The sequence below is a fragment of the Colwellia sp. KS18-150 genome (assembly GCF_057551365.1).
In genome coordinates, this window is the sequence record NZ_BAAJMC010000003.1 from 173,015 (window position 1) to 230,685 (window position 57,671).

50 protein-coding genes and 3 tRNA genes (2 of these 53 running past the window's edge) are annotated in these 57,671 nt (G+C 38.2%); 20 read left to right on the forward strand and 33 right to left on the reverse strand.

Annotated elements, in window-relative coordinates:
- The 5 genes from AC27IF_RS06345 to AC27IF_RS06365 all read left to right on the forward strand — a co-directional run.
- Positions 1 to 1,861 carry the 3' end of a response regulator gene (locus tag AC27IF_RS06345; RefSeq protein WP_487052985.1) on the forward strand. 2,444 nt of this gene lie to the left of the window's left edge, so the window shows 1,861 of its 4,305 coding nt (coding positions 2,445–4,305); the start codon falls outside the window, past its left edge; it ends in the stop codon at positions 1,859 to 1,861.
- Between the two features lie 90 nt (positions 1,862 to 1,951).
- A complete protein-coding gene (locus tag AC27IF_RS06350) occupies positions 1,952 to 2,527 on the forward strand; it encodes an RNA polymerase sigma factor (protein ID WP_487052987.1) in 576 nt (191 codons plus the stop codon).
- Positions 2,528 to 2,571: 44 nt separating this feature from the next.
- Positions 2,572 to 3,648 (forward strand): FecR family protein, encoded by a 1,077-nt coding sequence (locus tag AC27IF_RS06355; protein WP_487052989.1) that lies wholly within the window; start codon positions 2,572 to 2,574, stop codon positions 3,646 to 3,648.
- Between the two features lie 91 nt (positions 3,649 to 3,739).
- On the forward strand, positions 3,740 to 6,739 hold the full coding sequence (locus AC27IF_RS06360; RefSeq protein WP_487052991.1) for a TonB-dependent receptor domain-containing protein: 3,000 nt from the start codon (positions 3,740 to 3,742) through the stop codon (positions 6,737 to 6,739).
- 630 nt (positions 6,740 to 7,369) lie between these two features.
- Positions 7,370 to 9,844 carry a TonB-dependent receptor plug domain-containing protein gene (locus tag AC27IF_RS06365; RefSeq protein ID WP_487052993.1) on the forward strand — a complete coding sequence of 825 codons (2,475 nt, stop codon included), beginning with the start codon at positions 7,370 to 7,372 and terminating at the stop codon, positions 9,842 to 9,844.
- A 76-nt stretch (positions 9,845 to 9,920) separates the two neighbouring features.
- On the opposite strand, the gene AC27IF_RS06370 is transcribed toward AC27IF_RS06365, so the two are convergent.
- Positions 9,921 to 10,811: a MurR/RpiR family transcriptional regulator gene (locus AC27IF_RS06370; RefSeq protein ID WP_487052995.1), complete on the reverse strand. Its 891-nt coding sequence runs from the start codon at positions 10,809 to 10,811 to the stop codon at positions 9,921 to 9,923.
- A gap of 188 nt (positions 10,812 to 10,999) precedes the next feature.
- Here AC27IF_RS06370 and AC27IF_RS06375 point away from each other — a divergent pair, with 188 nt between their 5' ends.
- Both AC27IF_RS06375 and AC27IF_RS06380 read left to right on the forward strand, forming a co-directional pair.
- A complete protein-coding gene (locus AC27IF_RS06375; RefSeq protein WP_487052997.1) occupies positions 11,000 to 12,250 on the forward strand; it encodes a pyridoxal phosphate-dependent aminotransferase in 1,251 nt (416 codons plus the stop codon).
- Positions 12,251 to 12,314: 64 nt separating this feature from the next.
- On the forward strand, positions 12,315 to 13,421 hold the full coding sequence (locus AC27IF_RS06380; protein ID WP_487052999.1) for a porin: 1,107 nt from the start codon (positions 12,315 to 12,317) through the stop codon (positions 13,419 to 13,421).
- 6 nt (positions 13,422 to 13,427) lie between these two features.
- Here the strand turns inward: AC27IF_RS06380 and aqpZ are convergent, their stop codons facing one another.
- From aqpZ to yaaA, 4 genes are all read right to left on the reverse strand, one after another.
- Entirely contained in the window at positions 13,428 to 14,114 is a 687-nt protein-coding gene (aqpZ, locus tag AC27IF_RS06385; RefSeq protein ID WP_487053001.1) for an aquaporin Z, read from the reverse strand.
- A gap of 109 nt (positions 14,115 to 14,223) precedes the next feature.
- A complete protein-coding gene (locus AC27IF_RS06390) occupies positions 14,224 to 16,053 on the reverse strand; it encodes a TIGR03545 family protein (RefSeq protein WP_487053003.1) in 1,830 nt (609 codons plus the stop codon).
- Positions 16,050 to 16,571 (reverse strand): TIGR03546 family protein, encoded by a 522-nt coding sequence (locus tag AC27IF_RS06395; RefSeq protein WP_487053005.1) that lies wholly within the window; start codon positions 16,569 to 16,571, stop codon positions 16,050 to 16,052. Before AC27IF_RS06395 ends, AC27IF_RS06390 begins: the two co-directional genes overlap by 4 nt.
- A gap of 67 nt (positions 16,572 to 16,638) precedes the next feature.
- Positions 16,639 to 17,412, reverse strand: coding sequence for a peroxide stress protein YaaA (gene yaaA, locus AC27IF_RS06400; protein WP_487053006.1), 774 nt, complete (start codon positions 17,410 to 17,412; stop codon positions 16,639 to 16,641).
- Between the two features lie 241 nt (positions 17,413 to 17,653).
- On the opposite strand from yaaA, the gene tal reads away from it, so the two are divergent.
- From tal to AC27IF_RS06415, 3 genes are all read left to right on the forward strand, one after another.
- On the forward strand, positions 17,654 to 18,616 hold the full coding sequence (gene tal, locus AC27IF_RS06405) for a transaldolase (protein WP_487053008.1): 963 nt from the start codon (positions 17,654 to 17,656) through the stop codon (positions 18,614 to 18,616).
- 155 nt (positions 18,617 to 18,771) lie between these two features.
- Entirely contained in the window at positions 18,772 to 18,945 is a 174-nt protein-coding gene (locus AC27IF_RS06410) for a DUF3545 family protein (protein ID WP_487053010.1), read from the forward strand.
- A 163-nt stretch (positions 18,946 to 19,108) separates the two neighbouring features.
- Positions 19,109 to 19,918, forward strand: coding sequence for an alpha/beta fold hydrolase (locus AC27IF_RS06415; RefSeq protein ID WP_487053012.1), 810 nt, complete (start codon positions 19,109 to 19,111; stop codon positions 19,916 to 19,918).
- A 289-nt stretch (positions 19,919 to 20,207) separates the two neighbouring features.
- Here AC27IF_RS06415 and AC27IF_RS06420 read toward each other — a convergent pair whose 3' ends face one another.
- The 3 genes from AC27IF_RS06420 to AC27IF_RS06430 all read right to left on the reverse strand — a co-directional run bounded on the left by AC27IF_RS06420 (position 20,208) and on the right by AC27IF_RS06430 (position 23,360).
- A complete protein-coding gene (locus AC27IF_RS06420) occupies positions 20,208 to 21,326 on the reverse strand; it encodes a beta-ketoacyl-ACP synthase III (RefSeq protein WP_487053014.1) in 1,119 nt (372 codons plus the stop codon).
- 127 nt (positions 21,327 to 21,453) lie between these two features.
- The gene (locus AC27IF_RS06425) at positions 21,454 to 22,476 is read right to left on the reverse strand and encodes an ABC transporter permease (RefSeq protein ID WP_487053016.1); all 1,023 of its coding nucleotides are present in this window, start codon (positions 22,474 to 22,476) and stop codon (positions 21,454 to 21,456) included.
- Positions 22,473 to 23,360 carry an ABC transporter ATP-binding protein gene (locus tag AC27IF_RS06430; RefSeq protein ID WP_487053018.1) on the reverse strand — a complete coding sequence of 296 codons (888 nt, stop codon included), beginning with the start codon at positions 23,358 to 23,360 and terminating at the stop codon, positions 22,473 to 22,475. Before AC27IF_RS06430 ends, AC27IF_RS06425 begins: the two co-directional genes overlap by 4 nt.
- Before the next feature lie 155 nt (positions 23,361 to 23,515).
- Here AC27IF_RS06430 and AC27IF_RS06435 point away from each other — a divergent pair, with 155 nt between their 5' ends.
- Both AC27IF_RS06435 and AC27IF_RS06440 read left to right on the forward strand, forming a co-directional pair.
- The gene (locus tag AC27IF_RS06435) at positions 23,516 to 23,725 is read left to right on the forward strand and encodes a hypothetical protein (RefSeq protein WP_487053020.1); all 210 of its coding nucleotides are present in this window, start codon (positions 23,516 to 23,518) and stop codon (positions 23,723 to 23,725) included.
- Complete coding sequence (locus AC27IF_RS06440) at positions 23,716 to 23,931, forward strand: hypothetical protein (protein ID WP_487053022.1); 216 nt, start codon at positions 23,716 to 23,718, stop codon at positions 23,929 to 23,931. The genes AC27IF_RS06435 and AC27IF_RS06440 overlap by 10 nt, the downstream gene beginning before the upstream one ends.
- A 5-nt stretch (positions 23,932 to 23,936) precedes the next feature.
- Here the strand turns inward: AC27IF_RS06440 and AC27IF_RS06445 are convergent, their stop codons facing one another.
- On the reverse strand, positions 23,937 to 26,117 hold the full coding sequence (locus tag AC27IF_RS06445) for a tRNA(Met) cytidine acetyltransferase TmcA domain-containing protein (RefSeq protein ID WP_487053024.1): 2,181 nt from the start codon (positions 26,115 to 26,117) through the stop codon (positions 23,937 to 23,939).
- Between the two features lie 157 nt (positions 26,118 to 26,274).
- Between AC27IF_RS06445 and AC27IF_RS06450 the strand changes: the two genes are divergently transcribed.
- The 3 genes from AC27IF_RS06450 to pdxH all read left to right on the forward strand — a co-directional run bounded on the left by AC27IF_RS06450 (position 26,275) and on the right by pdxH (position 28,644).
- Positions 26,275 to 26,478: a PA3496 family putative envelope integrity protein gene (locus tag AC27IF_RS06450; protein WP_487053026.1), complete on the forward strand. Its 204-nt coding sequence runs from the start codon at positions 26,275 to 26,277 to the stop codon at positions 26,476 to 26,478.
- Between the two features lie 90 nt (positions 26,479 to 26,568).
- On the forward strand, positions 26,569 to 27,921 hold the full coding sequence (locus tag AC27IF_RS06455) for an amidohydrolase (RefSeq protein ID WP_487053028.1): 1,353 nt from the start codon (positions 26,569 to 26,571) through the stop codon (positions 27,919 to 27,921).
- A gap of 69 nt (positions 27,922 to 27,990) precedes the next feature.
- The gene (gene pdxH, locus AC27IF_RS06460; protein WP_487053030.1) at positions 27,991 to 28,644 is read left to right on the forward strand and encodes a pyridoxamine 5'-phosphate oxidase; all 654 of its coding nucleotides are present in this window, start codon (positions 27,991 to 27,993) and stop codon (positions 28,642 to 28,644) included.
- A 4-nt stretch (positions 28,645 to 28,648) separates the two neighbouring features.
- On the opposite strand, the gene AC27IF_RS06465 is transcribed toward pdxH, so the two are convergent.
- The 17 genes from AC27IF_RS06465 to AC27IF_RS06545 form a co-directional block, all read right to left on the reverse strand.
- Positions 28,649 to 29,485: a M48 family metallopeptidase gene (locus AC27IF_RS06465; protein WP_487053032.1), complete on the reverse strand. Its 837-nt coding sequence runs from the start codon at positions 29,483 to 29,485 to the stop codon at positions 28,649 to 28,651.
- A gap of 151 nt (positions 29,486 to 29,636) precedes the next feature.
- The gene (locus AC27IF_RS06470; protein ID WP_487053034.1) at positions 29,637 to 30,770 is read right to left on the reverse strand and encodes a sodium ion-translocating decarboxylase subunit beta; all 1,134 of its coding nucleotides are present in this window, start codon (positions 30,768 to 30,770) and stop codon (positions 29,637 to 29,639) included.
- Between the two features lie 8 nt (positions 30,771 to 30,778).
- Positions 30,779 to 32,560 carry a sodium-extruding oxaloacetate decarboxylase subunit alpha gene (oadA, locus tag AC27IF_RS06475; RefSeq protein ID WP_487053036.1) on the reverse strand — a complete coding sequence of 594 codons (1,782 nt, stop codon included), beginning with the start codon at positions 32,558 to 32,560 and terminating at the stop codon, positions 30,779 to 30,781.
- Between the two features lie 22 nt (positions 32,561 to 32,582).
- Complete coding sequence (locus AC27IF_RS06480) at positions 32,583 to 32,861, reverse strand: OadG family protein (RefSeq protein WP_487053038.1); 279 nt, start codon at positions 32,859 to 32,861, stop codon at positions 32,583 to 32,585.
- 775 nt (positions 32,862 to 33,636) lie between these two features.
- Positions 33,637 to 33,713: transfer RNA gene (locus tag AC27IF_RS06485), tRNA-Arg, on the reverse strand.
- 80 nt (positions 33,714 to 33,793) lie between these two features.
- Positions 33,794 to 33,870 (reverse strand) — tRNA-Arg (locus AC27IF_RS06490).
- Positions 33,871 to 34,036: 166 nt separating this feature from the next.
- Positions 34,037 to 34,129 (reverse strand) — tRNA-Ser (locus tag AC27IF_RS06495).
- A gap of 187 nt (positions 34,130 to 34,316) precedes the next feature.
- Positions 34,317 to 34,511, reverse strand: a complete 195-nt coding sequence (csrA, locus tag AC27IF_RS06500; protein ID WP_487053039.1) for a carbon storage regulator CsrA — start codon at positions 34,509 to 34,511, stop codon at positions 34,317 to 34,319.
- A 385-nt stretch (positions 34,512 to 34,896) separates the two neighbouring features.
- Positions 34,897 to 37,527, reverse strand: a complete 2,631-nt coding sequence (gene alaS, locus AC27IF_RS06505; RefSeq protein ID WP_487053040.1) for an alanine--tRNA ligase — start codon at positions 37,525 to 37,527, stop codon at positions 34,897 to 34,899.
- A 27-nt stretch (positions 37,528 to 37,554) separates the two neighbouring features.
- A complete protein-coding gene (locus tag AC27IF_RS06510; protein WP_487053042.1) occupies positions 37,555 to 38,052 on the reverse strand; it encodes a regulatory protein RecX in 498 nt (165 codons plus the stop codon).
- A 32-nt stretch (positions 38,053 to 38,084) separates the two neighbouring features.
- Positions 38,085 to 39,161, reverse strand: coding sequence for a DNA polymerase IV (dinB, locus tag AC27IF_RS06515; RefSeq protein WP_487053043.1), 1,077 nt, complete (start codon positions 39,159 to 39,161; stop codon positions 38,085 to 38,087).
- Positions 39,162 to 39,248: 87 nt separating this feature from the next.
- The gene (locus AC27IF_RS06520) at positions 39,249 to 40,514 is read right to left on the reverse strand and encodes a dipeptidase (protein ID WP_487053045.1); all 1,266 of its coding nucleotides are present in this window, start codon (positions 40,512 to 40,514) and stop codon (positions 39,249 to 39,251) included.
- Positions 40,515 to 40,594: 80 nt separating this feature from the next.
- Positions 40,595 to 41,653 (reverse strand): ferrochelatase, encoded by a 1,059-nt coding sequence (gene hemH / locus AC27IF_RS06525; protein WP_487053047.1) that lies wholly within the window; start codon positions 41,651 to 41,653, stop codon positions 40,595 to 40,597.
- A 26-nt stretch (positions 41,654 to 41,679) separates the two neighbouring features.
- Positions 41,680 to 42,960, reverse strand: coding sequence for a c-type cytochrome biogenesis protein CcmI (gene ccmI, locus AC27IF_RS06530; protein ID WP_487053049.1), 1,281 nt, complete (start codon positions 42,958 to 42,960; stop codon positions 41,680 to 41,682).
- Between the two features lie 9 nt (positions 42,961 to 42,969).
- On the reverse strand, positions 42,970 to 43,491 hold the full coding sequence (locus AC27IF_RS06535) for a cytochrome c-type biogenesis protein (RefSeq protein WP_487053050.1): 522 nt from the start codon (positions 43,489 to 43,491) through the stop codon (positions 42,970 to 42,972).
- Positions 43,491 to 44,051, reverse strand: a complete 561-nt coding sequence (locus AC27IF_RS06540; RefSeq protein WP_487053052.1) for a DsbE family thiol:disulfide interchange protein — start codon at positions 44,049 to 44,051, stop codon at positions 43,491 to 43,493. Before AC27IF_RS06540 ends, AC27IF_RS06535 begins: the two co-directional genes overlap by 1 nt.
- The gene (locus tag AC27IF_RS06545; RefSeq protein WP_487053053.1) at positions 44,052 to 46,085 is read right to left on the reverse strand and encodes a heme lyase CcmF/NrfE family subunit; all 2,034 of its coding nucleotides are present in this window, start codon (positions 46,083 to 46,085) and stop codon (positions 44,052 to 44,054) included.
- A gap of 349 nt (positions 46,086 to 46,434) precedes the next feature.
- Between AC27IF_RS06545 and ccmA the strand changes: the two genes are divergently transcribed.
- From ccmA to ccmE, 5 genes are read left to right on the forward strand one after another with little or no spacing between them, the layout of a single operon-like run.
- Entirely contained in the window at positions 46,435 to 47,097 is a 663-nt protein-coding gene (gene ccmA, locus AC27IF_RS06550; protein WP_487053328.1) for a cytochrome c biogenesis heme-transporting ATPase CcmA, read from the forward strand.
- A gap of 17 nt (positions 47,098 to 47,114) precedes the next feature.
- Positions 47,115 to 47,804: a heme exporter protein CcmB gene (gene ccmB, locus AC27IF_RS06555; RefSeq protein WP_487053054.1), complete on the forward strand. Its 690-nt coding sequence runs from the start codon at positions 47,115 to 47,117 to the stop codon at positions 47,802 to 47,804.
- A gap of 26 nt (positions 47,805 to 47,830) precedes the next feature.
- Positions 47,831 to 48,613 carry a heme ABC transporter permease gene (locus AC27IF_RS06560; protein ID WP_487053056.1) on the forward strand — a complete coding sequence of 261 codons (783 nt, stop codon included), beginning with the start codon at positions 47,831 to 47,833 and terminating at the stop codon, positions 48,611 to 48,613.
- Positions 48,603 to 48,854: a heme exporter protein CcmD gene (ccmD, locus tag AC27IF_RS06565; RefSeq protein ID WP_487053058.1), complete on the forward strand. Its 252-nt coding sequence runs from the start codon at positions 48,603 to 48,605 to the stop codon at positions 48,852 to 48,854. The genes AC27IF_RS06560 and ccmD overlap by 11 nt, the downstream gene beginning before the upstream one ends.
- Positions 48,851 to 49,372 (forward strand): cytochrome c maturation protein CcmE, encoded by a 522-nt coding sequence (gene ccmE, locus AC27IF_RS06570; protein ID WP_487053060.1) that lies wholly within the window; start codon positions 48,851 to 48,853, stop codon positions 49,370 to 49,372. Before ccmD ends, ccmE begins: the two co-directional genes overlap by 4 nt.
- A gap of 78 nt (positions 49,373 to 49,450) precedes the next feature.
- Here the strand turns inward: ccmE and folD are convergent, their stop codons facing one another.
- The 7 genes from folD to AC27IF_RS06605 form a co-directional block, all read right to left on the reverse strand.
- Positions 49,451 to 50,323, reverse strand: coding sequence for a bifunctional methylenetetrahydrofolate dehydrogenase/methenyltetrahydrofolate cyclohydrolase FolD (folD, locus tag AC27IF_RS06575; protein WP_487053061.1), 873 nt, complete (start codon positions 50,321 to 50,323; stop codon positions 49,451 to 49,453).
- A 74-nt stretch (positions 50,324 to 50,397) separates the two neighbouring features.
- On the reverse strand, positions 50,398 to 50,607 hold the full coding sequence (locus AC27IF_RS06580; protein ID WP_487053063.1) for a TIGR02922 family protein: 210 nt from the start codon (positions 50,605 to 50,607) through the stop codon (positions 50,398 to 50,400).
- A gap of 351 nt (positions 50,608 to 50,958) precedes the next feature.
- Positions 50,959 to 52,263, reverse strand: a complete 1,305-nt coding sequence (gene nagP, locus AC27IF_RS06585; RefSeq protein ID WP_487053330.1) for an N-acetylglucosamine MFS transporter NagP — start codon at positions 52,261 to 52,263, stop codon at positions 50,959 to 50,961.
- 80 nt (positions 52,264 to 52,343) lie between these two features.
- Entirely contained in the window at positions 52,344 to 53,477 is a 1,134-nt protein-coding gene (gene nagA / locus AC27IF_RS06590; RefSeq protein ID WP_487053064.1) for an N-acetylglucosamine-6-phosphate deacetylase, read from the reverse strand.
- A 20-nt stretch (positions 53,478 to 53,497) separates the two neighbouring features.
- Positions 53,498 to 54,400, reverse strand: a complete 903-nt coding sequence (gene nagK / locus AC27IF_RS06595; protein ID WP_487053066.1) for an N-acetylglucosamine kinase — start codon at positions 54,398 to 54,400, stop codon at positions 53,498 to 53,500.
- 264 nt (positions 54,401 to 54,664) lie between these two features.
- A complete protein-coding gene (locus tag AC27IF_RS06600) occupies positions 54,665 to 57,358 on the reverse strand; it encodes a family 20 glycosylhydrolase (protein ID WP_487053068.1) in 2,694 nt (897 codons plus the stop codon).
- Between the two features lie 242 nt (positions 57,359 to 57,600).
- Positions 57,601 to 57,671, reverse strand: partial view of a cupin-like domain-containing protein gene (locus AC27IF_RS06605; RefSeq protein WP_487053070.1) — the 3' end only. It continues 952 nt past the right edge of the window; only the last 71 of its 1,023 coding nucleotides appear in the window; its start codon lies beyond the right edge, outside the window — the gene reads right to left on this strand; the stop codon is at positions 57,601 to 57,603.

Genomic DNA, 57,671 nt, shown 5'->3' on the forward strand with positions numbered 1-57,671 from the left:
AGCTATGGCATTGAAAGCACAAAGCAAAGGTTTAGAAATAATTTTAGATATTGCAAGAGTAGAGCAATCAATGGTCAAAGGTGATCAAGGGCGGATACGGCAAATCCTAACAAACTTGATAGGAAATGCCATAAAATTCACTGAGTTTGGCGACATAATTATTAGAGTATCTGCAGTACCTGCTGGCCAAAGCAAGATATTATTACTTTGCTCTATTCAAGACAGTGGAATTGGCATACCAGAGAATAAAATTGCCAACCTCTTTGATAGTTTCTCACAAGTTGACGCCTCTACGACCCGAAAATATGGAGGGACGGGGTTAGGCTTAGCAATAAGTAAACAACTATGTCATTTAATGAACGGTGATATTAATGCAACCAGCGAGGAAGGTGTTGGCAGTACGTTTGAATTTAGTGTGGTTATCGAACCTAGCCATCAATCTCAACGAGTGATGCCCAGTGTTGATATAAGTAAGTTAGCTATCCTCATTGTAGATGACAATACGACTAATCTTGAAGTATTACAGGGACAATTGGGTGTATGGGGAGCTGATGTGACTGAAGCGAGCAATGGTTTACAAGCGTTAATGTTATGTCAGGAAAAAATTGACAACAATGAACCATTATTCGATATCGCTTTTTTAGATATGCAGATGCCTAAGCTAGATGGCATAGGTCTTGGTAAAAAAATTAGAGCCAATCAAGCGTTCAATAATATGAAAATGGTGATGATGACATCTATAACTCAAGGTCAAGATGTTAATGATTTTATTGATATTGGTTTTAGCGCATATTTTCCTAAACCAGCAACAACCAAAGATTTGTTCAATGCTTTAGCTGTGGTATTAGATCCACAAGAACAACTATTACCACCTCATTTAGTAACACATGATTATTTGCAAACCTTCGTAGAACAAAAAAACATTGCACCTCAAGCAGGCCAAGAAAACGCTCTAACGACATTTTCACCAGACACTCATATACTACTCGTTGAAGATAACCGCATAAACCAACAAGTTGCCTTAGGGCTTTTAAAAAAGCTAGGGTTAACAGCTGATATTGCAGAAAATGGTGTTGTAGCCATTGAAACCTTAAAGGCCTCTTTAACTAACTTCCCTTACACTTTGATCTTAATGGACTGTCAAATGCCACAAATGGACGGATACCAAGCCACCAGAGAGATACGCAGTGGTAAAGCGGGAGAAGTATATAAAAACATCCCCATTATAGCGATGACAGCTAATGCAATGGAAGGTGACAAACAAAAATGCTTAGATGCTGGTATGAGTGATTATTTATCAAAACCCATTGAGCCAGCCTTATTAACAAAAAAACTAGATTACTTTCTAGAAGTCGATATCGCCACTGGCAATAAGCCCCCTGTTACCCCGATATCAAAAAAACATTATAAAGAATATGACGATTCTAATGCCGCCAAAACAAGCAATACTATAAAGCCATCTATTGACAACAACCTAGTTTGGGACAAAAAGTCTTGCCTGATAAGAGTGAGTAATAATCACAAATTACTAAAAGACATCATCATTGTTTTTATTGAAGACACCCCTGCGTTAATTCAACATTTATCCGAGTTAATAACTATACGCTCCAACGAGTATAATCATAAAAACAATGATGAGCTCACTACTTTGTATAAGGAAATTTATCAAAACGCTCACAAACTTAAGGGTATTTCAGGCAATTTGAGTGGCGTCACCTTACATCGTCTAACCCAAGAATTAGAGAAGGCCACTAGACGAGCTAATATGGAAGAAATTCGACAAATCTACACTGAGATAATAAGTAGCCATAACGTGTTAATGTTCGAGCTAAAAGGCTATATAGAAAAAACGTTAGTTTGAATAAATACTCACTTTTAGTGATTAAAGGTTAGACTTTCTCTTCAAAGTAAGTTTACACTAAGGCTCTGATTGTTTTTTACACTGGCAAACATGACTGACAAAAATAAAAATAACAAACTCGCAAATACTTTTATCAGCTATCAAAATACTATTCGTGGATTCATTAGCCGACTGGTGAAACCCGAAGAAATTGATGATATTGTTCAAGAAACATTTGTGCGTAGTTATGAAGCCAATCTGAAACAAGAAATTAAGTATGCTCGTAGCTATATGCTTAAAACAGCAAAAAATCTCGCTTTTAATCACAACGCCAAATGGGATAATAAATTTAACGACTCAATAGAGGATTTTGTTGAGCCACCTGTCGAATTAATGAGTAGTTCTTTTGAAGATGATTATGAATCAAAAGAGCGCTTCTTATCTTTTTGTCGAGCAACAGAGCAATTATCAGGCTCAGTACGAAAATGCTTTATTTTAAAAAAGGTATATGGTTTAAGCCAAAAAGAAATCGCACAATACTTGCAACTGAGTGAAAGTACCGTTGAAAAGCATGTAGCAAAAGGGCTATTAAAAAGTGTACAATACATGCAAAAAATGAACTATCAGGTCGAAACAAGTTCTAAAGCAAAAATAAAGAAAGTAAAAGAGCGTTCAAATGGGTCATAAGCTAAATATATCATCGCGTTGCGTAAATGAGTAAGTAGATAACAATGCAAAGTAACAATGTCTGTCAATTCCAATCTAAAGAGCAAATTCAAGAGCAAGCTTGTCTTTGGATTTCCCGTATGGATCGCGGTTTAACTAGAAATGAACAACAAGACTTAGTTATTTGGTGTAATCAAAATACCATACACCACAGCACCTTACTTGAAATGGCTTCATACTGGGATGATGTTTCTGTACTTAATGAATTAAGTGGTTTATTTCCTTTAGAGCAAACTAAAAAGCAACATAATAAACTTATCTCTATTGCCTTAGCGGCAAGTGTCGCTTTAGTGTCATTGTTTTCAACTAATGCTTTAATGGATAATTCTTTTCTGCCATTTATTCCCTCGCTAAACGAGCAAGCATTAACTCAAACTCAAACTTTAACAAGTCCTATTGGTGAGCAGAGCAGTTTCACTATGAGTGATGGCACTCACATTCAGTTAAATACCAATAGTGTCATCGAAGTCGCTTATACAGCTTCCTATCGACAATTAACTTTAGTGAAGGGTGAAGCCCGTTTTGATGTTGCTAAAGACAAAGCACGCCCTTTTACCGTAACTTCTGGTGAACAATCTTTTACTGCATTAGGTACTATTTTCAATGTCCAAAAAGATGACGACCATGAAATGGAGTTAATGGTTACTGAAGGTCGTGTTCTCATTACGAAAGCTACAGAAGCTTTTGAAGTAATAAAGCAAACATTGCTAACATCGAACGAGCATACGCCAGCGACAAAGTTACCGGGTATTTTAGTTACGTCAGGTGAGAAAGCAGTAATTGAGCATGATATCCCAGCTCCAGTACAAAAAATATCTTTAGATCAAGTACAACGAGACCTTGCTTGGCAACAAGGTATGCTAGTGTTTGATGGTGAATCACTATCGAATGCACTTTTGGAAATAAGCAGGTATACCTCAAGTAAGTTCGAAATATTAAATCCAGAAATAGCGGATGTTAAAGTTTCTGGTTACTTTAAAGCTAATGATGTGGATGGCTTGTTAGCCTCTTTAAACAGTAACTTTAATATTAGTTTTAGTAAGAGTAATAACAACACTATACTGCTTGATATAGCACACTAACACTCATTTTTAACAGATAATTTCCTATTCATTTTTTGTATAAATAGTCTGCGTTTTTTCTGGCTATTTACTACCATTTAGCTTAATTTAGATGTCTCTACAAAAAAATATAAAAATAAATAGAGGATTTCTCCTGCTCATCTGTTTAATAGTACTGCGCAGTTGGCGAAAACAGTATCGCCTGTTACAAAACGCAGCTAGCTTTACAAGTAATATTGCTATTGTCACTTCTGTGTTAATACTACTCGCTACTTCAAAAGCCTATGCCGATGATTTGATCCGTTTTGATATTGACAGCCAGCGCGCTGATAAAGCGTTAATTGCCTTCGCACAAAAAGCCAATCAAACAATAATTTTTTCATTTGATCTCACCAAGCAACATCAAGCCAATGCATTAAAAGGCTATCATTCAGTATCGTTAGGCTTAAATAGACTATTACAAGACTCTGGTTTAATTGCGGTTGTTAATAGTGCTGGCCAGCTCAGTATCCAGCTTGATGACAATAATACTAAAATAACGACAAAACAAAATGAAACCGCGAACTCAGCCCCCATTATTTCCGACTGGGAAAACCTCAATACGGTATCGCCGCAAGCTATGCAATCAAACGAACAAGCAATAGAGAAAATTTCTATTATTGGTAGTCGAGTTGCAGGACGTACAGCTGATGATCTTCCCGTCCCCGTTGATATACTTTCCGCAGAAGCCCTTACGAATACTGGCCAAACAGAAGTAGGTAGAATGCTACAAGCCATTGCCCCTTCTTTTAATTTTTCTAGCTCATCTATCAGTGACGGTACAGATGCTTTGCGTCCAGCAACTTTACGTGGATTAGGGCCAGATCAAACCCTAGTATTGATTAATGGCAAACGACGTCACCAAGCCAGTTTAATTCATATCAACACATCAGTTGGTCGAGGTACCGCCGGTACTGATATGAATGCAATCCCAGCGGCGTCTATAAAACGTATTGAAGTACTGCGAGATGGCGCTGCTGCGCAATATGGCTCAGATGCTATTGCCGGTGTGATCAATATTGTCCTAAACGATAGCGATGAAGGCGGTAAACTTGCCTTATCTTATGGTGAGTATGTTGAAGGAGACGGTGAAACCACTAACATTGATCTTTCCAAGGGCTTTACGTTGGGCGAGAGAGGCTATGTTAACGCGACAATAAATTTTCGCGATAGAGGATACACCAACAGAGCCGGTTTACATGGCTCATGCCAATTCTCTGGGTGTACTGAATTAGCTAATGGCAACATGTTATTAGGAGAGCCACGAGAAATCTCAGCTTCTCGTAATACGTTTAGAGTCGGCGATGCTGAATCAACCCAATACGGTTTAGTAGCTAACGCGGGATATCAATTAGGTGATGGTGAACTTTATGGTTTTATCACCTATTCTAACCGCGATAATAATTCTGCAGCATTCTTTCGCCATAATGCTAACCGTGACGGTAATGCTCCTTTACAAGATGGTGATGCAACTATTCCTGATGGTTTCTTACCTAAAATTAATTCAGACATTCGAGACGCTTCTTATAATTTTGGTTATCAGGCCTATTTTGATAATGGCGCAAATATAGACCTTTCCTATACCTATGGCCAAAACAATATTGACTATGTCACAAGTGATACCATCAACTCTTCTTATGCTAATGCTATGCAATACAATAGCGATGGCTCGCTAGCTGAATTCACCCCAGATCAAATTAGAGATTCGATCCCCCGAAGCGCTTTCGCTTATGGCTTAGAGTTAGCGCTATCCACATTCAATGTCGATTACACACAAGATTTCAATACGTTCTCATTAGCCATAGGCGCTGAAGTACGAACTGACTTCTATAAAGTAACACCGGGTAATGAATACTCATATAGAGATTATGATACTGTAGCTGGCGAGAGTTTATTTCCTAGTGACAGAAGTGCAGGAACACAAGGCTTTGGTGGTATAGGGCCAATATCTAAAGTTGACGAAAATCGAAACGTGTTTTCATTTTATGCTGATACAGAAATGGAGGTTACCGATAATTTTATTGTTAGTGGTGCCGCACGATATGACAACTATGAAGGTTTTGGTGACAGTACCAACTATAAACTGGCAGCAAATTGGTCAGTAACCGACAATGTCGCGATTCGTGGTGCAATGAGTACAGGTTTTCGTGCACCTTCAATGCAGCAGTTATACTTTAATAACATCAGCACGCAGTTTGTCACTAATCCTGAGGATCTTACTGGCGATCAAATCGCTGTACAAGTAGGTACGTTTCGTAATGATTCAACTCTTGCAGAAACAATTGGTATTCCAGAGTTAAAAGAGGAAGAGGCAACAAATTTCAGTTTAGGTACCGTTTTACAAGTCAGTGATAATATTAATATCACTATCGATTGGTACTCAATAGACATCGATGATCGCATTGTAATTAGTAATAAATTAGATGCCGAATTATCCCCTACACTCGCACAAGCTCTAAAAACTGCCGGTGCGGGTGCAGGACAATTTTTCTTAAATGGTGCGGATACCGAAACGCAAGGTATAGATATTATTGCCACTTGGAATACTCAAATGCTAAGTGGCGACTTCGATCTAACCTTTGCGGCTAACTTTACTGAAACTGAAGTCGTTGATATTTTTGCACCTCAAGATAGCGGTCTAGGTGATATCCCACCTGAAGATATATTTTCTGAGCAAGATATATCTATCATAGAAGATTGGCAACCGAACGATCGTATTAGCTTAAGTGGTTTATATAATATAAACGATTTAACCATAAATTTAGCTATTAATCGTTACGGTGAATACACTATCACTGACGGTGGCCAACAAACATATGGTGCTGAAATATTAACGGATTTACGCATAAGCTACCAAGTAACTGACAACTTATCCTTTAACATTGGTGGCAATAACTTGTTTGATGTTTACCCAGATAAAAATGAAATAGGCAACTCGCGTACGGGCACAATTGTTGATGACCTAGGAAACATCATTGTTAGTAGTCCTGGGGTCTTTACCTACTCACGACGTTCTGCACCATTTGGCTTTAATGGTGCTTTTTATTATGCTGGCGTTGAATATAAACTTTAATAAAGCTACTCGCTCCACTCTTTGCTATCACACCTAATTTTTTAATAAATACTTCCTTATATTTCCAATATTCTCTTCTCTTACATCACAATTACCCGCTAGTTTTCTATCAATATTTCAATAAATAAAAAAAACATAGAGGATTTATCCTGCACACTTGTTTAATAATACAGCACAGTTGATGAATAGGCTTGTCTCATGTGGTAGGAAGCTCTTGACTACAGCGCTTTGAGATAAGTTATACCATTTCATCTAAGAAAGTGATCGCTTAGCGAGAATTTAAAGGTTTAGAGGCAAGGCATTGATTGCAAATAATAGTTATTCTATTGTTAAAATCGATAACGCTGCATGTAAGCCTTTAAACCTCGCCGTTCGGGAACGTATGGGCATCATGAGAAAGGCACAAAATTTGTTTGATGTAGAACAACTATATCTAAACCTATTTTGTTTGTTCTCATATCGCCCATGTCGTTCTAGGTGGTCACTTCTTTAGATGAATTGGTATTACACAGATAAACATTGATAGCAGTTACATAATAATGAAGCAAATAATTCACATGCTTTATCACTGTTGTATATCCCTGTTCAACTGAGCACCTAAGTTGATAACACTAAAAAGGAATAACAATAATGAAAAAAACAACAATGAAAGCGTTTATCGTACCGCTTGTTCTTGGTGCAGCCAGTCAAACGGCTTTAGCTCAAGAAGCAGCGTCAGTACAAACTCCTGATGATAATGTAGAAAAAATCCAAATCATTGGCTCTCGAAGCTTTAAAGAGCGCTCAGTGGTAGATTCTCCTGTACCTGTGGATCTTATCACTGCTGATGATTTAAATGCGGTTGGTGGCACTGCGGATATGACAGATAATTTAAAAGCACTTATTCCAAGCTATACTGCAACACCAGCAACAGGTGATGGTAGTGCTTTTGTTCGCCCTACTTCTTTACGTGGTACCGCTTCAGATCAAACCCTAGTATTGGTTGATGGCAAACGTCGTCACCGTTCGGCACTCGTACAATTTTTTGCTCCAGCTGCAGGTAATGGTGCTCACGCTCCCGATGTAGGTATGATCCCTTCAATTGCCCTAAAACGTGTGGAAGTATTGCGAGATGGTGCAGCCTCTCAATATGGCTCTGATGCGATTGCTGGTGTAATTAATTTCGTGACCAAAGATGCCTCAGATGGTGGCGCTGTTGAACTGCAATATGGTCAACACTATGAGGGCGAATCAAGCATGAAGTTAGCCGTGAATAAAGGTTTAGCTTTAGGTGAAGACGGTTTCTTAAATTTAAGCTTAGAGTATGCTGATAATGAAGCACTCTCACGTGGTGTTATTCGCCCAGATGCACAGGCATTATTAGATGCTGGTGTCACAGGCGTTGGTGCTGATACTCCGTTTGGTGATGCGCCTTTTACACAAACTTGGGGGCGTCCAGAAACTGAAGCCTTACGCTTGTTTGCTAATGCTGGTCTAGAGTTAGATGGCAATAAACAACTATATGGTCGTTTCAGTTATGCTGACACTACTGGCCGCTATCGTTTTTTCTATCGTAACCCGGAAATCCCTTCAATTGGAAAAAGTGCTCACTCAGCAATTCAACCATTACTTGATTTAGGTTATGACGGAGTTGTGGCTGATGTAGGTTTCACCCCATTCTTAGACGGTGATCAAACCGATTACAGTGCCATCATTGGTTTAAAAGGTGAAATGTTTAGTGATACAACCTATGATTTTAGTATTAGCACAGGTGTTAACGAATTAGATTACTTTTTAAACAATAGTGTTAACCCAAGCCTTGGATTAACAGCTAGCTTAGATATCCCACAGATGGGCTTTAACACTGGTGGTTATGAGCAAGAAGAAATTAACGTCAATGCTGATTTTTCAACACCTTTAGGTGATAACTTCAACCTAGCCTATGGTTTAGAGTGGCGCGAAGAAACTTTTACTAGCTTAGCGGGTGAAGTGAATTCTTATTCAGATGCTGACGGGCTTCCAAGTGGTGGCGTTAGTGGTATGCGCGGTATTGAAGCGAAAAATGCAGGCTCTTTCTCTCGTGATAACATTGCTGCTTATGTCGACGTAGAGCATGATGTAACCGATGAGCTATTAATGCAGTATGCTTTACGTTATGAAGATTTTTCAGATTTTGGTGGCACAACCAATTGGAAAGTGGCAGGTAATTATAGCTTAACCGATGAAACCTCACTTCGAGCCGCGGTTTCTACTGGTTTTCATGCTCCTACTCCGGGTCAATCAAACATCAGTAGTATAATCACTACGTTCGATGGTACAGGTCAACAACAAGAAGAAGGGTTAATTCCTGCAACTTCTGACTTAGCTATTTCTTTAGGTGGGCAAGAGTTAAAAGAAGAAGAATCATTTAACATCAGTGTCGGTGTATCATCAAGTCTTGGTGACGACACAACACTAACACTTGATTTTTATCAAATTGCCGTTGATGATCGTATTTATCGTACCGGTAACATTGATGTACCTGATAATGATTTATTTGATTCAGTTTCTTTCTATACTAACGTATTAGATGTTGAACATTCAGGTATTGATTTAGTGATTTCATCAACTTTTGACTGGAATAGCTCAAGCGCTACCGATATCGCCTTTGCTTATGGTTATAATGAAATTGAAGTGGTAAATATCCGCGAAGTAAATGGTGAGTCACCTGTTTCTGACGCTACTGCAGAAGATATTGAAAATAACTTCCCAAATCATCGCTTTGTATTAACCACCAATACCAGTTTTGGTGATGATTGGAATCTAATGGTTCGAGCTAATTTCTACGGCTCTCATTATGACGAGCGAGGTACTATCGACGGTACTCCAGATGGCAATGGTGGCATTGAAGACGGCTCTCAAAGTGCTGAAATTGATGGTATTGTTTACCTTGATGCAGAGTTAAGTTATCAGGTGAATGATTCATTAAGAATTAAACTTGGTGCTTCTAATATCTTAGATACTTATATAGATGAAGTTGATTCTCCTTTCGCTAATCGTCAAAGTGTTGGTTTACAATACCCAAGACGAAGTGCAGCTAACTATGAAGGCGGTAGCTGGTACTTAGGTTTATCTTACGGCTTCTAAGTCAATTTAAGCATATAAAAATCCAAACCAAAGGCTGAGTCTGTGACTTAGCCTTTTTTATACCTAAGTAAAAGTATTAGCTAGAGATTTCTAACTGACTTAATAGCAACTCATGCTGCTCCACATGATTACTGGCTGTTTTTCCTAGTTCAACAGCAGTTAAACTCAGTAAGCTTTCGATAAAAAAACAGTTTGCTACCAAGCTGTTGGCATAAAAGTGTGTCGATGAGGGAATATTAATCGCCAATGTTGCTAGTGCGTGCAATGGAGAATGAGTATTATCAGTGATCGCTAAAATTTGACATTGCTGCTTCTTAGCTAAAGACGCTATTTTTAGTGTCACATTAGAATAAGGTGCACTACCAATAACCACTAATAAATCATCTTTTTTTAGCTGTCCTAATGAAAGCGCTACACCATGAGACTCTTGCACCAACATTTGCACATTAGGCCTGATTAACGCTAACCCATAGCGCAAAATATTCGCAATCGCGGCAGAGTGTCGTGAAGCAAAAATATATATCCTATTTTTTTTAGCTAATAAGTTTTTTGCTTGCTCTAAAAGAATATCATTTTGCATAGCCACGGTATTTTCAATATTAGCAATAGCAGCCACACTCTGTTTCGACATAAACGAAACAGGAGACTGCTTACCTTGCACCACCAAGCGATCAACACCATCACTGTAAAAGTGACTAACATCCTTACTCTTCTTTTTAAATAACAATTGAAAATCATGAAAGCCAGTAAACCCTAATAACTTGGCTAATCGTGTAATAGAAGCAGCGCTTAAATTAGTTTTCTTCCCCAATTCAACAATGTTACTCATGGCAACTAAATCAGCGTCTTCAATCATCAATTCAAGAGCATGGAAACTTTTCTTGCCCACAGCTAAGTCAATTTGTCCTTGACGTAACATGCTAGTTAATTGTCTGAGGTGCTCAAAACTTTGCGGGGGAAAATTCATAAAATTCTCAATTCATCAATTTATTTACATTTTTTTTAATTATGAAGTAAATAATCGAAAAAAACGTTAAAAACGTACCTTTTTAGAAAATATATTTTCATTTTCAGTGTTCTATGGTTTTTCGCGATAAAAAAGGAGATTTTAGTCTTATTTATTCAACAGTTAATATGACGAAGTAGGCACTACCAATGACAACTATAGCAAGCGATTTAGCTTTTTTAAGAAAATCAAAACACTCTGAGACTCTATTAATTAACCAATTATCACTGGCAAGAGCCAACAATAAACAAGAAACGTATAAATTTGGTTTTGGGCAAAGTCCCTTCCCTGTACCTGAAAGAATAACGCAAGCATTAGCAAACTCAGCCCACCGAAAAGAGTATATGAGTGTTCAAGGTCATCTACCTTTACGCGAAGCAATTGCTAGCTTTCATCAAACCCAAGAAGGAAAGGATTGGCATAGCGAGAATATTATTATTGGCGCAGGCAGCAAAATATTATTATTTTGCGTTATGGCAGCTTTTGAAAAAGCAGACATTCTTTTACCGGCACCGAGCTGGGTGTCTTATGAGCCGCAAGCAAAACTTGCCGGCCATAACACTCACTGGTTAAATACTACATTTACTGATCAATGGAAAATATCAGCCGCACAGGTAGAGCGTTTTTGCTTACAACGTTTAACCCCGGACCTGCCACTTATTCTGATATTGAATTACCCCAGTAATCCAACAGGACAAACTTATAGCAGTGAAGAGTTATCGGCGTTAGCAAAGGTACTGCGAAAATATAAAGTTATTGTTATTGCAGACGAAATATACAGCTTACTCACATACCAAGCTGACACGCCTTCACTCGCTGATTATTATCCTGAAGGCTGCATAGTGTCATCTGGGTTATCGAAATGGTGTGGTGCTGGAGGCTGGCGGTTGGGATTTATGCATATTCCCCCACAATTAAACGGATTATTGGCAACGGTTATAGGTGTCGCATCGGAGACATATTCATGTGCTCCGACACCAATTCAAATAGCCGCTACTTATGCCTATCAACATAATGAATTGGCCGATAATTTTCTCACTAAGCAAATTAAGCTTTTAAATTTAATTAGTCGATATAGCACAGAAAAATTGCAACAAAATAAGGTTAAAGTTCATGCCGCACAAGGAGGATTTTATATATTCCCTGACTTCAGTTTTTATAGAGGTAAACTTGCTGCAAGAGGAATTACAACTTGTGAGCAACTAACAGTAACACTCATGTCCGATACAGGGGTTGCACTTTTACCTGGCAGTGCATTTGGCTTACACCAATCAATTTTAGCGACTCGATTAGCTTTTGTTGACTTTGACGGTGAGCAAATCATTCAGGATAGTAAACCTCAATTTGAACACCTTAAAACAGGTATCGAAAAGCTCTGTCTGTGGCTAAAATCACTCTAAACTTGTATGAATATCATGAGTTTTGCTATGATTGATACCATTAAAAATCATCATTACTAACCTTATGACCCTAGTAAGAAATCTTGCACTTACCTGCTTAAAGGTTTGTGTTGCGTGTTTATCTGTAAGTAGCACAGTTAATAGCGCATCGTATGACAGCGTATGGCAAAAAGCTGAATTGTATAATAACTTACAGGGAGACTATTTAAACCTTTCTGGCCGCTTACATATAGACTCGGCTTGGTTTGATAGCTCACAAGGTCAATATGATGATATTAATTGGCGACGCTTTAGATTTGGTTTTAAAGGTCAATATCAAGGTTTTACCGGTGCTCTCGAGGCTGACATCAAGTTAGATAACTCAATAGATGATTGGTATAATCGACTAACAGACGCCAACATCAGTTACCAAGTTAATGATCATTTAGCTTTGAAATTATTAAAGCAATCAACAGGTTTTACGCTTGATGGTAAAACATCGTCAAAAAAATTACTCACCCCTCAACGTAATAATTTAACCAATAATATCTGGTTCACCGATGAGTATTTCTCTGGTGTAAGCGCTAAAGGAAAGATATCATCAACACTGTCCTATAACGCCGGAATTTTCTCCAGTGATGATTCTGATGAAATAGGTTTTACGGGGGCTAGTTACTTTAGTTTACTATCGATGAGCAAATCACTTGCTAAATCTGCGTGGTGGGATAGTGGCAAAGTAGCTTTTGATTATGTATACAATGATGTTCATCAAGATGGCAGCACTGCCAACCTATCCGCCACATACTCCTTTACAGGGCAATTTAACCTTAACAATTGGCAGCTTGCTCACGACATTTCCTATGCACAAGGTGATTTTGGACAAAGTGACTTATGGGGTGTTGTGCTTATGCCGTCTTATCAGCACACAGAGCATATTCAATGGGTATTTAGATACACCTACTTAACGAGTCAAGATGACAACGGCGTAAAGTTAGGTCGTTATGAGAATAAAATTGTTGTCGATAAAGGAGATGAATATCAAGAGCTATATGCAGGAGCCAATTGGCTGATTTATCAACATAAACTAAAGTTACAACTCGGTGTTCAGTATGCTGATATGCAAGATAACGCCAACGATGGAGGTGAATATCAAGGTTGGGGCGTTACCTTAGCATTAAGAAGTTATTGGTAATGTGCGTTACTTTTCAGTGGCGACAAAAGCGTAGATTTTTGCGCCAATAAAACCACCAAAAATAGGAGCAACCCAAAACAACCACAATTGTGCTGTTGCCCAATCTCCAACAAATAGAGCTACACCTGTACTTCGAGCGGGGTTAACAGAAGTATTCGTCACAGGAATACTAATTAAGTGAATAAGGGTCAAACAAAGACCTATCGCGATTGGTGCTAAACCTGCTGGTGCCCTCTCATCTGTAGCCCCCATAATGACAAAAATAAACATCATCGTAAGAACAACTTCCGCGACTAAGGCTGCGGTCATAGAATAACCACCAGGTGAGTGCTCACCAAAACCATTCGAAGCAAAGCCTGCTGATAAATCAAACCCAGCTTGGCCACTAGCAATTAAATACAGTGCTCCAGCACCTAATATAGCGCCAATAACTTGTGCAATGATATAAGGTAAAAGTTCACTGGCAGGAAAGCGACCACCTGCCCATAAGCCCACTGAAACAGCTGGATTTAAGTGACAGCCTGAAATATGACCTATTGCATAAGCCATAGTGAGTACCGTTAAACCAAAAGCCAACGACACACCTAACAAGCCAATACCAACTTCAGGAAAGCCAGCAGCCAGTACCGCACTACCACAACCACCTAAAACTAACCAAAATGTTCCAATACATTCTGCAATATACTTATTCATTATTATTTCCTTTCCATAGTTACGTAGGGTTATTCACACTCGTTTATTATTGAGGGAATAATGCACTCCCTCTCCTTGATACTGCATTCCTTAATTTATGTTTTCATTTTTATCCAAATAAATTACCTAACTTATCTTTGATTTTATCCGTCGCCTTATCTTGTAATTTTTTCTTCTGCTGCTTCACCACATCAGAGTTTTGCAATGTCTCTAATGCATTATCTGTATCTCCTAACAGTGCTTCAAAATCAAGCAATTCAGCTTTACCTTCACTTTTCATGTTTAGGCTTTGTGTTAATTTCTCATTTAAACCGGCATTTACCTTGCCTTTAAATTCATTCAGTTTGTTTGAAATTTGTTGCTCAAAAGCGCCAGATAACGCTTTATCTAAAGATGAAGACATAGAAAGTTTAGGATCTACAATATCTCCTTCAACACTAATATCTGCCGTTAAATGATTGAGGGATTTAAAAGTATCCAGCAGCATAGTCGCAAAAGTGTTCTTTGCATCACCTTGGTAACTTGCATTATCCAGAGCCAGATGGTTTTTACTATCAATACGGCTTTCTTGCGCTAGTTGAGTGAAGGTAAAATCTCCTTTCCCTGCTAACTCACCTGAAGTTAACGTCAGCGAGAGAGAGTCGGTGTTATTTAACTCAACATCCTTTAATGTTAATTGTTTAAACAACCAGTCCCCTTGACCTGAAATATCACCTGATTTAGCCACTTCAAATTGACTATTTATATTCATTTTTCCTGTTGAATATAAATCATTTGAGGTAAAAGTTAATAAACTAGGTTTATTTCTAAACCAATGCTGATGTGTTAATTCACTGCCATTAATAACGAAGTTGCCTTGCTCAAGTATTAACGAAAAAGTCGCTTTTTTAATTAAGAACTCTGGCAATGGATTATCTTCATCAAAATGTATAAAGCGGCCTTTTGCATGAGATTTATCAACTGACTCAACTTCACTTTCTACACTATCAGACAACATAGATGCAATTCGTTGATACATGGCTTCAGCTTTTTGATAATAACCACGGGCTTTTTCACCGAAAAGAATATGAGCAAAATCTTCAGTATTGACACTATCTAACTGATATTTTTGTTCTATATTTTTCCAGTCATTATTAGGTGCATTTTTCAACGCCGTTACTTGTTTTGACAGTCGCTCTTTTGAAGCAAGTAATTGTTGTTTAGCTTCTTTAACAGTGGCTTGATCTGCTTTAAACGACTTCTTTAAGGCATCAAACTCTGCTTTAACTTTATTGAAATCATCAAGGCTTTTAACTTTCATTTTACCAATAGCTTTAACTTTAACTTGATAGGCTTGTAATTTTGCTTTACTCGGTAGCTTAGCTTTTAACGCTTCAAACTTTTGACTCTCTTGCTCATATGACTGCTGTAGATTTTCAGCCGCCTTTACCGTTAATAGTTCATCCGTTGCCAATAAGGTTTTAACATCAGGTAACTGCAAATCTACCGAAGGTAACATAGAGTCTTTAGCTTGTTCTGCGCTATCGTCTTCTGCAGATTGCACATAAACTTCACCAACATTATCTCGCTTACTCATCATTTTCAGCGCTGCAACTTCTAATTGCTCAATAATGGTTTTACCTAATAAATATTGCCAAACATCGACACCAGCACTTGCTTTAGAAAAACTAAATAGATTATGACTTGGTTGTTTAGCATCAGTCGCCTGTAAACCGTTTACAGTAACGATTAAAGGTGAGTAACTTAACTCAACAGACTCAACATTAACTTCAGCGCCAAGTAAATAACCACCGCCTTGCTCAATACCTTGTTTGATGATGCTTTCTGCAAAAAGGTATAACAACACTAGGATAGTAGCCATGACAACAACAAAACCAATTAGGCCTTTGAAGCGGATAAACTTTTTAACACCTGTTTTATTCACTGATGCTGAACTCATAATGCCGCTCCTTGACCTGAAAACTGTGCGTATAATTGATAAAACTTAGAGGCTTTAAGCGCTTTCACAATTCTAAACTTTTCAAAGAAGCTCATAATGTGTGTACGATAATTCTCGATAATAACGGTTGATAAAAAGTACACTGGAATGGCAAGTAAGCAGCCTAACACCAACGCTCCCAACGTATAAGTATTATGCCAGTGTGCAAGCTTGAAGAAGGTAGATTGATATAAGGTGGTAAACAGACCAGACAAGCCATTAGACGTTAGCAATGACTCACCAACCATGACTATTAATGACGATAATAGATAACTTAAACCTGAGAAGAAGCCCATAGATAATATAAAAGCACCTAAATGAACTCTGATTAACATCACAAAGAAGAGAATAATAATATTATGAAGTGTCAATAAAGGCGATAAACCAACAATAAATCCCAATGCAATAGCGAGTGCAATTTGTCGGATAGAGTCCTCAGAATTGAGCGCAGAAAATAGTTTTGCTAATAGCGTTAACATTTCAGTTCCTTTTGTTTGTTCCTGATCTTTAATCGATCAATAATACATTAACTTTAAAGAGCTTTAATTACAGCTCTTTACGGGTAAACACTAAATCATTGCCTTGCGTTAAATCTTCGTTATAGCCGTACCCTGCTAGATCGAAGCTTTTTAATTGTTCAACATTGGTTAATTGATTTTGAATAATATACCTTGCCATTAAGCCACGTGCCTTTTTGGCAAAGAAGCTGATCATTTTATATTGGCCATTTTTCCAATCTTTAAACTGTGGCGTTATAACATCAGCATTAAGAGATTTTTTCTTTACCGCTTTAAAATACTCATTAGAGGCAAGGTTTATTAATACGTTATCCCCTTGCTCCGCTATCGCTTGATTTAGCTCTTTGGTAATTATATCCCCCCAAAAGTGGTATAAGTTACTACCACGAACATTCTCAAGCTTTGTTCCCATTTCTAGCCGGTACGCCTGCATTAAATCTAAGGGTTTTAATAAGCCATATAGGCCAGATAAAATACGGAAGTGTTTTTGAGCAAAAGTAAAATCATCTTGGGTAAATGAATTGGCATCTAAGCCAGCATAAACATCACCATTAAAAGTGAGAATCGCTTGACGAGCGTTTTCTTGTGTAAAAGGTAATGTCCACTCACCAAACCGTGCTGCATTTAACCCGGCTAATTTGTCACTTAACTTCATTAGAGAGGCAATTTGATCAGGAGATAACTTTACACACTGCTCAATTAATATCTCACTTTCTGCTAATAAAGTCGGCTGAGTAAATTCATCGGTAATAAGTGGCGTATCAAAATCGAGTTTTTTAGCCGGAGAAACAACAAGTAACATAGTATTTTTCTGTCTATTTAAAAGATGTTCAGGATAACATATTTATAACACCACTATAACACTGGGTAAATGTATTATTTCCTTTTCTGAAATAGATTTTTATAATTCATATCTTCAAGGAAAATCATTAAAAATTGCGACAAATCTACGAGAAATAACGTACATTTACTGATTTATGTAGTAACATTTCAACAACTAAATTCATCAATTTTTAATTTCTGGTAAAACTTAAGGTACTGTCATGACAAACTCCCCTTCTCAACTTGAGCAATTAAAGAAAATGACCACTGTGGTCGCCGACACTGGAGACATTGAAGCGATTGCAAAATTTCATCCTCAAGATGCTACCACTAACCCTTCTTTACTATTAAAGGCTGCTGCATTACCAGCATACCAGCAGTTATTAAGTGATTCGGTTGCTTGGGCAAAAACACAATCAAATGATGCCGAGCAGCAAGTTATTGACGCTGCTGACAAGCTGTCAGTATTAATCGGATTAGAGATTTTAAAAATTGTTCCCGGTCGTATTTCAACAGAAGTGGATGCGCGTTTATCTTTTGACACTCAAGCCTCAATTACTAAAGCACATAAGTTAATGGCTATGTACAACGAAGCAGGCATTAGTAATGATCGTATATTGATTAAACTAGCGTCTACATGGGAAGGCATAAAAGCTGCGGAGCAACTTGAGAAAGAAGGTGTAAACTGTAATCTAACTTTATTGTTCAGTTTCGCCCAAGCAAGAGCTTGTGCTGAAGCGGGTACTTACCTTATATCACCTTTTGTAGGTCGAATTTTAGACTGGTTTAAGAAAGATACAGGCCGTACTGACTACGCAAGTGATGAAGATCCGGGTGTTGTTTCTGTTACCAGTATATATAACTACTATAAAGCACAAGGTTATAATACCGTTGTTATGGGCGCGAGCTTTAGAAACAAAGGTGAAATCTTAGCTTTAGCTGGATGTGATAGATTAACTATTAGCCCTCAGCTAATGGATGAATTAGCGCAAAGTACAGATACTGTAGAGCAAAAACTTATTCCTACATCAGCTCTAAAGAATGATGAAGCGCCATTGACTGAAGGACAATTTCGCTGGTTAATGAATGATGATGCTATGGCAACTGAAAAGCTAAGCGAAGGCATTAGAAACTTTGCTATCGACCAAGTTAAGCTTGAAAAACAACTTGCTGAGCTTTTATAACGAGCTAGCGGATTGATTACTAAATAATCTCTAAATTGCTTTTACTAAAACGCACAATTTTTAACTAAATTGTGCGTTTTTTATTTGAATCGTTTAAAAAGTATGGTATTAAAAAGGAGTAGTTGATTTGTGTTTTACCATTTTAGGGGTGTTTTATGGATAATTTAAACCAAGTATTAGAATCAATTAATCAGCCAGCAAAAGGAAAAGCAACATCAAGTAAAAAGAGAAAATGGCGTGAAATAGAGCAACTTAGAGATAAATTCCAATTAGAAAAAGAGCTCAAAGCTTATGAAGACTCATTAGAATATATGTTGGAAGATTTTTAACTTATTACAATAACTCTCTATATTGTTCAATCACTTAAAACCCAGCATTGCTGGGTTTTTTAATACCTTTTATTTAATGAATATCAATAATCTATTACAAAACATTGACAAAATTCAAACACCTGTTTAACTTGGACGTACTTATAGACAATTAACGATTATAATGTCCAAAACCTTATTAAACTTTGTTCATGCCAATGGCTTTCCGGTATCTAGCTACCAAACAGTTTTTGACTATCTTCCATCTCAATTTCAAGTTATTGGCCATGAAAAATATGGTCATGATGTAAACTACCCAGTTAAAGATAACTGGCAGCCTTTAGTGGATGAATTAATTCATTTTGTTAAGCAACAATTACAAGAGCACAATCAAGAGCAAGTTATCAGCGTTGGTCACTCCTTTGGTGGCGTCGTCGCCTTCTTAGCAGCTTGTCAGCAGCCGAAATTATTTAAAGGCTTATTGATGATTGATCCCCCTGTTGTAACGGGTACCACGGCACTCGCCTTAAAGTATTTAAAAAAAACCCGACTTGTAGATAAATTTAGCCCTGCTGGTAAAGCAAAAGCAAGACGCACTCATTGGCCTTTAGGTACTGACATTGCATCACTATTTGCCAAAAGAAATTTATTTAAAAACTTCGATAAGCGCTGCCTTAATGATTATGTCAGTCATGGCATTATTGAACGTAACAATCAACTAGAACTAGTGTTCGATGCTAACGTAGAAGCGGATATATTTAGAAATTTAGCGGAGAATCTTTCGAGTTATAAGAATAAATTGCAGGTGCCAGCCACCTTGCTTTATGCCGATAATACCGATGTTTGCCCACATAGCTTTTTCAAGAAATTTGCCAAACTAAATAAAAGTATGAACCTAGAAACAACGCATGGCGGACACATGTTCCCTTTTGAGCGGCCAGAAGATACTGCAAAACTCATTGTCGATATGATTGATAGCTGGGATTTAAAGTAGCACTACAACAGAAGTTATTGTGCTTAGGGAGTTATAGTAACCTGACTCAAGAAATAATTGAGTCAGTTTATTTAACCTCATCTCGGGGTAAAGGGTTAGCTAACCAATTGAAGTATTGATAATTTATGTTTTACATCATGCTAGCTTAGTACTTTTTCTTATTACAAGACAAATTAGTGCGTCAATAGCTAGCCTATTGCAAACTAATTTAACGCCGTAGTAAGGAAAAGTAATTGCTAGGAAGCAAGTCGTTATCACGAGCTGAGGTTATTTTGTTATTAAGTTACGGCTACTTATATTCTAATACAAGGCAACAAGCTGAGTAACCTGCACCAAATGAACAAAGCACAGCCTTATCACCAGAGCTTAAACCATCATGATGCTTGTGCAAGGCAATAATACATCCAGCTGAGCTAGTATTAGCATACTCATCTAAAATAATTGGTGCTTCACCCGCTTCAGGCTCACGTCCTAACACTTTTTTGCCGATAAAATTATTCATATTGATATTGGCTTGATGTAAATATAAGCGCTTAATGTCACTAGGAGAAACTCTCGCTACATCCATTTGCTCAGCGATTAAACTAGATACCATAGGCAAAACTTCTTTAAAGACTTTACGTCCTTGCTGAATAAAGTACTTATCATCAGCATGCTCTGTTTCTGGTGTACATTGATTCATGTAACCAATATTACTGCGAATATTATTTGAAAATTGAGTAATTGGCTTTTCGGCAATTATTTTAAATACATGCTCACCGGTAGCTGTTGACTCATCTTCGATAACGGAAGCGGTAGCTACATCACCAAAAATAAAATGACTATCTCTGTCTCGGTAATTAATTTGAGGAGTAAGTATTTCAGGGTTAATCACTAACACTGTTTTAGCCGTGCCACTACGAATTGCATTTGCCGCATTAATAATGCCAAAAGTAGCCGCTGAACACGCTACTAGCATATCAAATGCCCAACCACCGCAACCAAGTGCTTGTTGTATTTCAATCGCCATAGCTGGGTATGAACGTTGAGTATAAGCACAGGCAACAATCACTAAATCAATATCTTTTGCGGTTTTATTTGCAGCAGCCATAGCTTGCTTAGCGGCAGCAACACCAATTTCAGCTTGTAATGATAATTCTTCGTTTGATCTTTCCGTTAATGTCGGACGCATTAAATCAACATTTAAAATGTCACTTTTTGACATCACATAGCGGCTTTTGATGCCCGATGCTTTCTCTATAAATGCACTACTTGAATGGGATAAAGCAGCCACTTCACCATTGTCAATTGCTAGTTTATTTTCAGCGTTAAATTTATCAACATAAGTGTTAAAACATTCAACAAGCTCATCATTGGAAATACTTTCAGGAGGGGTAAATAACCCAGTACCACTAATTACAACAGACATTCATTTTCTCAACTAAACCATACTCAAACCATTAAATTATGGCAAAGTTAACCGACAAGTTTACTCGGCTTGAGTATATCTAAAAAGGTATGACCACCAGTGTATTTGATTTAAGGTCTTTTGTCGATTAACGCTCGGTATTCCAACTAAAAAAGTAAGCGCCAAGAGATAAAAAAACAATGCTCATAATCATTAGTACATTAACATGATAACTTATGTCACCTAAGGTTGCCCCTTCAGTAATGACTTTTCTAGCACCGGCGACAAGGTGAGTTAGCGGTAAAAAATCTGCCACAACTTTCAAAGCAGGTGGCGCCCCCTCTAAACTAAACCAAACACCAGATAACATCATCATTGGCCAAGACGTTAGGTTTAATAAACCACCTATTAACTCTTCACTCTTACTACGGCTAGCGACTAATAAGCCTAAACTAATTAAGCAAAATGCTCCGAGCATTCCAATAATGATTAAATCGATATAACTTCCTAGCATGTAGAAATCAAACAGGAAGTTACAGCCGCTATACACGATAAACGATATAAACATTACGATAAATAATCGTGAAAGTAATTGCGCGGATACAAACTCAAAAGCGGATAACGGAGTGGCTTTTAGACGCTTTAATACCGCATTCTTTCGGTACCTGACAATGACATAACCAACACCGAATAAGCAGCTGAACATCATATTCATGCCTAAAATACCCGGTAGTACCCAGTCAACATAACGAATTTTTCTCCCTGATGTTACTAAGCGTGTATAGCCAGATAATTGTGTTGCAAAAATACGCTCAATCAAATAGCTTTTCGATGACTCATCGTTCACCCAATATTCTTGGCTATCATTATTTATCACTAAATCAATGGTATGCCTTGATAGTTTTTCTTTAGCCTCTTCACTATTTTGATAATCGATAAAATCTACAAATCGTGTTTGGGTTATCGAATTTTCCGTTGAATTTAATGCTGATGGTGATTCATTAATAACGATACCAACCTTGTAGGCCGAGCGACCATCACCTGAAAAAATAAAGGAAAAGCCAACCAAAAGTAAAATAGGGAATGCAAGGTTCCAACCTAGTGAAGATTTATCACGAAAAAATTCAATATTACGCGCCTTAAAGACCGCAAAAAAACGCTTTATATTCATTTATCTTCTCTTAATGAGTGCCCGGTTAAATGCAGAAATAAGTCATCCAAGTTTGCCGACTTAACATGTAAACCGTCTAAAGAGACATTTTCTTGCATTAATAATGCTAAGGTTTGCTCTACATTCTCAGTAGTAATTTCAATACGTTCACCATGATTTTGCCATGAGTGAGTGGTAATTAACGCTTCTGGTACTTGCTGTTTAGGTAAGTAAATAAATACTTCATCAAAATGTTTATTTAAAAGCTGATGGGGAGTGCCGGATTCTATTATCTGACCTTGATCCATAATGACAATATCGTCACACAATTGCTCAGCTTCATCCATATAGTGGGTAGTTAATATAATAGTTTTATCGCGTGCTTTGATATTTTTAATGAGTTGCCAGAAATTTCTTCTCGCATGAGGGTCGAGTCCAGTGGTTGGTTCATCTAAAAATATTATTTCAGGGTCGTTAATTAACGCTAAGGCCAAAAGTAAACGTTGCCTTTGACCACCTGAAAGTAAGCGATTATCCCGGTCTAAAAAGTCACCTAAATCGCATAACTCAATTAAACTCTTTTGCTCCAGAGTGTGCTGATAAAATGATGAAAATAAATTAAGCGTTTCTTTGACCGTCAAAAAATCTTGTAATGCCGTATGTTGAAATTGAATACCTATTTGCTGAGAGATACTGGCATCAACCTCCTTACCTTGATATAAAACCTGCCCCGAGGTAGGAGCAATGATCCCTTCCATGATCTCAATGGTAGTAGTTTTCCCCGCACCATTTGGCCCAAGCAAACCAAAGCAATGCCCTCTGTTGACGCTAAAACTTACATTATCTACTGCTTTAACATCTTTATATTGCTTAACTAGATTCTCAACACAAATAGCGATACTCACGCAATAACATCTCTAACTTAATAACTCATAAATCTTATTGTACTGAATTTATAAACAAAGGCACTTTTATTTCACAAACGATAACAATTCCCATTTGCATTTAGGTGTTTGTTGTTTTATCTTATCAATACATTTAAACCGAAAGAGAAATGATTATGACTATGCAAACGTTAAATACTGCTCAAGCGAGTAAAGTGCAAGTTGAGTTATCGACTAACTTGCTGATCCAGCTCCTCAACTCAGGTTTACTTCATTGTAGTGATTGTAAGTGTTTAAATGCTGATGCTAAAAAAATCTTATGGCAAGCACTGTTAACGAGTACAGCGAGTAGTGAATTATCAACTAAGGGGAAACTATGTGCTTAAAATCTTCATCTGAATTTTTACAACTTGAAAACTGGTTAACGCTATTAATTTGTACTTATAAAGTTAACCCAAGTGAAGGGTTGGCAAAAACAATCAGTTATTATCTAGGGAAACTGTTAAACCATGATGATATTAATTACTGTGGTGATAAACGCTGCGATTATTTAGTTATGCAAAGGTACTGGAGTTGGCAAAGTAACCATTAGAAACCTTAAAGATGTTTATCATCAATAATGGCATTAATTGTCATTTTGATATGGTGCTCTAATGCTTTTTTGCCGGTAAAGTTATGCTGCTCGCAAACCTCTTTTATACTTTGCTTCTGCATAATCCGCTCAATTAATACTATCACTCCCTTTTCAGTGTAATTATCCTCTGTCAGTTGATTTTTCAACCAAAGAAATAAACTAAACACACAACAAGCGTATTGCCTTTGACCATGAATAAAAGCAGCAACATTAGCTTTGTCATGCGGTGATAGTTTTTCTAATTGGTCTTGAGGGTAATAATGAACAATCAGTGCAATTAACTCAGCTGCTAAATATTGGTATTCATCATTAAGTAAAAAATCAAAACTTCGGTAAAACTCAGTGTTAATACCCGCGGTTAATGTAGTTGATTCATCATTAAGCGCCTTCAAAACTAGCGCAGAGTGCTCACCACTGGCTTTATCTTTACTGAAACCAAGCCTTGCCAAGTGAAAATCATCCTTTAACCAAAAACTAAGCAAACTTTGCGTGGCGCCAAAGCTTGAAGAGAGAAAATCCGCTCCTTGATTTTGAGCAAACTTGGCGATTTTTGTTAAAAACATCCCTCCAATACCTTGCTGCTGTAATGAGACGTGAACCGCAATACGCACTACCCTAACATAGTGAAAGCTAAAGGCGCTTTCAACACCACAATGCGTCAATAAAGATTGCGGAGTAAATTGATTAGTGAGGCGTTTTCGAGAATTTAGAACGTCACAAATATCTTCACTCGCTATGGGTACATCACCAGATTGGCCTTCATGCATTAACATAGCCACAGCTACCACAATGCGCTTATTATTAATAACAGCGAATAAGCACACTAATGTCACATGAGTATTATCTAGGAGCAACTTGATATCACTAGGTTTCGTTTGATAATGAGCCGTTACTAATATTGATACTACCTGTGCTAGCAACTCTTCATCAGCAACTAGCATTTCAGCGTTAATTTTTTTAAACTCTAAAGAATTAATATCCACTTGGGTTAAAGCACTTATCGCCCCTTCCCTACCTTTACTGCCAGATAAATCAGTCAGCTCAGCATTGAGTAGGCAAGCAGTAAAAATTAATTGCTCAAGGGGATCGTCTTGTCGATAACGTATTGGCTGGTGAACATGTAAACTTTTCCATTGGGGGCATAATACCTCAAGGCGCTGTTGAAACTTGATAGTAAACCCTCGGCCTGCTCCTTCATAACCATGCACAGTACTTGAAAAAACGAGGCGATGATAACATTTTACTATTTCTTCAAGTTGGTAAACCGGAATTGCCGCCGCTTCATCCATTAGTATTAGACTTGCTTTAACCTCATGCTTAATAAGCTGATCAATGGCAATAAATTCAACAATGCCGTTTTTATAGGTAAAACAGTTATTATCAAAACACCCTTCAGGTAAACTTATCCGCAATTGATTGAAAAAAACAGTTAATGAATTTATATCAGCAGCGGTAACCACAATAACCAATGGGTTATCTTTACTCGCATTTTTTAATAACTGCGCACTAGCTATTGCTAATGCAGAAGATTTTCCTCTTCCTCTATCAGCTGTTAATACTAAAGGCCTTTTTCTTTTTCCTAACGCGACTTTTAAGATGGCATTAACTGCAGTGACTTGCTCATTAGTCACACAAGCAAAGGGGTGCTCATCAGAGTGTGGCAATAATGTTTTAACATCTTGAGTAGAACTGAGTGCCGGTAAAATAAAGTTATCCTGCTCAATTACCGCATGATCGGTACTAGCTGCAACCAAGGTTAAAAAACGTTGATAAAATAAACTCGACTCTAGCTCATGTAAATTTTTCACAACTAAAATAAATATGCCGCCAGACACCAAGGTACCAGAAAGAGCAGCTATGACGTCAATAGGCAATAGCTTATGCATGAACACAACATAATCACTTTCACTGCCGAGTTTATCTCGAAAGCGTTGTAATGACATATTCGCCTTGATAGCCGGACTATCTGAATAAATAAAAGAGCGAGGCTTTTCTTTATTTTCTGCTTCAATAATATCAGCTGAATTTAATAATGACTGTGCCCATAACTCATCTCCGGCAAGCACAATTAATCGGCGCTCATTTAACGCTAATGCTTGCTGTTGAAAGCTTTGAAACCAGGCAATAAATGCTTTATTTGTCATGATAAATCATACGGATAATTTAATTCTTTATAAGACAATAGTTTAGCAAGCAATCTCTGGATAAAGTAGAAAAATCTATTGAAAAAATTATATTACTTGCCTATGTTGATTAATATCTACATTGATAACATTTCATATTTTTATGTGAGTAAAGCTAATGGTAGGCGATGAAGAATTTTTAGATGATCTTGATTCCGGTGAAAGTGAAAATGACCATGAAGTTGACATTGAAGCCAGCGAGCTTGCAGAGAAAGAAGCATTGGCTCAAGCACAAAAAAATCTGTTAGCTCGAAAGCGTATTGACGAATTGATGGAGAGGAAAAGGCTTAAAGAGCTGCTCGACGATGAAGATGATTGGTAATCGCAAATATGGCTAGAAGTAATGTTCGTTTTTTTTAAACAAATACAGTATGGTTGACATACCTTTAAGTTAAAAAATACAACATTTATCATGAATAATAACAATACCGTTAAGCTTAAAAAAACGTATTTAACAGCTAAAATTCTCTGCTCATTATTTTTATTAGCCAGTGTTAGTGCTAATACCCAAGCCAAAGCGCTTTCCCATAAAAGTACCGTAGATAAATTAACGGCTCAAGTTGAGCCAGATGTCATTAAATGGCGTCGTCATTTTCATCAATACCCTGAACTCTCCAACAGAGAATTTGAAACAGCGAAAACAATTGCCAAATACTTAACTTCATTAGGGCTTGAAGTTCAAACCGGCATTGCTAAAACAGGTGTAGTCGCCATTTTAGACTCTGGAAAACCGGGCCCTGTTGTTGCTCTTCGCGCAGATATAGACGCTTTACCTGTTACTGAAAGTGTTAACCTTCCTTTTGCTTCCAAAGTTAAATCAACATACAACGGACAAGATGTTGGTGTTATGCACGCTTGTGGACACGATACACATATAGCCATGTTGATGGGTGCTGCTAAAATATTAACCAGCATGAAAGATAAATTAAATGGTAAAGTAAAATTTATCTTTCAGCCGGCTGAAGAAGGTGCACCAGAAGGCGAAGTTGGTGGTGCAGAAGTGATGGTAAAAGAAGGTGTTTTAACCGCTCCTAATGTTGATGTTATCTTCGGTTTACATATCAGTTCAAATAAAGATGTTGGCACAGTACATTATCGATCTGGCGGGATTATGGCTGCAGTTGACCCTTTTAAAATTGTCGTAGACGGCAAACAATCTCATGGCGCTTATCCATGGAATAGTGTTGACCCTATTGTAACTTCGGCTCAAATAATTATGGGGTTACAAACCATTGTCAGTCGAGAGGTTGAGTTAATTGACAGTGCGGCTGTGGTAACCGTAGGTATGATACATGGAGGCACACGCTCCAATATTATCCCTAACAAAGTTGAGATGGTGGGTACAATTCGCACTCTAAACCCTGAAATCAGAAAGCATATCCATCAATCAGTTCATAATAAAGCAGACAGTATTGCTAAAAGTATGAATGCTAAGGCAACCGTGACACTGCCACTTGATTACAGTTACCCTATTACCTATAACGATGAAAAATTAATGACAGAAATGTTACCGGTATTACAAGCTACTGCAGGCGCTGAAAACACGAAAGTAACCAACCCTGTGACCGGCGCAGAAGATTTTTCTTTCTTTCAAGAAAAAGTACCTGGCTTATATCTATTTATCGGAGGCAAAGCTAAAAATATGCCTGAAGAGCAATCACCCGATCATCACACCCCTGAATTTGAAATTGACGAAAGTGGTATGAAGCTGGGCGTTAAATTATTAACTAATTTAACGCTAGATTATATGGATAATCACCATTAAACTAGGGCAAATAATGAGACTAGCTATTTATGGCTAGTCTTTAATTTCCCCCTAGAGCTTTTATCAACCATGACATTATTTGAAAAACTCCGCTGCCTCTTTACTTTTGGTCAAGGGGTAGCTTTACCTTTACCCGAAATCCCTGAGAATTCAACGCCTTTACCTTTATTTACTCAATGGTTCGAAGACGCCAATAAGTCGGGGATTTTACTCCCCGAGGCTATGTCTGTTAGCTCTTGTAGCAGTGATGGACAACCTAGCTCTCGCATGGTGCTTTTGAAAGAATTTAACGAACAGGGCTTTGTATTTTTCACTAACTACGGTAGTAGAAAAAGCCATGAATTAGCTGAAAACTCTAAAGTAGCCTTACTATTTCATTGGAATGTTTTACAAAGACAAATACGCATTGAAGGTAGCGTTGAAAAAGTGACAGCACAAGAGTCCGCTGACTACTTCCATAGCCGAGACAGAGGTAGCCAAGTTGGTGCCTGGGCATCGAAACAAAGCCAAAAGTTAAAAGAAACTAATGAGCTACATGAGCGAATGGCTCACTTTAGTGATAAATATGCACAAGGTGAAGTTCCACATCCTGAGTTTTGGGGCGGATGGCGAGTAAAACCTACCTACGTTGAATTCTGGCAAGGCCGAGCTAATCGCTTACACGACCGAGTTTGCTTCGAAAAAAATAACAACAACTGGGATAATTTTAAATTACACCCTTAAGGTATTACTTTTTAGTTTTACTGCTCGGTGCTGGAATAATATCTGGCTTAACACACTGTGGTAAGTCACCTTTTTGTTTTTGAGCTAAGTAAAAGTCTTCTGAAATCACTAAATGCTCACCTAACTGTTTAATACGAGTGTCGTTGGCAGGGTGAGTTGACATAAACTCAGGTGGTGCATCCTTACTTAGCTTGGACATATTCTGCCACAACTTCACGCTAGCTTTAGGATTAAACCCCGAGTGCGCCATTAGCTCTTGACCAACAATATCAGCCTCGCTTTCGTGAGCACGGCTATATGGCATCACTAAGCCGTATTGTACGCCAATACCCAGCCCTGCAACCCAAGCGCCTTTATTATCAACATCACTGGCACCTAGCGCTATGGCTGCGACCATCAAACCAACGTTAGAGAGCTTATTCGCTGATAATCGTTCATTAGAATGATGCTCAAGTACGTGACCTACTTCATGACCAATAATTGCAGCTAGCTGATCTTGATTTTCAGTAACATTTAATATGCCAGTATAAACACCAATTTTACCGCCAGGTAAGGCGAAAGCATTAATTTGCTCAGAGTCAAAAACAACCACTTCCCATTCACCTTGATGGGCGGATTCAGGTACATTAGCTGTAATAGCATCAGCGACACAATGAACAAAAGCGTTAGTATCAACATCAAGGCTTATCGGAAGCTCTTTCTTCATTTGCTCGAAAGAAGTTGTCCCCATATGGTTTAGTTCAGCTTCAGAGTATAAAGAAACTTGATTACGACCTGTTGAAGAGGTTGAACAAGCGCTTAAAAATAGAAGAGATAAGATAACTGTTAAAATGCGTTTCATAGAATTTAAAGTGAGAATAATACGATTAATATATTGTACAGTATTTTACGCACGGAAAAACAGTGGGAATGATAATGGCAACGACAATAAAAAACGCCAAGACAAGCTTGGCGTTTTGATATATCAGTTAATCAATAAAGGAAGCAGTTTATCAACCACCCACTAAGGCTAATAATATACCGGCCGCTACTGCTGATCCAAGAACACCAGCAACATTTGGCCCCATAGCATGCATTAGTAAGAAATTATGCGGATTAGCTTCTAAACCAACTTTATTGGCTACACGAGCTGCCATTGGTACAGCTGATACGCCAGCAGCACCAATTAATGGGTTAATAGGTGTTTTAGAAACCTTATTCATCACCTTAGCCACCATTACACCTGATGCGGTACCAATAGAGAAAGCTACGGCGCCTAGTCCTAAGATACCTAATGTCTCAACATTTAAAAATGCTTCTGCGCTTAATTTTGAACCAACACCCAGTCCTAAGAAGATGGTTGTAATGTTGATTAATTCATTTTGCGCTGTTGAGCTTAAACGATCAACCACACCACATTCTCGCATTAAGTTACCTAAACAAAACATCCCGACTAAAGGTGTCGCTGAAGGTAAAAAGAATATGGTCATTAACAATACGCCAAGTGGAAAAACTACTTTCTCAATTTTAGTTACTGGACGTAATTGCTCCATCTCAATTTTACGTTCATCTTCAGATGTTAATGCTCTCATGATAGGCGGTTGAATAATTGGTACTAATGCCATATAAGAATAGGCAGCAACAGCAATTGCTCCCAAAAGATGAGGCGCTAATTTTGACGCTAAAAATATCGCTGTTGGTCCATCGGCACCACCAATAATGGCAATAGCTGAAGCATCTTTTAAAGTGAACTCAATACCCGGCACTACGTTTAGTGCAATAGCACCAAATAAAGTAGCAAAAATACCAAATTGAGCAGCAGCACCCAGTAATAAAGTTTTAGGGTTAGCTATTAAGGCGCCAAAGTCGGTCATAGCACCAACCCCCATAAATATTAGCAAGGGGAAGATACCAGTATCTATGCCTGCATAATAAATATAGTGAAGTAAGCCTCCAACTTCTGAAAAGCCCGCTATCGGTATATTTGTTAATATCGAACCAAACCCCATAGGTAACAGTAATAAAGGTTCGAAATTACGCGCGATGGCTAAATAGAGTAAACCACAGCCAACTAACATCATGATCACCTGGCCTAACTCAAAGTTTGCTAAGCCGGTTGATAACCACAGTTTATTTAACGAATCCATGCTATCCCCTATGAAAAGCTAAGTAAGGCGTCGCCAACTGCAACAGCGTCACCTTCTTTAGTATGTAAACTAGTGATCACGCCCGCGTTAACTGCACGTACTTCGGTTTCCATTTTCATCGCTTCCATAATAATAACGACATCACCCGCTTCAACATTGTCACCTTCATTAACTAACACTTTGAAAATGTTACCTGCAAGTGGCGCATTTAATGTTTCTTCTGCTGAAATAGATGCTGATTGTTTAATGGCATCATCACCGGCAGGATGGGTAATTGACTCAATAGAGCCTCCAGGCGCTACAACAACATCATAAACTTTACCATCAACGCTCACTGCATAGTTTTCTGGCTCAGTAGTCGATGACGACGTCTGTGCAACGCTTTCTGTTTTAGGAGTCGCTTTAGTCGGTACAGGTTCAAAAGCATCTGGGTTATTACGATTCTCTAAAAACTTCAAACCAATTTGTGGGAATAATGCGTAAGTTAACACGTCATCAATAGTTTCATCAGCCAGCGTAATATTTTTCTCTTTTGCTAACCCTTGTAACTCTTCAGATAATTTATCCACTTCTGGGTCAAGTAAATCAGCAGGTCGACAAGTGATCACATCTTGACCATCTAAAACTCGATTTTGTAATGCACTATCAACTGGCGCCGCAGTAGCACCATATTCACCTTTAAGAACTCCAGCGGTTTCTTTAGTGATTGATTTATAACGTTCGCCGGTAAGTACATTAAGAACAGCTTGCGTACCAACAATTTGCGAGGTTGGTGTTACTAGAGGGATATAACCTAAGTCTTTACGAACTTTAGGGATTTCAGTTAGAACATCATCAAATTTATCTGAGGCGCCCTGCTCTTTCAGCTGGTTTTCCATGTTGGTTAACATGCCGCCAGGTACTTGTGCAGTAAGAATACGAGCATCGACACCTTTTAGGCTACCTTCAAACTGCTCGTACTTTTCACGGACATCACGAAAATATGCAGCTACTTCAGCCATTTTTTCAACATTTAAGCCTGAATCTCGTGCTGTACCTTCAACAATTGAAGCAATTGTTTCTGTCGGTGAATGCCCGTAAGTCATACTCATTGAAGAAATTGAAGTATCAATAACATCAACACCGCTATCGATAGCCTTCATTTGTGTTGCTACACTTAAACCTGTTGTTGCATGACAGTGCATAGCAATAGGTAATGATACAGTTTCTTTTAATTTAGAGATTAACTCTGCTGCATCATAAGGTTTTAATAAACCAGACATATCTTTAATACATAAAGAATGTGCACCCATATCTTCAAGTTGCTTGGCCATAGTCAACCAACCTTCAAGTGTATGAACTGGGCTTTCAGTGTAGCTTAAAGTCCCTTGTGCATGCGCTCCCACCTTAACGGCGGCCTTTATAGAGGTTTGCAGGTTACGGACATCGTTCATCGCATCAAAAATACGGAACACATCAACACCGTTTAAGTGAGCACGCTCAACAAACTTCTCAACAACATCATCAGCATAATGGCGATAGCCCAATATGTTTTGACCACGGAATAACATTTGTTGCTTTGTATTTGGCATTGCTTTTTTTAATGCACGAATACGTTCCCAAGGATCTTCTCCTAAATAACGAATACAAGAATCAAATGTTGCTCCTCCCCAAGACTCTATTGACCAGTAACCTACTTCGTCTAAGGTTTTTGCAATGGGTAGCATATCGTCTAAACGTAGACGTGTTGCTAATATTGACTGATGGCCATCTCTTAAGACAACTTCGGTAATACCTAATGGCTTGCTCATGACTGTGCCCTTATTTCGTTATTTATTTAATATTTTGTTGGGAGTGTTGCTGACGGTAGCGTGTAACAGCTCCGCTTATAGCTGCAACAATAGCGGGTGAAACCTCACCGCTTGCTACTTTGTTATTTTTTTTTACTGAACGTTTACTAGTTGGTGCAACCGGATCTGGAAATTTAACTGCCAGTTTAGCCAATACCGTATTAATAAATAGTATTAAGATACTTAAAAAAGCAAAGACAAATACCATACCAGCGAGCATTAATGTACCTGCTTCTATAAAATGCTGTTGCATATCGTTCATTTTTTGATTTCTCATTTTAAAATTTCAGAAATTAGAATAATCACTCCAATAATTAAAAACAAACACTTTTTAGCCGTTTCAGAAAAATAATTCTTCGTCAAGCCCCAAAAGAGGAGATATTCAGTCTTTTTTACTAATTATTCAGGATTAATTGCATAAAGAAGATATTGTATACAATATCATTTCAGTGAATATCGGTCATAGAGAAGAAACAACCCTGATATTATACAATATACCCTAATAGGTATTTTATGCAGGAAACTTGAATAATATTCATAATAGCCGCTTCTGTTACACATCTACTCACCAGCAGCCGCTAATTTTAGTGTGATTTTCATACTAGGATAAAACAGGTTATAGCACCAAGTCCTAGACATTTTTACAAGCTAACCTAAAAGCCAGGTTTATTTATTCTCTTAGAGATGTGGCGGACGCGGCAGGAGTCGAAGCTGCGACCGCAAAGGGATTCAGTCGTAGCCAGCTTTCTCTAAACATAAGCTATCCAGCTGAGCGATGAATTTACTGCACAATATATTAACTGTGAATTTCAGACATAAAAAAACCTAGCAAAAGCTAGGTTTATTTATTCTCTTAGAGATGTGGCAGACGCGGCAGGAGTCGAACCTGCGACCGCAAAGGGATTCAGTCGTAGCCAGCTTTCTCTAAACATAAGCTATCCAGCTGAGCGATGAATTTACTGCACAATATATTAACGGTTAATTTCAGACATAAAAAAACCTAGCAAAAGCTAGGTTTATTTATTCTCTTAGAGATGTGGCGGACGCGGCAGGAGTCGAACCTGCGACCGCCTGGTTCGTAGCCAGGTACTCTATCCAGCTGAGCTACGCGTCCGCGGTCTAAAAATTTCTTTATACAGCTTTAATAGTAGCTGTTCTTCTTGCTTTTACCACTTTCACTCTAAAGAGAAAAAGTGGCGGACGCGGCAGGAGTCGAACCTGCGACCGCCTGGTTCGTAGCCAGGTACTCTATCCAGCTGAGCTACGCGTCCGCAATTTAAGATGTATTTTATATCGTTACTTACCCGATAAAACGAACCTTGTTCGTAGCCATCATCACTAAACAATCTATCCAGCTAAACTACGTGTCCGCAATAAACTATTTTTTACATCTTAGCTTAAAGATACACAGCCATTAATTATTAAAAATAAAATTAATGGCGGAGAGGGAGGGATTCGAACCCTCGATCCGGCTATAAACCAGATACTCCCTTAGCAGGGGAGCGCCTTCGGCCACTCGGCCACCTCTCCAGTGGGTGCGAATATTAATGGATCCTAAAAATAAGTCAAACATTTTTACTCATTTATTTAGCTTTTTGTTCTGTTTGTTGACAATTCAAACAAAAACATCAATTTTCAACCATTTCAACGTCCAAAAAATAAAAAAGCACCATCTATTATGGTGCTTTTTATTGAACGTTTTATTACTTCAAATAAATTAAACGTTGCCAGATGCCTCACTTCCATCTTTCTCAGCTTGGATGCGCATATAAATTTCTTCACGGTGCACTGAGATTTCTTTCGGCGCATTAACACCTATTCTTACCTGATTTCCTTTAACGCCCAAGACAGTCACAGTGACTTCATCACCAATCATTAATGTCTCACCAACGCGTCGTGTTAATATTAACATATACATCTTCCTTTTTTTCTAAAGTTGAGAATCACTAAATAAATATATATAAGCTAGTAATATATGAAATTAGTATCTTTTTCCTTCATACACTTTAAGTAATAGTAAATATTTGGGAAAAAGTCATTTTTTGATAAGTTTTAGCTCCTATTCTTTCCACTCATCAAGTTACAAGTCATTCTAACAAGCTTATATTAGCCTTGAATATAGACAAAAGATGTTTTTTTGATGTTATTTTTTGTTCGATAACGCAACCGTTAACACACGGTTAACATTCGAGAGTAAAAAAACACCAAAAAATCATTCCGCATTCACCTGTCAAATTCAAGGTAAAAAAAAACCAATAAACAATGCTTATTGGTTTTCTTAAACAAAAGGCTTAAAACTAAGTTAACTTATCAGTCAACCAAGGCGTTACTGACGCTAATGCTGCGGTAATGTTTTCAGGCTGACTACCACCAGCTTGTGCCATATCAGGTCGCCCTCCCCCTTTACCGCCAACTTGTTGTGCAACCATGTTGACTAACTCGCCCGCTTTAACTTTACCAATAAGATCTTTAGTAACCCCTGCGATTAAGCCAACTTTACCGCCGTTAGCAGTAGCAAGCATTATAATACCCGATTGCATTTTGTTTTTAAGATCATCAACCATACCGCGTAAGGCTTTGCTTTCGACACCATCTAAATCAGCAATAAGCACGTTAACACCATTAATTTCAACAGTTGTATTTATTAAATCAGAGCCCGCTTGCGCCGCTAACTCTTGTTTCAGGGCAATAATTTCTTTTTCTAATGTTTTGGAACGCGTAACAAGCTGTTCTACTTTAGCATCAACGTTTGCGACATCAGATTTAACGGTATTTGCTACCTTATTCAATGTTGCGGTTTGTTGATTAATAAATGCTAAAGCGCCTGTCGCTGTTACAGCTTCAATACGGCGTACTCCTGCCGCAATACCTGATTCTGAGACGATTTTCAGTAAACCGATGTCACCGGTACGATTTACATGGACACCACCACATAGCTCGATTGAAAAGTCTCCCAGTGTAACAACACGAACTTCATCATCATATTTTTCACCAAACAATGCCATAGCACCTTTTTCTTTGGCTTCTTCTATGTACATTGATTCAGTGTCTTTTTGATGATTTCGACGAATTTCATTATTCACCATTTGCTCAACATCAAATAACTCTTGCTCTGTAACTGCTTCAAAATGAGAGAAATCAAAGCGTAATTTATCCTCATCACACAATGAGCCTTTTTGTGCGACATGCTCACCTAAAACGTTACGAAGTGCAGCGTGAATTAAATGTGTTGCGGTATGGTTTTTAACAATAGCGGCTCGACGTTCAACATCAATTTCAGCTTTAACACGGCGGTTTAAGCCCATATCTGTTTTCGCAATTCCTTTATGAGCAAAGGCATCACCTAACTTAATGGTATCTTCGACTTCAAAAGTGCCACCATCAAGGTGTAATAAACCACTGTCGCCAACTTGACCACCTGATTCAGCATAAAAAGGTGTGCGATCTAAAATGACGATTCCTCGCTCACCGGCGTTTAATTGCTCTACCGCTTCTTGCTCTTCATTGTTAAATAACTCAACAATGGTAGAAGAGTAGGAATCATTGTCATAACCTTTGAAATCAGTTTTATGATCTGATTTTAATTGTTGGTTATAATCAGTACCGAAGTTGCTTGCCTGTTGCGCGCGCTCACGTTGCATACGCATAGCAGCATCAAACCCTTCATGATCAATATTTAGTTGACGTTCACGAGCAATATCTGCAGTTAAATCTGCAGGGAAACCATAAGTATCATAAAGTTTAAAGACATCATCGCCATTAACGGTATCGCTAGTTAAATTAGACAAAATATCTTCGAGTAACAGCATACCTCGATCGAGTGTGCGACCAAATTGCTCTTCTTCTATACGTAATAACTTTTCAATAGTCGCTTGCTGCTGCTTTAATTCAGGATATGCTTCCCCCATTTGCTCAACTAATGAATTAACCAGTTTATGGAAAAAGTGTGCTTGGGCTTCTAGTTTGTGACCATGACGAATCGCACGTCGTATTATACGACGTAATACATAACCACGACCTTCATTAGATGGCACAACGCCATCAACGATTAAAAAACAGCATGAACGAATGTGATCGCTAATCACTCGCAATGACTTATTATCTAAATCAGTACAATTAAGTAAATTAGCCGTATCTTTGATTAGTGCTTGAAATAAATCGATTTCATAATTGCTATGCACATTTTGCATGATAGCTGAAATACGCTCTAAGCCCATGCCAGTGTCAATTGATGGGTTTGGTAAAGGCTCCATATCACCATTTGCTTGGCGATTAAATTGCATGAAGACGATATTCCAAATTTCGATAAAACGATCACCGTCTTCTTCAGGTGAGCCAGGAGGCCCTCCCCAAATATGCTCACCGTGATCATAAAATATTTCTGAGCATGGTCCACAAGGACCTGTATCACCCATAGACCAAAAATTATCAGACTCAAACTTTTTGTCTGCTGATTTATCACCGATGCGAATTATTTTTTCAACCGGCACACCTACTTCGTCTCTCCAATAGGCAAAAGCTTCTTCATCACTTTCATAAACCGTCACTAATAACTTATCTTTTGACAATCCTAGAACATCGGTTAAAAATTCCCATGCATAGCTTATGGCATCTTCTTTAAAGTAATCGCCAAAGCTAAAGTTACCCATCATTTCAAAAAAAGTATGATGGCGAGCCGTATAACCAACATTCTCTAAATCATTATGCTTACCGCCAGCACGAACACAACGCTGAGCTGAAGTTGCACGGGTATAACTGCGCTTTTCAGCACCTAAAAATACATCTTTAAAAGGCACCATACCGGCGTTGGTAAATAATAACGTGGCATCATTACCAGGAACTAGTGAACTACTTTTAACGATTTGATGTTGTTTCGTGGCAAAATAATCTAAAAATGCCTGACGTACTTCGGCGGTGCTTTTAATCATGGGAACCTTAATCAATCTATTCAACTATTATTTACTAATGTAAATGCTCTCTATCGCAAAAATTTCGTCAGCTGAGAAGCCACGATATTGCAAAAAACGAATTCTTTTGGCTTGTTCTTTTTGAGCTACTTTAGGGTCTTTGGTTTCAAATTTACTAAAGCGCTTATTATACGCAAGCTCGGCTTGAAGATACCAATCAATTTCGCAATTTTTCTGCAATTGTTGAATAATTGTTGTACTAACACCTTTTTGTTTAAGCTCATTAGCGATATAACGCCAACCATAACCTCTATTCGCTCGATAGCGACAAGTACTTTGAGCAAATCGGTCATCTGATAAGTAATCTTTTTCTAATAGACGCTCTACGGCTATTTCAATGTCACCAGCCTCAAACTCACGAGTATTTAGCTTTTGTCTTAATTCAAACTCAGAATGTTCTCGACGTGCCAGTAAACCTACACCACATTGAAGCGCTGTTTGTTTTTGGTATTTGTTTTTTTTCCGCTGTTGCTGTTCTTCTATCATGTCTTGTTCTTTTCAATACAATATTTAGGGAGTTAAAGTAAACTCAATTGTTTAGCTTGGTACTTAACCTCATCGCTATCTTCTTCTGCAAACCCGATAGTTAATCCGACAAGTCGAATGCCTCGACCATTGGCTCGCTCGAAGGCTCTCGGTAATAAGGCAGTATATATATCTTGCTGCACATCTAAACTTTGTTGTTCAACCGTCGTTTGGTTAAAATCATTAAACTTTAATTTAATCCCTTGTTTCACTATCTTTCGTCCCGTTACTTTAGTTAAGCGGGCCAATAGTTTTGGATATAAGGTATTAATAACGGCTAAACAATCACCTTGTGTACAGATATCTTCAGCCAACGTAGTTTCTATCGCTAAAGATTTACGCTGCCGGCTAACTTCTAGTTCCCGATGATCAATGCCGTGTGACTTTTGATACAGACTTGTCGCGAATTTTCCAACAATGGTAGTTAAATTAGCAATAGTTGAAGAACGTACATCAGCACAAGTTGAAAAGCCAAAAGACTGTAACTTTTCAAATGTTTTAGGACCAATACCGGGAATTTTTTTTAGCGACAGTTGTTCAACAAAATCTGTTACTTTATCAGGTGAAATCACGCACTGACCATTTGGCTTATTTTCATCACTGGCTATTTTAGCGATAAATTTATTCGGTGCTACACCTGCTGATGCAGTTAAATTAAGCTCGTTAAATATATCTGCACGTATTTGTTTTGCAATTAATGTCGCACTACCTTGGCACAGTGTTGACTCTGTTACATCAAGAAAAGCTTCATCTAAAGAAAGGGGCTCAATGAGTGTGGTATAACGAGAAAATATTTCTCGTATATGAGCTGAGACTTCCTTATATACCGACATTCTGCCATTTACTATGGTTAAATTAGGACAAAGTTGCTTAGCTTTAATGGCTGACATCGCTGAACGCACGCCATATTCTCTTGCTTGATAATTACAGGTACTTAATACACTGCGAGGCCCATCTCCACCAACCGCTAATGGTATATCTCTGTATTCAGGAAAATCACGCATCTCCACGGCTGCGTAGAAGCAGTCCATGTCGATGTGTATTATTTTCTTATGCGCAAGCTCTGTCATACCGACAGTTTACTGGCTTTTTATACAGTGTCAATAAAGAAGCACTAATACACAGCTGCCTATATTATAAAAGCGCTATACTTGAATTTAGTTTTTCTGCTGTGCCGCGTATGCTTCAACTTGTTGCCAAACACGCATTAAATTACCCGAAAGTAACTTTTCAATCTCTTGCCTATTATAACCACGCTCTAATAAACCGGCGATTAAGTTTGGATAACTCGCTACATCTCTTAAGTTACTTGGGAGAATACCGCTAACACCATCAAAATCAGAGCCAATACCAACGTAATCAATACCCACTAATTTGATCACATGGTCATAATGATCTAATACTTGAGCTAAGGTTCCTACGTCATATGGGTTGTCTAATTTGTATTGTTCTTCAAAAGCTTCTATTGCAGCTTTATCGGTGTCTAGCTCTTCATTTAAACTATTTTCTTTAATAAACGCCGCTTTGGCTATTTTATAAACAGCACTTTGTTCACGATATTTTTGTGAAATAAAGATACCGCTGAACGTCATTTGGATAACACCACCTTTTTCAGCGAGCAGCTTGATCATGTCATCAGACATATTACGTTCAAAACCAGGGGTAAAGAAACGTGCTGAAGAATGCGAAGCAATCACGGGGGCTTTACTGATTTCCATCACTTGATAAAACGCTTGGTCAGAGACATGAGAAATATCCACCATCACGCCGGTATTGTTCATGGCAACAATTAGCTCTTTACCAAAATCAGTTAAGCCTTGAGCAGGACGCTCTTCATCATAGGAAGAGTCTGATATATGATTTGCTTTCGCATGTGCTAAGGTAATGTAACGAATACCACGCTGATAAAAATGCTCTAGATTAGCTAAATCCCCTTCTATTGGGCTGCCATTTTCCATGCCCAAAGGTAGTGAAATAAGTCCATTAGCAAAGTTTTCTTTTACCTGCTCTGTTGAATAAGCCAGTGCAAATTTATCTGGTGCTTGTTTAACGATCAGTTCAACATCATCAATTAACTTATCAGCAAGCTCTTTACTGCCCCCTAACTTTTGTAGTTTTGAAGGAATGTAAATAGACATGAAAGCTGAGTTTAAACCACCTTTTACCGCCCTTGGATAATCAAAATCACCATGCTCAGTAGCAAAACTCACATCTTCATATTCCTCTTCCAAACGATAAGGTACGTCAATATGTGTATCAATAATTAGTGCTTCTTTCGCTATTTTCTTAGCTAAAGCTTGTGTCGTTACGGTGTCACTTGTATTGATCTTTTCAGTCACTGAAGCTTTATCTCCACATGACGTTAATGCCATAACTGAACATAATGCAACAAGCGATAATCGATTAAGAGATAAGGAATTCATGTGCTACCTTTTATAATTGTTATTAAGATGTGATTTATCATCATGGTAAAGACCCATGATGATAATTTTATATAGCAACTTTAGTCAATGTAAGTTTGCTGAAATGATTTCAAAGAGGGTGAAAGAATATTGATCAGGGTATCAATATGATCATCTCGATCATTTAATGCTGCGATATAGTGATATTGCTCACCACCAGCCTCCATAAATACTTCACGGTTTTCATGTTCAAGCTCTTCAAGTGTTTCTAAACAATCAGCGCTAAATGCTGGGCTAATTATCGCTATGTGTTTATCACCGTTTTGGGCTAACTCTGCGAGTGTTTCGTCAGTGTATGGTTGTAACCATGTTGCTTTGCCAAAACGAGATTGAAAAGTCATCACAAAGTCATTGTCACTTACCCCTAATGGCCTAAGAGATAACTCTTCAATCAAGAGTTTAGTGGTAAGTTGACAGAAGTCGTAATAAGGATCACCCAACTGATAAAAAAGCTCAGGCATACCATGATAAGAAAGCACTAATTTATCAGGCTTTCCGTGTACATTTAAATGCTCACTGATGGTGTTAGCCAATGCTTTAATGTAATGAGAATTATCATGATAGCTATTAATAAAATGCAAACTAGGCACATAGCGCCATTGTTGTAATTCTTGGCTCACAGCATCAAAAGCTGAAGCGGTTGTCGGTCCCGCATATTGTGGATATAACGGTAAGACAACAAGCTTATCGATACCCTGTTGCTGAAATTTTCGCAACACCGTATTGATAGAAGGCTTACCATAACGCATAGCTATATCAACAACGACATCATCTCCATATTGTTGTTTAAGCTTTTGTGCTACTTTATCTTTTTGTGCTTGGCTTATAACCAACAAGGGTGCGCCAGCATCAGTCCAGACACTTTGATATAATTTGGCTGACTTTTTTGGCCTGACACGTAAAATAATACCGTGCAAAATCACCATCCAGATGAGTCTTGGAATTTCCACAACTCTAGGATCAGAGAGAAACTCTCGTAAATAGTGTCGAACCGCACTCGTCGTTGCATGCTCAGGTGAGCCTAAATTAGTTAATAGTACCCCAGTTTTTGATGAGGTATTACCTTGAGTGCTATTGCTAGCGCTAAAACGTGACTTCATGCTCTACTTCCATAACTTAACTAAACCTACTCTACCAAGTTATCAATAATCAAACTAATCGTTTCTTTATTATCGACAGCAATATCTCGAACTTCGCCTTTAAAATCTCCAGGCTTAATTCCTGCTCCACCTTGTTTAGATACTATCGCAAATATATGTACCTGCTCAACACTGCTTAACTTATTTTGTGGTGTCATCGCTTGGCTATCATTTAAGGTCACCACTTTAGGTAAATCACTCGCCATTAGTTTTACTGCTGCTAACGGCATACGCTGGCCGTTAGTCGGTAAAGCATATACAAACACCACCTTATCTTCACCTAGCGCAAGTTGCTGCTCAACTTCATCAGCTAAACTCACCGTAACTTGAATGCTTGGGCCAACGACCTCTGGCGTATTCTCAACAGGCAAAGATAAACGGTTTTTAGCTTCATTAACCGCTTCTTGTAGTGCCTCAATATTCACACCTTGTCTATTGGCGTTAATAATACGTTGCCAATAATGAATTGCTTGCTGATAATTTTGCTCCATAAAATTATGCATACCTAGCAATATATTGGTTGATGGGTCAAATTCATCTAAAGCTAATGCACGGTCAATTAAGCTTTGTACATGTTCGTCTATTTGTTGGTTATGCTGGTAATAACTTGCTTGCGCGATTGCACCAAGTAAGTCTGCATGTTCACCTTCAATACGAATTACTTGTTCGAAAGAAGCTATCGCATGATTAAACTCTCCTGCACCCACATAAGTTTGTCCTAAGCTATACCAAGCTTCACCGTCATCTGGTTTTTCATTAAGGTGCTTTTGCAGTTCGTCAATGTAATCGATCATTTGTTGCTGACGGGCTTGCTCTTGCTGTTCAATAGACATTGATTGTCCTGAGCCATGACTAACAGCAGGCATGGAGACTAACTTATCTAATGTGCCTTGCTTTACATACAAAGCAATTGAAAAAGCGATTATAAAAACAGATAAAGTTAGTGGCCAAAGAATATTAAAGGTTTGACCTTCTTCTAAAGGAACAACATTTTTCTCTGCTGATTCAATATCCTGAAGCAAGCTATTATCTAGCTCTGCCAATAAATATTGATAATTTTCTTCGTCAATGCCGCCTTCAGAAAAATCTTTTTCTATTTCGGCTTTATGCTCATGGTACAAATTGATATTGGTTTGAGCACGTACGCTCTGCTGTGTTGTAGCAACTATATCTGCACGTTGCTGAGCTTTATTTTGCTTAAAATATGGTAGCCAAATTGCACATAACAAGATGAGTATAAAAGCTACAAGAATTAATACGATTTCCATAATAATGAACTACTCTTTATCTTTTGTCGGTGAGGCTGAGTTATCTGGTTCACCTTGGTTGTCTGCTAATAATTGTGTCAACTTTTCCTGTTGGGCGGTATTTAATGCTAACGCCTCTTTCGGCGCTGGCTTTTTACGTAAAATCACTACCACAACAATTAGGCCAATCAGTATTAATAATCCAGGCCCGAACCAAAGAGCATAAGTTAATGACGAGACACGTGGGCGATACAAAACAAACTCACCATAACGCCCAACCATTAAATCTATAATTTCTGCATCCGATTTACCTTGGATTAATAAATTATATAAATCTAACCTTAATGCCGAAGCAACTGTTGAGTTTGAATCCGCTAGGTTTTGATTTTGACATTTTGGGCAACGTAATTCTTTGCTCAGTGCTTGAAATCGAACTTTGGTCACTTCATCATAAAACTCAAAGGTATCAACTGGGCTTGCCTGTACAGCCATCATGCTAATAAAACTTGCAAAGATCATTACAGGAATGAGTAAAAACTTAGGCAACATCATTATATTCCTTGTTGTTTTTCTGAAACTAGCTGCTTGATTAATGGTTCAAACTCTTTACGCCACACTCGTGTATCAATAGCTCCTGCAAAACGTTTACGTATGATGCCGTGATGATCAATAACAAACGTTTCTGGCGCGCCAAATACCCCTAACTTAACTCCCAATAAACCTTCGTCATCAAAGATGGAGAAGTGATATGGATCTTTATAATGTGTTAGCCACTTTTGGCCAGCAATACGTTCATCTTTATAATTTAAACCGTAAAGCTTCACAAAAGAATTAAGCTGTGAGTTATTAGCAATATCAAGTAAGTAAGGGTGCTCATATTTACAAGTTGGACACCAAGTGGCCCACACATTTAACAAAACGATATCGCCAGTTAAGTCGGCTTTGGTAACAACTTTATTTTCATCGGTTAATGTCGTTAACGAAAAGTCAGGCATAGCCTTACCAATTAAAGCTGACGGTAGCTCTTTCGGATTCAATGATAAACCACGATACAGAACTACGCCTAATGCAATCACCAAGATTAAAGGTAAAAAGCGAATAATTTTAGTCATTTAAGAGAGCTCCGATACAGCTTGATTACTTGGATTAACCTTAGATGATTGTGCTGTTAATTGGTCTGCACCATCACTTTTTACGCTTTGTCGAGCACGGTAACGTTTATCCATCATAGCAAGAATGCCTCCAATCGCCATGAATATAGCTCCAAGCCAAATCCAACGTACGAAAGGCTTATAATGAACACGGATAGCCCATGCACCATTATCAAGCGGGTCACCCAGTGCAACATAAACATCACGGAATAAACCAGCATCAATTCCTGCTTCTGTCATTCCCATAGTTTGTACTCGATAAGCACGGCGTTCAGGCTTTAATAACGTGACAAAATCACCATTACGATAAACGTTAATCTGCCCTTGCTCTGCGCTATAATTAGGCCCTTCAACTAACTTAATACCTTTAAATTCAATATCATAACCTGAAATATTAACACGTTCATTTACCGACATTTTCACATTAGTTTCACTTTCATAACTTGAGACTATAGTTACGCCGACAATGGAAATAGCAATACCTGCATGGGCAAAGGCCATGCCCCAATGACTACGTGTTAGCTTTGAGGTATTACGGTATTGATTGATAACATCTTTTACTACAACCAAGAATACCCACATTGCTAAAGTCATTCCCATCGCAACTAAAGCATCAAATTCACCACCGTAAATAATGGGGAATAGCAAACCAAAAGCAATACTAAACACTGATGGCTTAAATAGTTGTTTACGCAATTCCCCTTTTTTCGCTTTCTTCCACCGTATTAACGGGCCAATACCCATGATGATGAACAAGAAACTCATAATAGGAACAAACACGGCGTTAAAATACGGTGGTCCCACAGATATTTTTCCATAACCCAATGCATCTACAAGCAAGGGATATAAGGTGCCTAATAAGACTGTTGTTGCCGCAACCACTAAAATAATATTACAAAGAAGTAACGCAGTCTCTCGAGAATATAAGGCAAAGCGACTGAAGCTTGCGACATTGCTTGCTCTAAAAGCATACAATGTGAGTGAGCCACCTACAGCTATAGCCAATAACACTAAAATAAATACACCACGAGAAGGATCCGCAGCAAAAGAATGCACTGAAGTAATAACACCAGAGCGCACTAAAAAGGTACCTAACAAGCTTAAACTAAAAGCAAAAATCGCTAAGAGGACAGTCCAATTTCTAAACGTGCCGCGCTTTTCAGTAACCGCTAATGAATGAATTAAAGCGGTACCTACTAGCCAGGGCATAAAAGAAGCATTCTCAACAGGATCCCAGAACCACCATCCGCCCCAACCAAGTTCGTAGTACGCCCACCAACTACCTAAAGCAATACCTAAGGTTAAAAACATCCAAGCACCAACAGTCCAAGGACGAGACCATCTTGCCCAAGCAGCATCCATTTTACCCGACATTAACGCCGCAACAGCAAAAGCAAATGCTACCGCGAAGCCAACATACCCCAAGTAAAGCAATGGAGGGTGAATGATCAGGCCAATATCTTGCAATAAAGGATTCAAGTCACGCCCTTCCATTGGCACATTTGGCCACAATCGCTCAAATGGATTAGAAGTTAATAAAGTAAAGGCGATGAAACCAACGGCAATCATACCCATGACAGCCAACACTCGAGCGATAAACTCTTGTTCAACATTATTGGAAAATTTGGCAACAGCCATTGTCCATCCAGTTAATGAAAATACCCAAAGTAGTAATGAGCCTTCATGCCCTCCCCACACTGCACTGATTTTAAAATAATAAGGCAAATGGGTATTAGAATGACTGGCAACATATTTTATTGAAAAATCATCGAGAACAAAGCTGTATCCGAGAATGACAATACTTATGGTGGTGAAAATAAACATTCCAGACGTCAAGGGTTTTGCATAAGACATCAATTTTTGTTGACTGCTATGAACACCAATTAAAGGGATAACACTGAGGCACAAAGCAAAAGCTAAGGCTAAGACTAGAGCAATATGACCTAGCTCAGGGATAAGGTGTGGAATTATTTGTGGCACCGTATCAGGTATCATTTACTTCTCCGAAAACATAGTAACAGCACTAAACTATGGCTGCATAACACTTATATTATTAAAATAACCGCGCAATTCTAGCACACTTTTAATAATGAAAAGGCGAATAGCTTAATTCATTCAGTTTCGTAAATTGTTTCTTAATGTTACAAATTTACGTAAGTTATTTATTATTAGCTTTTAACGACGCTATGGTATGATATTGTGCAATGTAAAAACACGATCTAAATCAAAAACGATATAAGTCAAATGCGATCTAAGTCAACAGTTTGTTGGCAAGCATCAGTTAATATTTATCAGGTTTAATAATAAAAAGAGTATTCGTTCCTTGTCAGTCACCAACTCAGAGATAAAAACGGTTAATAATCAGCCAGCCTTACTTAGTGCTAAAGACTTGACCTGCATCCGTGAAGAACGCTTATTGTTTGACCTATTATCTATTGAAGTATATGCCGGTGACATTGTTCAAGTAGAAGGACCTAACGGCTCAGGTAAAACCAGTTTATTACGTATTTTAGCCGGTTTATCTCAGCCTTTTGAAGGCAAAACATATTACCAAGCTCGTTCAATTATTCGCTGTCGCGAAGAGTTTCATCAAAACCTACTCTATTTAGGTCATTTACCCGGTGTAAAAGGTGAAATGTCGGCACAGGAAAACCTAAGTTTTAACTTAGCCCTTCATGGTATCAAAGATAACCCGACAAATATCGAAGAAACATTATCACAAGTTAATTTAACTGGCTTTGAAGATAGTTTGGCCTCACACCTTAGTGCTGGTCAACATAGAAGAATTTCATTAGCACGTTTGATTAAAACCTCGGCAAAAATTTGGATTTTAGATGAGCCTTTTACGGCCATTGATAAAGAAGGTGTTCATGTACTTGAGCAGTTATTTAAATCTCATTTAAAACAAGGTGGATGTATTATTTTAACTACCCATCAAGATCTTCTTACTTTCAAGCCATCAGAAATTAAAAAAATCTGTTTAGATTATGATGCATTTACCGAGTAGGAAAGATTAGTAATATTATGAAAGCAACCAACTTATCTTATCGAGGTGTTTTTTCCCTAATCCTAAAACGTGATTTAACCATCGCAATGCGTCACAAAGATGACATTATTAATCCATTGCTATTTTTTGTAATTGTCATTACGTTATTTCCGCTAGGTATTGGTCCAGAAGCACAAACATTAAGTCGTATTGCCCCAGGCATTATTTGGGTGGCAGCGTTATTATCAACCCTACTGTCTTTAGATAGATTATTTAAATCAGATCACAATGATGGCTCATTAGAGCAAATGTTATTAAGCCCACATCCAGTATTCATTTTAGTATTAGCTAAAATTGTCGCCCATTGGCTAATTACAGGTTTGCCGTTAATTCTTATGGCACCGCTACTGGCAGTATTATTACATTTAAATGAACAGAGTTACGGCGCGTTAATGTTAACACTGTTACTGGGTACGCCAGTATTAAGCTTACTTGGCGCTATTGGCGTTGCGTTAACTGTCGGCATAAAAAAAGGGGGCGTACTACTAAGTTTACTGGTGCTACCTTTATACATTCCTGTACTTATTTTCGCCACCAGTGCAATAGATACTGCTGCACTCGGTTTACCTTACAGCGGTCAACTTGCTATAATTGCCGCATTATTTTTTGGCTCATTAACCCTAGCACCATTTGCCGTCAGTGCCGCGTTAAAAGTCAGTACCAATTAATACTAGAGAATTTGAGAGCATAATCTATGTGGAAATGGTTACACCCTTACGCTAACCCAGAAGTGAGTTATCACTTTACTGGGAAAATGTTACCTTGGCTTAGTGCCTTATCAGCAGTTTTATTATCTATAGGACTTGTTTGGGCGCTTGCCTTTGCACCAGCTGACTATCAACAAGGTGATAGCTTTCGTATTTTTTATATTCATGTACCTGCAGCCTCTTTATCAATGGGAATTTATGTCGGTATGGCTATAGCCGCCTTTACCTCAATGGTATGGCAATTTAAATTAGCCGACGCGTCAGCCGCTGCCATGGCCCCTGTTGGCGCTGTATTTACTGCAATAGCCTTAATTACGGGCGCCGCATGGGGAAAACCAATGTGGGGTACTTGGTGGATTTGGGATGCTAGATTAACCTCTGAATTGATTTTGTTATTTTTATACTTAGGGGTTATCGCACTACACAGTGCTTTTGAAGATAAAAATTTGGCCGGTAAAGCGGCTGGAATTTTAACACTTGTTGGTGTCATTAATATTCCTATCATTAAATATTCAGTTGAATGGTGGAATACCCTTCATCAAGGTTCAACGGTAAGCAAGCTTGGCAAGCCTTCCATGTCAATAGATATGCTATGGCCTTTCATTTTTTGCTTTCTTGGTTTTGCTTTACTCGTTGCCACAATTATCTGTATTCGCTTTAGAAGTGAAATTTTAGCCAGAAATAGTATTCGTCCTTGGGTTAGAGCTTTAGTTTCTTCGCAAAGTGACAATGCGCAGATAAAGCCAATGGAGAACAACAATGCAGTTTGATAGTTTTAGTGCCTTTTTAAATATGGGAGGCTATGGCTTTTATGTTTGGTTATCATTTGGTGTTTCGACTGTACTGATATTAGCATTACTAATTAGCTCAGTTTTAGGTCATAAAAACGTGATTAAAACGATAGCCATTCGCCACCAAAGAGAAGAGAAGCTACGACAAGTGCGTAAAAAGAGTAAAAAGACAACCGTTAAGGTAAACACTAAAGCAGTAACTGAAGAGGTAGCTCAATGAATCCCCGCCGTAAAAAACGTTTAACCATAGTTGCTTCTGTCTTAATTGGTATTGGCATTGTAGCTGGCTTAGTCCTTTATGCGCTTAGCCAGAATATCGATTTGTTTTACACTCCGTCTGAGATTACTCAAGGTAAAAAAGATTCTGGTTTAAAACCTAGCGTTGGTCAGCGAATTCGTATAGGTGGCTTGGTTGTACCAGGAAGCGTAAAGCGAGACCCTGATAATTTAAAAGTCACCTTCGCATTGGCCGATATGAAAATGCCCATTGTTTTTGATGAAAACGATCCGATGATCTCAGTATATTATGAAGGTATTTTGCCTGACTTATTTCGTGAGGGACAAGGTATTGTTGCCAATGGTACGCTTACACTAGGCAATTCAGGTCAATTACACGTAGAAGCGAGTGAAGTGTTAGCTAAGCATGATGAAAACTACATGCCAGCAGAGCTTGCTGATGCTAAAGGTAAAGATTACAAAAAGTTAGAATATAGTGATAAACAATTAGATAAAAATTAATCAGTGTAAGATAGCCCCCTGAGCTTACATTAATAGCTCAGGTTTGGCTCTTGTGTAACTAACCTCGACTCAGGATAACTATTTATCTTGAATTTGACGTTTAGCTGCCACTAAAGTGTTTTGTAGTAAACAGGCAATTGTCATAGGTCCAACCCCACCCGGTACTGGCGTAATGGCGCCACAAACATCAGCGACACTGGCATAATCAACATCACCAACAAGCTTTCCTTTTCCTGTATCTAAATCTTCAATGCGGTTGATGCCAACATCAATAACAGTCGCCCCTGCCTTAACCCAATCGGCTTTAACAAACTCTGCACGACCAACCGCCGCCACTAAAATATCTGCTTGCTGACAAATTTCAGGCAAGTTTTTAGTACGAGAATGCGCAATAGTCACAGTGCAGTTTTCTTGTAAGAGTAAAAGAGCTACTGGTTTACCAACAATATTAGAACGACCAATAATGACTGCATGCTTGCCTGATAAATCATCGCCTAAATGTTGTTTAGCTAAAATCACGCAACCTTGTGGCGTACAAGGTACCAGAGCATCGGTTTCACCATTTAGTAATCGACCAGAATTCATGGCATGAAAGCCATCAACATCTTTTTCTGGGTTAATAGCGGCAATGATCACACTTTCATCAATATGCTTAGGTAAAGGTAATTGTACTAAAATTCCATGTACTGACTTATCACTATTTAACAGGGTTAATTGAGCTAACAACTGCTCTTGACTGGTTGTTTCTGGTAATCGGATTTCATTGGAAATCATTCCAATCTCTATCGTTTGTTTCGCTTTATTGCGGACATAAACTTGACTAGCAGGATCTTCCCCTACCAAAACCACAGTTAAACTGGGTGTAATACCTGTTGATGCTTTAAGTGCTTTAACTTCACTAGCAAGTGTTGCTCTTAGCTCGATAGCAGCTTGTTTTCCATCTATGTTCATAATGCTCATTCTTTAATTTTAGGGTAAAAAAAAGCGCTTAAATTAACATTTAAGCGCTTTTAAAAAGACTTGACTTAGGCGACATAATTAACCGATAAGATTCGATCACCGACTTTATTTAAAATTTGAACTTCCCCATCACAGACAGCAATAATTGATTTGCCATCTTTAAACTCTTGAGGAATAACAACTCGACCCTCGTCATTTTGCTCGAAGGTTTTTACTTTATGATGTAGCTCTAGACCATCATCACGATAATAAATTATTGTTACCGTTCGTTGCATAATTACTTACTACTTTTTATTAATTATAATTTGTGGGCATACTGAATATACACCAATAAGTTTGAGAGTAAATAAAAAACTTACAAAACAGACCAGACATTGCACATTTGTTACAATAGAATTACAAGCAAATGATTTAATTGTTATTTTTAACGTTCCACATATAAAAAAACCCTGAGTCACAAAGTACTCAGGGTCGATCAAATGACCGTTTAACGCACCCTCAACTTTCAAAGTTAATGTCTTACAATAGGTAAGATAGTCAACTTAGACCGTAGAGCTTTTTTACATAACCAAGTTATCTTTTAACTCAATTAAGCAATGGGAATATTGAAAATAACTATAGAGCTATTACCAACTTTTCATTTTGCAGCCTTTTACCGCATAGAATAAAATAAATAAATAACAAGGAAATAACACTAGGTAGCCACCCTGCTCTGCCATACTGGTGGCTGTTGAGGTAATACTCCAAAACATAGGACCAAACGCTCCACCCGAAATACCCATAATAAGTAATGCTGAGCCAACACTGGTTAACTTACCCATGCCAGATAAAGCTAAAGGAAAAACAGCAGGCCAAACAATCGCATTGGCAAAACCTAAAAAGGCGATAAGTACTAAAGTATCAGGTAACTGAACACCGCCTAAAAAAGTATTTGCGATAACAAATGAATTGTTATCACCGAAAACGATACCTGTCGTTAATATCAAGCCAATAAGTGCAGAAACCATCAAGGCATTTTGCTGTGAAATCACCCGTGGAATAAGCGCAATACCGAGAATATAACCCGCCACCATACACAGCATAGTGTATGAGGTCATCATGGTGTAATTCTCTACGCCTAATGACAAAGCAAATATGCCAATTGTATCACCAGCTATAACCTCTGCAGCAACATAGAAAAATAACGCCACAACACCGAAGGCTAAATTTGGGTGGGATAATGCTTCCTTTAAATGCCCCTTATGATCTTCACCTTCATTAGCCTCTTCTTCATCTTCTAACTCAGGTAAAGGAGATTTTTTTACTGCTAAAGCAAGTAAACCTAAAAAGATTGCCATACCTAAATACGGTAAGACTAATGAATTAGCCATCTCATTTATTTGAGTTAACGTTAATTCACCGCTCGTTTCTTGAAAGCCACTTAAAATCAGTGCCGTGAAAACCATTGGGGCAACCACACCAGCGCCTTTGTTTAATATGCCCATAATAGAGATACGAGCAGCAGCAGACTCTTCTGGACCAATACGAACCACATATGGGTTAACCGCTGTTTGTAATAAAGTAATCCCGGTTCCCATCACAAGCTGAGCGAATAAAAACAAAGCAAATACTTGTGTTTTTGCCGCAGGAATAAATAATAAGCCGGCAACCATCATGGTCGCCATACCGAGTGCCATACCGGTTTTGTAACCCACTTTACGAATAATCGCAGCAGATGGCAGTGCAGTAAAAGTTACCGCAATATAAAATGAAAACAATATCAATGAAGCTTCAAATGGGCTTAATTGCAAAATTTGCTGCAAATAAGGCATTAAAGAGCCATTTAGCCAAGTCGCAAAGCCTAGAATAAAAAATAGACCGGCAACTATAATCATCGGCAAAGCATTACTTTGCTGTTTTTCTTCATTAACTTGCGAAGCTGACATTTCCATAATTTCCTCATTTATTGACTGCATACTTTCTTAGAGCAGCATATTATTTATTATATTTACTACTTTGATAAATGAACGAGCTAATTGAAAAGCTGACCACAGATCCAAGTCTCATTGACATTTAATTCATCATCTAAGACCAATAAATCTGCCTGCGAACCTATTTTTAACTCACCACGGTTTAGCACTTCTTTATCCAACAAATATTGCGCAGGATATAAACTCGCCATACGCAAAGACTCGTCTAAAGGAATATTGAGTTTAAAATGTGTATTTTTTACCGCCGTTGCCATATCTAAAGAGGATCCTGCTAGCTCACCTGTTGTAGAAGTCAACTTGCCATCATTGACATAAACAGTACGATCATAAAGTGGAAACTCAGTCATATCACTACCAACAGGTGGCATGGCATCTGTTACTAAGAAAATGCCACCTTTGGGTTTGGTTTTAATGGCTAATTGACAACTAACAAAGTCAACATGATGACCATCTACGATAAGCCCTGCTTGAGTGTTGTCATTTAACAGTGCACAGCCAACTACTCCTGGCTCACGCCCTTGCAAAGGAGACATGGCATTAAATAAATGAGTAAAACCACTAGCTCCTGCATCAACCGCTTGTTGGGCAGTCGAAAAATCAGCATTAGAATGACCAATACAAACTTTAATACCTAAATTAACCATTCGGGTTATATCAGTGCTTGAAACCGTTTCTGGAGCGAGGGTCACCATAACTTGACCAATATCTTGTCTAGACAAAACTTGCCATTCAGTATCTTCAATCGGTCTTATCAGCTCAGCGCTATGTGTGCCTTTTTTAGCTAGTGATAAATGAGGCCCTTCAAAATGGATACCAATAACACCAGCCGTTTTTGTCGCAATTGCTTCTGCCATGACATCTGCAGCTTGTGACATAACCTCGACTTTATCGGTAATAAGGGTTGGCATCATCGCTGTAGTACCAAATTTCGCATGAGCGGCAATGATGGCTTTTAGTTTATTTAACGTGGGAGAGTCATTAAACAATACACCACCACCGCCATTAACTTGTAAATCAATATACCCAGGTACGACTATGCCTTTAGCTTGAACATCATAGTTATCTTTTTCTTGGTCTATCGCAGTAATAACACCGTCTGTGATGGTCAATACGTGATCATCAACAAACTCGTGACCATTAAATAATCGTGGTGCATAAAATCGTAACCTTGTCATATATTCCCCCTTAAATAGTCTTAGTGCTTAACTTGCTCGGCGAGTTTATGCCTAGCTAATAATACCGCACCGACTTCTGGGGGACTAAGAGGCTCTGATAATTGCGTTTGAATATCCTTATCTAACCAAGACTTCAACCTTGGGGTTAAGCCACCAAGCATAGAAATACGTGCCGGTTTTTTAATTAATAAAGTACGTGCAAGGCTGTTAATATATTCAGCTCCTTCGTGCACAATAGCCAGAGCAATCTCATCTCCCTGCTCTGCGGCATCAAAAACCAAATTAGCTAACTGAGCATAGAAAGTTGCTTTTTTACCAGCTATAGCGCCGACAATAGAGGTCGTATCATTACAAGCTAATTTTGCCAATAACACATCATTCATAAGCGACGGTTTAACTAAACCATCAAGAGAAAGTAGCACTTGTTTTGTTGCCTGTAACCCAAACCATGCACCACTGCCTTTATCACCTTGGGGGAAACCATGTCCGCCAATTAAAACTTCTTGATCATCTATACAAGAGAAACCACAAGAGCCAGTCCCAGATATAACCACAGCACCATTTTGGCTATGATGAGCACCTAAGCAAGCGATAAGTAAGTCATGCGCTAGAAACATTTCTTTAAAAGGATGCTGCCACGTTTGCATTTTCTCATGTAAAGCCGGTAAGTTAACACCCGCTAAGCCAACACCTGCATGTAATTCACGTAATGGGATATGCTCAAGGCCGGCATCTTTTAACGCTAACTTAGCTGACTCAATTATGGAGTTAGTAGCTTGTTCGAAACCGTGCAATGGGTTACCTGGACCTGAAACACCTGTACCTAAAATTTCATTATCTTCATTCATGACAATGGCCTTACACTTGCTACCGCCACCATCTATGCCTAAAAATAATTCTTTGTTGTCACCGCTTGTGAACATACTAACCTCAAAATTCTCTTAACTGCTCGGTATTACATAACTCGTTACTAATGTAAATTCACGGCTTTTTTAAATAAGTAATTGTTTTCATCTTATCGACAAATGACAGCGTTGTCATTTGTTTTTTTACAATTTTTAACAATTATCAGAGTATTTTACCGACTATCAAAATTAACTCTATGATTTTATGATAAAAAATATAAAAAAATAATTACTCGTTATAGCTAGTGGGGAGGATTACTCCTCCCCGACTTAAGTTAACGGCTATTTAACTTGGGTGATACGACTATAACGCGCACCATTTTTACTGCGACTACGTAGCATTACTTCGCCTTCAACTTTTACTGGCTGACTGTAACGCTGCCAATTGTTAGCTTGATCTTGGTACTCTATATCTAGCCCTGGAAAAGCGATGTTAGCAGTTAACTTACCCTCTTTAATCACAGCCCCAACTGTAGGTAAACGATAGTTAATATCACCAAGCTCTAGCTTAACAAACTCTTTTTGTCCTAGAGTATTAGCAAATACATGCCAACGACTATCCCTTAGTTCTTGCAGCTGCCTGTTAAACACCTGAGTTTCTTGGCTATATTTTGCCCCCTGATAATTATAAGGCACAGCCCACTGTGGTAGGTGCCATGCTCGCTCAGCTAACGCTAAAAGCCTTGGAAAAACTTTATGTTCAACCATTACATCACTGCGAGTATTTTCACTCCAAAGCTGTCCTTGTATCCCCATAAACTTTTGTCCTGCGGCAAGCGGTGTTTTCGTGTCATCCGCTACATAAGTGTTATCTTGCCTGTCTAACCAAAACTCAGCATGCACAGGTAAATTATCAGGCATAAATTGGAATATTTTTTCCGTATTTATATGGCGTGATGCCCAATAGTAACCATGCTCTTTTGGGTCTGGCTCATAAGGAAAATCAAAATATAGCGCATCTGGCGATGAAATCACCACTTGCCAATTACGATTCGCTAAAACATGAACTTTCTCATGCCCCCCCCAAGATAGTACATCCCATGCATTGGCTTGAACGATAGCTGGCATATTGGCTTTACGCGTATGCTCCATACCATCACTCCAACCCGCCGTTTCAATATTAAGATCGGATAATATTCCAGCAACTCGTTCAATAAAGTATGCTCCTAACTCACTCATATCAGTGACACCTTTATCATTGTCTGCGACAAAGGCTTTACATGCAGGAGATTCTAGCCAAGCACCTGCGGTTTCATCAGCACCAATATGATATCGAGTTAGTGGTTGGCCAGCATCAGCATGTATCTGTTTCACTTGTGTCATCACTTCAGTGACAAAATTATAAGTTGACTCTAAACATACGTTCATCGTGTTGTCATTGTAATATTGTACAGATGAATATTGAGTCTTATCATCAAAGTCATCGAGCAAAAACTGCTTAGCTTTTTCTTCATCTTCTAGTGCTTGATATTTATGATATCGCGCCGTCATTGCCTTCATCGAAGAGCGCGAATGTCCTGGCATATCTAATGAAGGAATAACTTGGATATGGCGAGCACTCGCCGCTTGTAAAATTTCAGTGTAGTCACTAACGCTATAGAAACCATTTACTGATGTACTGGAATCAACACCTGCCCCTAATTGTGGAATAAGACAAGATTGCTCTTGCTTTTCATTATAATGAGGAAAACAGCGCTTACTCGAAATTTCAGTTAATTCAGGTAGGCTTGGGATTTCTAATCTCCAACCTTCATCATCGCCTAAATGTAAGTGCAATTTATTTAATTTATAAGCAGCCATTTGCTCCAATAAACTTAAAATAAATTCTTTTGAATGAAAGTTTCGCGCCACATCCACTAACATTCCACGAAAAGTATAATGTGGCTCATCTTCAACATTTAACACAGGAAGCGTTTTACTGCCCACTGAATATAAGCTTGCTAGTGATTGAATGCCATTAAATACCCCTTGTGCATCAACACCGGTAATGGTTATTTTCTGATCTGACACTGAGAGTTGATAGCTACCGATAGTCTTACTTTTATCGCTAACAAGTGCTAACTGCAAAGGCAAACCAGAATCAGTTTGCTGTAAACCTAAACGAGTTAAACGTGCAAGTGCCGCTTCCACATCAGCAGAAGCAACATTATTTAACACTACCTTAATTCCTCGACTAATATCCACCAAGGCATTATCATCTGCATAATTGACTAACTTAGGTGTTGGGATAATAGTTTGTGCAACTGATATCTCTCCCTCGGGTAATGGCTTACTCACGGCTAAATTACGTTGAAATAACAATTCACTGTTTAACCAAGTAGTTTTGTCTTCTGTTGTACGCTTAAATTGCGTCAATTCGTCATGAAAAGGGACAACAAAAGGTAAGACTTCTAAACCCGAGTCTTGATCAATTTTTACTTGAGTACTCTTGATAACACGTGCCTGAACACCTGTGGCTGATACAATGTAATTAGGTAAAGCATCGGTTTCTGAAAGCATCCAAAAATTTGCTCTAAATACGAATTTTTTGGTCTCACCTGCCATAAAGCCAGTAAACTCTTTGCCTAAATTAATGCGATGTAAGTCACCATTTAAATGCTCTACATTAAACTCTTCACCTTCTGAAGATTGAACCGGGGTGATTTGGCTAAAATATATAGACCAATCTTTACTGGTAATTGCTTGTTTAGCTTTGAAACTTAATTCCACTTCAAAGCATGCACCATCAGCGATTTTAGCATTACATTTATCTGAGGGAATATTGGTAACTAGGCGATATTTCACCTCCAGATTAGTAGCAATATTATCGATATCGGGTTGTGTTGGACTAGTTAGCTGAGAAACTTTTTTTGTTGACGCTAACTCTTGCTCTGTACTATGCCCCTCTCCTTGATCCTGGCTACAACCAGACAAGATCAGTAATAATGTTAATAAGGGGAAATATAAAGGTGACACCCTGTGTTTACGTTTGTTCATACTATTAACCTGCTCTACAGTGTTAAGACAAAGATAATGAATTTAACTATTCAAATATATATTTTACTACTATCCATAATTTTGACAGCGCTGTCAAAATATAAATTAATAATATTAAGTTATTAAATTCCTCGTGTGTTAATTAGATTTATACAGACTTAAAAATGATACAAAAACTGATTTTGTATTTGCTTCAAAGAATAAGTCTATATTCGTTTACGTGTTAAATATTTAACTAAAACTTATGGTTTCAGTTGACCCATAAGCCAGTTCCGTAAATCTTTTTGTTGCTTACTATTTAAGTTAGCCAGAA

Excerpts from the sequence above, each read along its gene's own strand:
- AC27IF_RS06350 (WP_487052987.1), top strand. The coding sequence starts at position 1,952 with ATGACTGACAAAAATAAAAATAACAAACTCGCAAATACTTTTATCAGC.
- AC27IF_RS06355 (WP_487052989.1), top strand. The coding sequence starts at position 2,572 with ATGCAAAGTAACAATGTCTGTCAATTCCAATCTAAAGAGCAAATTCAA.
- AC27IF_RS06360 (WP_487052991.1), top strand. The coding sequence starts at position 3,740 with ATGTCTCTACAAAAAAATATAAAAATAAATAGAGGATTTCTCCTGCTC.
- AC27IF_RS06365 (WP_487052993.1), top strand. The coding sequence starts at position 7,370 with ATGAAAAAAACAACAATGAAAGCGTTTATCGTACCGCTTGTTCTTGGT.
- AC27IF_RS06370 (WP_487052995.1), bottom strand. The coding sequence starts at position 10,811 with ATGAATTTTCCCCCGCAAAGTTTTGAGCACCTCAGACAATTAACTAGC.
- AC27IF_RS06375 (WP_487052997.1), top strand. The coding sequence starts at position 11,000 with ATGACAACTATAGCAAGCGATTTAGCTTTTTTAAGAAAATCAAAACAC.
- AC27IF_RS06380 (WP_487052999.1), top strand. The coding sequence starts at position 12,315 with ATGACCCTAGTAAGAAATCTTGCACTTACCTGCTTAAAGGTTTGTGTT.
- aqpZ (WP_487053001.1), bottom strand. The coding sequence starts at position 14,114 with ATGAATAAGTATATTGCAGAATGTATTGGAACATTTTGGTTAGTTTTA.
- AC27IF_RS06390 (WP_487053003.1), bottom strand. The coding sequence starts at position 16,053 with ATGAGTTCAGCATCAGTGAATAAAACAGGTGTTAAAAAGTTTATCCGC.
- AC27IF_RS06395 (WP_487053005.1), bottom strand. The coding sequence starts at position 16,571 with ATGTTAACGCTATTAGCAAAACTATTTTCTGCGCTCAATTCTGAGGAC.
- yaaA (WP_487053006.1), bottom strand. The coding sequence starts at position 17,412 with ATGTTACTTGTTGTTTCTCCGGCTAAAAAACTCGATTTTGATACGCCA.
- tal (WP_487053008.1), top strand. The coding sequence starts at position 17,654 with ATGACAAACTCCCCTTCTCAACTTGAGCAATTAAAGAAAATGACCACT.
- AC27IF_RS06410 (WP_487053010.1), top strand. The coding sequence starts at position 18,772 with ATGGATAATTTAAACCAAGTATTAGAATCAATTAATCAGCCAGCAAAA.
- AC27IF_RS06415 (WP_487053012.1), top strand. The coding sequence starts at position 19,109 with ATGTCCAAAACCTTATTAAACTTTGTTCATGCCAATGGCTTTCCGGTA.
- AC27IF_RS06420 (WP_487053014.1), bottom strand. The coding sequence starts at position 21,326 with ATGTCTGTTGTAATTAGTGGTACTGGGTTATTTACCCCTCCTGAAAGT.
- AC27IF_RS06425 (WP_487053016.1), bottom strand. The coding sequence starts at position 22,476 with ATGAATATAAAGCGTTTTTTTGCGGTCTTTAAGGCGCGTAATATTGAA.
- AC27IF_RS06435 (WP_487053020.1), top strand. The coding sequence starts at position 23,516 with ATGACTATGCAAACGTTAAATACTGCTCAAGCGAGTAAAGTGCAAGTT.
- AC27IF_RS06440 (WP_487053022.1), top strand. The coding sequence starts at position 23,716 with ATGTGCTTAAAATCTTCATCTGAATTTTTACAACTTGAAAACTGGTTA.
- AC27IF_RS06445 (WP_487053024.1), bottom strand. The coding sequence starts at position 26,117 with ATGACAAATAAAGCATTTATTGCCTGGTTTCAAAGCTTTCAACAGCAA.
- AC27IF_RS06450 (WP_487053026.1), top strand. The coding sequence starts at position 26,275 with ATGGTAGGCGATGAAGAATTTTTAGATGATCTTGATTCCGGTGAAAGT.
- AC27IF_RS06455 (WP_487053028.1), top strand. The coding sequence starts at position 26,569 with ATGAATAATAACAATACCGTTAAGCTTAAAAAAACGTATTTAACAGCT.
- pdxH (WP_487053030.1), top strand. The coding sequence starts at position 27,991 with ATGACATTATTTGAAAAACTCCGCTGCCTCTTTACTTTTGGTCAAGGG.
- AC27IF_RS06465 (WP_487053032.1), bottom strand. The coding sequence starts at position 29,485 with ATGAAACGCATTTTAACAGTTATCTTATCTCTTCTATTTTTAAGCGCT.
- AC27IF_RS06470 (WP_487053034.1), bottom strand. The coding sequence starts at position 30,770 with ATGGATTCGTTAAATAAACTGTGGTTATCAACCGGCTTAGCAAACTTT.
- oadA (WP_487053036.1), bottom strand. The coding sequence starts at position 32,560 with ATGAGCAAGCCATTAGGTATTACCGAAGTTGTCTTAAGAGATGGCCAT.
- AC27IF_RS06480 (WP_487053038.1), bottom strand. The coding sequence starts at position 32,861 with ATGAACGATATGCAACAGCATTTTATAGAAGCAGGTACATTAATGCTC.
- csrA (WP_487053039.1), bottom strand. The coding sequence starts at position 34,511 with ATGTTAATATTAACACGACGCGTTGGTGAGACATTAATGATTGGTGAT.
- alaS (WP_487053040.1), bottom strand. The coding sequence starts at position 37,527 with ATGATTAAAAGCACCGCCGAAGTACGTCAGGCATTTTTAGATTATTTT.
- AC27IF_RS06510 (WP_487053042.1), bottom strand. The coding sequence starts at position 38,052 with ATGATAGAAGAACAGCAACAGCGGAAAAAAAACAAATACCAAAAACAA.
- dinB (WP_487053043.1), bottom strand. The coding sequence starts at position 39,161 with ATGACAGAGCTTGCGCATAAGAAAATAATACACATCGACATGGACTGC.
- AC27IF_RS06520 (WP_487053045.1), bottom strand. The coding sequence starts at position 40,514 with ATGAATTCCTTATCTCTTAATCGATTATCGCTTGTTGCATTATGTTCA.
- hemH (WP_487053047.1), bottom strand. The coding sequence starts at position 41,653 with ATGAAGTCACGTTTTAGCGCTAGCAATAGCACTCAAGGTAATACCTCA.
- ccmI (WP_487053049.1), bottom strand. The coding sequence starts at position 42,960 with ATGGAAATCGTATTAATTCTTGTAGCTTTTATACTCATCTTGTTATGT.
- AC27IF_RS06535 (WP_487053050.1), bottom strand. The coding sequence starts at position 43,491 with ATGATGTTGCCTAAGTTTTTACTCATTCCTGTAATGATCTTTGCAAGT.
- AC27IF_RS06540 (WP_487053052.1), bottom strand. The coding sequence starts at position 44,051 with ATGACTAAAATTATTCGCTTTTTACCTTTAATCTTGGTGATTGCATTA.
- AC27IF_RS06545 (WP_487053053.1), bottom strand. The coding sequence starts at position 46,085 with ATGATACCTGATACGGTGCCACAAATAATTCCACACCTTATCCCTGAG.
- ccmB (WP_487053054.1), top strand. The coding sequence starts at position 47,115 with ATGAAAGCAACCAACTTATCTTATCGAGGTGTTTTTTCCCTAATCCTA.
- AC27IF_RS06560 (WP_487053056.1), top strand. The coding sequence starts at position 47,831 with ATGTGGAAATGGTTACACCCTTACGCTAACCCAGAAGTGAGTTATCAC.
- ccmD (WP_487053058.1), top strand. The coding sequence starts at position 48,603 with ATGCAGTTTGATAGTTTTAGTGCCTTTTTAAATATGGGAGGCTATGGC.
- ccmE (WP_487053060.1), top strand. The coding sequence starts at position 48,851 with ATGAATCCCCGCCGTAAAAAACGTTTAACCATAGTTGCTTCTGTCTTA.
- folD (WP_487053061.1), bottom strand. The coding sequence starts at position 50,323 with ATGAACATAGATGGAAAACAAGCTGCTATCGAGCTAAGAGCAACACTT.
- AC27IF_RS06580 (WP_487053063.1), bottom strand. The coding sequence starts at position 50,607 with ATGCAACGAACGGTAACAATAATTTATTATCGTGATGATGGTCTAGAG.
- nagP (WP_487053330.1), bottom strand. The coding sequence starts at position 52,263 with ATGGAAATGTCAGCTTCGCAAGTTAATGAAGAAAAACAGCAAAGTAAT.
- nagA (WP_487053064.1), bottom strand. The coding sequence starts at position 53,477 with ATGACAAGGTTACGATTTTATGCACCACGATTATTTAATGGTCACGAG.
- nagK (WP_487053066.1), bottom strand. The coding sequence starts at position 54,400 with ATGTTCACAAGCGGTGACAACAAAGAATTATTTTTAGGCATAGATGGT.
- AC27IF_RS06600 (WP_487053068.1), bottom strand. The coding sequence starts at position 57,358 with ATGAACAAACGTAAACACAGGGTGTCACCTTTATATTTCCCCTTATTA.